This is a genomic window from Sphingomonas sp. PvP056 (assembly GCF_040549155.1).
In the GTDB taxonomy this organism is placed as follows: domain Bacteria; phylum Pseudomonadota; class Alphaproteobacteria; order Sphingomonadales; family Sphingomonadaceae; genus Sphingomonas.
The window spans coordinates 1-49287 of the sequence record NZ_JBEPST010000011.1; the positions used below are offsets into that span (position 1 = coordinate 1).

The window sequence follows — 49287 nt, forward strand, 5'->3', positions numbered from 1 at the left end:
GCCCGTGATCGCGGGCAGTGTTAATCGCCCCCTCTTTCGCGACAGCCGGCTTTGGCCGGAAACCGGCAAACATGCCCTTGGCCTTGTCGCGCACCTTCTCGACCATCTGGCGTGCGAGTTCCGGGAACCGGATCTCGCGCCGATCGGCGAACGCCCGCGCCTGATCCTGCTCGGGCTTAGCGTAATCGCCCGCCATGTCCTTGCCGCGTTCGCGCGACAGAGCGCGAACAAGCTGGCGCTGGTCGGTGAAGTCGTCGCGGCCATAGTGAAGCTGCACGTCGTCGCGGTGCCGCGACATGCCGACATAGGCGCTGTGGCGGTCCATGCCCGGAGTGGCGAGGACATGGGCGCGATCGACCGTCACGCCTTGGGATTTGTGGAACGTCGCCGCATAGCCGTGATCGACATGGGCATAATCCTTGGTGTCGAACGCGACCCCGCGCCCGTCATCGAGGCGCACCGCCATGCCCTCGGGCGATACCCGCTCGATCGTCGCCAGCGTGCCGTTCTTGACCCCCATGCCGCGCTCGTTGCGAAGGAACATGATGCGGTCGCCGGTCGCGAACTGCCGCTCGCCGCGCTCGGCCTTCACCGTCACGTCATCGCCAAGGTCGCCGCTCGCGCGCAACCGGTCGCGCGCCTCGCCATTGAGGCTCTGCACCTCGGCGTTGGTGTGGGTGAGGATGATGCGGCTCTTGCCCGGCTCGGTCTGGCGCGCGCGATCCCAACCATCGACCAGCGCGCCCCGCGCCGCCTCGCGCGTGTCGGCCGCGTGGACCGTGCCCTTGCCGTCATAGGCGTGGATCGCCTCGCCGGTGCGCCCGGTCGCCAGCGCACGTGTGGCGTCGCGCTGCCAGTCCTCGCGCTGCCGGCGTATCTCGGTGATCTCGGCCGCGCCGTGCCGCTCGGTGACGCTGCGGAACGCCGCGCCCGCCTCGATCGCCTGCAACTGCTCAGGATCGCCGACCATCACGACCTTGGCCCCAGCATCGCGTGCCTGGGACAGCACCCGCTCCATCTGGCGCGAGCCGATCATGCCAGCCTCGTCCACTACCAGCACGTCCTTGGGGCCTAGCTGCTCGCGGCCCTGCCCCCATGCGTGTTCCAGGCTAGCGATGGTGCGGGACTGGATGCCCGATCCGCCCTCAAGGTTCTCGGCCGCAATGCCCGACAACGCCGCGCCGCGAACCGTGTAACCCTGCCCCTCCCATGCCTCGCGCGCCACGCCAAGCATCGCCGACTTGCCGCTGCCGGCATAGCCGACGACGGACGCCAGCCCCGCGTCGCCGGTCACATGATCGAAGGCGTCGCGCTGCTCGCCCGACAGGACAAGGCCACGCCCCTCGGCCGCGCCGATCGCGACGTCACGATGCCGATCGGCGACGCCATGCTCGCCCCGGCCCGCCAGATCGTCGCCGGCACGCTCAAGCCGGTTCTCCACCGCAATCATGTCGCGCGACGTGAACCGCTCCTGGTCGCGTCCATCCTTCCCCAATGCGACCAGCTCAGGGCTGGCGCGCACCGCCCCCATCACCTGGTCGAACTGCTCCTTGCCGTCGCTGTGCCGGAACGCGAACGTCGCAAGGTCACGGACGGTGAACGTGGCCTGCTGCCGCGTGAGGGCGTCCAGCGCGACATTGGGATCGGCGATGATCTTCTCGCCGTTCTCACGAGCGATGCGCGTGTGATCCTCGATCCGCTCCGCCTCAAGCCCCTGCTCCGGACGACGCGATGCGGCCGGGCCGATCTTGTGCTGCGGCTCCAGCCCGATCCCCTGCGCCTCGTAACTGCGGTGGTCGATGCGACCCTCAATCCCCAGCTCGGCCATGCGCTCGTTAACGTGAGCGCTCCACGCCTCGCGCCAGTCCTTCAAAAGCTCGGTCGAGTTCCAGTCGCGGTTCTTCTTCCCGAACCCCTCCAGCCCCACGTCGCGCATCGCAAGCATGACATGCGCGTGCGGCTTGGGCGTGCCGTCCTTCGCCTTGTCCCAATGCACGTTCAGATCAGCGACCATCCCGCGATCGACAAACTGCTTCTTCACGAAATCGCGTGCGAGCTGGACGCCCTGCTTCTCGTTCATCTCACGCGGAATCGAGAACTCCACCTCACGGGCAAGCTGCGCGTCCTTGCGCTTCTCGCCTGCCTCAACCTCGTTCCACAGCGTCGTGCGATCGTTTAAACGCTCTGGTGCGCCCTCCGGCAACATCACCTCGGAGTGAATCACGCCCGCCTTGTTGCTGAAGTCGTGATCGCGGTTCAACCGATCGTCGTGCAGCTCAGATGCGGAACGATAGGCGGCGCTCGCGACGGCGCTCGATCCGTTTGCGCGGCTCACAACTTTGGCGGAGAAATGATAGATCGCCATGACGCTCCGCACACTGCCCTACTTAGCGCACGTCGGCAACGACGTATAAGCGCGCACTCACAATCTGCTTCGCATCTTCTGACTGACCTGCTGTACCTTCCTGCTCGTTCTGACTTTACCCTCACGCTGGGTGCGCTAAGATGCTGCTGACCGATACGCGGAAGGGCGATAGTGATGCGGAAGGTTCGCGATTACGATGCCGAGCTGAAGGCGCTGGGTGACAAGGCCCGTGCGCTCAAGGCTAAACGGGTCGAACAGCTCGGCCAGCTCGTTGCCGCCACAGGTGCCGATGCACTCGATGCGGAAACCCTCGCCGGTGTTCTGCTCGATGCGATCGGATCGAAGGATACGGATGCGAAGGAGGCATGGCGTGCGAAGGGCGCTGCCTTCTTTCAGCGGCGCGGGCGCAAGGGTAGTGGCGCTGCTCCAATCAACGGATCGGGCGCTGCGACTGAACCGGGCGGCGACGCTACGGACGGAAGCGGCGGAACGGCGAACGGATAGCAGGGGCTGGGTCGTGCAACGTCGCGAACGAACGCGTCACCTGATTGAGCTGGGCGGGCTGGTTCAGAAAGCCGGGCTGGTCGATCTGACCGACGACGATCGCGCCACCCTCTACGGCGCGCTGCTCGATCTCGCCGGGCGTGGTCGTGGCGATGATGCCGGCGACGTGCTGGCACTGTGGAAAAGACGCGGAAAACGCGCGTTCGATGCGGAAAGCGAAACGACGGAGACGAGCTGATGGCAGGCGATGATAACTCGGAATGGCTGATGCGCGGGTCTGCGGCTGCGACGATCATCTATAACGATCCTGTCTGGGCAGAACAGGAATACGCCATGCAGCGTGGGGAGCGTATGCGAGGTGATTTCGATCCCCCTGTCTCCACACACCTGGTCGATGCGCTACGCGCCCGTTGGGCCGAAGCGAGCGCGCTCTGCGGCCGCATCGCGACCGAGGGATGCGACACACTCCCCGTGAATGCCAATCCTGACGCTTGGGACGCGATCGACGGCGACATGCTCATCGCCGGGCGTTACGCCCGCGATCACGGTATCCGGTGGGTGCCGCGGGCGCTGCTGGCCGATTATCAGGTGCTGCTCGCCACACCGCTGCCCGGCTCGGCCGACCTGAAAGCCGCGTGATGGCGGATTTTGATATCGAGGCGATCCGCCGCCAGGTCCGCGCGATGGATTTTGTACGCGGCACGCCAACGGAAATCGCGATGTGGCATGAGGACATGGCGGACTCGCGCGCCAACCTGATCATTGAGGACATGATCCCGACGCCCAACGACGATGCGTTTTTCGCGATGATGCTGGACGAGGGCGTGCCCCCTCCCCTGGTCTCGCAAATCCTGCTCCGGCTGCTCGATCATCCCGACGCCGACCGGTCCCTGCCGGTCACGCCGATGGCGGCGCACTGATGCCCCGGCGACGGATCAGCCCACTACTCGCGGTCTTCGTCGCCTTCGTGGTGCTGATGGCGAGCAACGCCTGGCTCAAGGGCATCTTCGGTTATGGCGAGATCGCGACCGACATTCCGTTCCTGCTGGCCGGAGCGATCCTATTCCTGGCTTGGCGCTTCAACCGGCGTGCCGCCAACCAGCACAACGATCTGCTCGGCTCCGCACGTTTCGGTGACCGTGCCGACGTGCGGAAGCTGGAAGCGAACGGAGATCTTCTGATCGGCCGCTCGGCGAAGTCGGGAAAGCTGCTGCATTACGACGGCGCGGCGCATCTCCTGACGATGGCACCCACCCGCTCGGGCAAAGGCGTGGGTACGATCATTCCCAACCTGCTGCTGCTCGACCGCTCGGTGATCTGCATCGACCCCAAGGGCGAGAACGCCCGTGTCACCTCCCGCGCGCGTGCCGCCAAGGGCCAGGTCTGGTGCCTCGATCCATTCGGCGTGTCGGGTCAGCCCCCTGCCCGCTACAATCCGCTCGACCGGCTCGATCCCGCCAGCCTCGATCTCGCGGAAGATGCCAACACCCTCGCCGACGCGCTGGTGCATGACGCGCCGGGGCAATCGGGCGAAGCCCACTGGAACGAGGAAGCCAAGGCTCTGATCGCCGGGCTGATCCTACACACCGTCATCCACGAACCTGCCGATCGCCGCGTGTTGGCGACGGTACGCGACAAGTTGACGCTCGCCCCCGCCGGCTTTGCCGCGCTGCTGGCCGATATGCAGGACAGCGTCGGCGCCGGTGGCCTGATCGCCCGCGCCGCCAACCGCCAGCTCGGCAAGTCCGATCGCGAAGCAGCAGGCGTCCTGTCTTCGGCGCAGCGCCATACCCACTTTCTCGACAGCCAACGCATCGTCGCCAGTACGGCCGCGTCCGATTTCACCTTCGCGGGGCTGAAGGACACGACAGCCACGGTGTTCCTGTGCCTGCCGCCCGATCGGCTCGATACTTATGCCCGCTGGCTGCGGCTGCTGGTGAGCCAGGCCGTCACCGACATGGCCCGGTCCACCGCCCGCCCTGCCCGGCCTGTTCTGTTCCTGCTCGATGAGTTCGCCGCGCTCGGCCGCCTCGAACCTGTCGAGCGCGCAATGGGGCTGATGGCGGGTTACGGCCTCCAGCTCTGGCCGATCCTTCAGGACATGCATCAGCTCAAAGCCACCTATGGCGAACGCGCCGGCACGTTCATGTCCAACGCCGGCGTAATCCAGACGTTCGGGGTCAACGATCATGCGACCGCCGACATGCTCTCGCGCACGATCGGCGACACGACGATCGAATACGATACCGTCAGCACGTCACGCGGTACGGGCTGGGGCGAAAATCGCGCCGGGCCTTCGGAGAGCGTCAGCGGGCACGTTTCGGCCCGCCGGCTCGCCACGCCAGACGAAATCATGCGGATGCGGCCCGATCAACTCCTGCTGCTGCGCCAGGGTGAACACCCGCTCGCAGTCGAGAAGATCCGTTATTACGATCAACGCGAGTTCACCGGCCTGTTCGATCCTGCGTGACGATGCGCGAAAGGTGAGTTTTGGGGTAGCGCCTCACCTTCCGAAGGTGACGGAGCTGGTGATCGGATTGACGATCTACGAAACCGATCGCGAAGGAGCTGATTTAAGCACCAACAGCGAGGTTCGGTGCTGCAAGGGTGCGGATCGTGGCAAAGCCCTCTTCCCTGCCCTCATGGCGCTCTTGGTCGGCTCTGGCGTAGTATCTGGTCGCCAGCTCGCCTTTCTTCTTTTTCCGCTAAGCACGCGGCGTTTGCGCCGCTCTGGTGACAGCGCAGCCGGCACGAGACGAATAGTGCATCGGCCATTAGGCCGATTCCATTTGCCTATTCTGACGGTGGTTATCCACAGGCTCGCCACCCCAAAGCTCACCTTTCGCCGTTCAGATTCTCTAATTCTTCTGATTCAAGATTCAGAGCCCTGAAAGGTCCGTATTTCTGCCGAAAAATGACTCCAACAGTGAGCGTTGGGGTCGATTCGCGTGAGTTTCGGGGTAGCATGCGGTGAGCTTTGGGGTCGGTAAAAGTGAGTGTTCGGGCAGGGTCCAGTGAGTGTTGGGGTACCCCAATGGTTGGGTTAAAAGGATCGGTGAGTTTTGGGGTATCCGCCTCTCTACTCCACGGGGGAGCTGAAACATTTGCCTAGCTCACTTTTCGTGATTAGGGTGAGTTGGTAAGTTCCTCTAGCTCACCGTTGGTCAAGCCTATGTCGCAACCTGCCGTGGTCGATATGACATTCCGCACGCTGGCCCAGAAGGGACGTGGAAATCCTTTTGATCCCGCCAACTACGGTGAAATCGTCAAGCCCGGCGAGTTGGTCGATATTGTAGAGCTAAGCCCCCTCACCCTCGCGGATCGCCGTATCTACAACCTGCTGATCGCCAATGCCTGGGAACGCATTGGCGAGCCGATCATCCATCGCATTGCGAAATCCGGACTGAAAGGGACGCACCAAGGCAACGAGCGCATAGAGAGTTCACTGCTGCGCCTCATGGGCACCATCGCGATCGTCACGATCCGCAAGGATGGCAAGAGCTACAAGCGCCGTGTCCAGCTGCTCGGCCCAAGTGATGAAAGCCTCGAAAAGGACGGCTTCCTTCACTATCGTATCCCAGAAGAGCTGATCGAGATACTGCGGAACAGTCAGGTTTATGCCCGTCTCAAGACGCAGGTAATGTATTGCTTCGAGTCAAAATACGCACTTTGTCTCTATGAAATGATCGAGCGGCGCATTGGTCTCGAATACAAACAGAAAGAGGAGTTTACGATCGAAGAGCTGCGCGGCCTGCTTAACGTGCCTGAAGGTAAACTCGAACGCTTCGCTGATATGAACAAATATTGTCTGAAGGTGGCTGTCGAGGAAATTAACAAGCTTTGCCCCTTCTATGTCGATTTCACGCCGATCAAGAACGGGCGCAAGGTCGAACGGGTGGCACTCCACTGGTTCCCAAAAACGTCCAGCGGCAAGCGCGACGCACAGAACCTGATCGACCAGCACAGCATTGTACGACGGGCAAAGCTGCGCGGCGGAATTCCCGAACTGCCCGTGCTGGTAGATTTCAGCGCGTCGGCCCAAAGGTGAGCCGCTACCCCAAAACTCACCGATAGGCTTTGCTACCAACCTCTACATGCCAGACACGTGTTCACGTTCCATCGTGTTCTCGTGCTATCATGTTCACATGCCAACAAGTGGGCTGGCGGATTCCGGGGTGCCCGTTACAGATGCCGGGCATTCACCCAGCCCTTGCATGTTCCACTCGGGACGGATCATTCGGATCGCCCCCTCTTCGGGGTCGGTACATAGAACGGACCCAGATATACGTTAAGCGCCCTCATCCGGGTTCAGGCGGCGCAAATCACCCGTTTGTCGCGCATCTGCGATGGCGACAGGGTTTTCCGTCATCCCTAGTACCTAGCGACGACTTTTGGGACAAAGCCGTCGTAGCAAGTCCAGCCACATCGCGACGATCTACGGGAAAGGCTGTCTGGCGCTCGGCGCCTTTCGCGCGACGGCATGGTGATCGCTCCACCGCCGTCTAGAAAGGGATAGGCTATCGAAAGAGTCTGGGTGACATCGCCCAGCAAAACGATCGATTTCGCTACTGATTTCATCATGGTAGGCCGCTTGCATGACCGCATCCGATCGCGCCGAACAGAATCTGATCCTCCGCTGTCCGGAGCCGCTCAATGCGGAAACGCCCCCGGATAAACTGATCACGTCCTTCCTGACGCCGCAGGCGAACTTCTACATCCGCAGTCACGGACCAACGCCGGAACTGGCCGACGATCATCGTATAGCGCTGGACGGCTTAGTCGACCGCCCGCGCTCCTACACGGTTGCCGAACTTCAAACGGCATTTGCGACCCGGACAGTGACCGCGACCATGCAGTGCGCCGGCAATCGTCGGGCACATCTTCAAGACGTGGAAAAGACTTCGGGCGATCCCTGGGACGTGGGCGCGATTGGCAATGCGGCGTGGACCGGCGTCGCACTGTGCGACGTGCTCGCCGCAGCCGGCATCCAGGACGGCGCGTCGTTCGTCGGCACTACGGGGGCCGACAACGTGGATGTCGATGGTGAGACGGCACCGTTCGGTGCCTCGATCTCGATCGCCAAGGCGCTAGAGCCCGACGTGCTGATCGTCTGGGCCATGAATGGCGAGGCGCTGGCCCCCGAACATGGCGCACCGCTGCGGCTCGTCGTGCCGGGTTATGCGGGCGTTCGTAGCGCCAAGTGGCTGACGCGCATCGAGGTGCGCGATCGCCCGTCCGATGCGCCGATCCAGGCTAAGGACTACAAGCTCTTTCCGGCGTCGGTAGCGAAGGAGGACGCAGACTGGGATCGGGGTCTGACTATCGAGGAGATGCCGCTCAATGCTGCGATCTGCGCGCCGGTGGACGGCGCGCATGTCAGCGCCGGCGCGTGCGAAATCGCGGGTTATGCGGTCGCCTTCGGCCGAGCGGTCACCCGCGTCGAGGTCTCCGTCAATGGCGGCACCGACTGGCTGCAGGCGGAACTGACTGCAAAACCCGATGCGCCTTGGAGCTGGACGCAGTGGCACGTCACGGTCGATCTGTCTCCCGGACTCCACGTCCTGATCGTGCGCGCCGTTGACGGTGCCGGGCAGATGCAGCCCGAACGGCCCGAGCCGATCTGGAACTTCGCCGGCTATCTCTCGACTGCCTGGCATCGCATCGCCGTTACCGCTGGCTGATGGACGCGCCGCACGACGCCGATCGGGCCCATGCGAAGCTGGCGGAGAGCGCGAGCAAGCTGAAGGACAGCGCAGTCCAGCAGGTGGACAGCGCCGACCGTCGCACAGAGCTTGCCGCGGACCGCACAATCCTCGCCGGCGAACGCACCTATGCTGCCTGGGTGCGTACCGGACTGGCGGCGCTCGCTTCCGGTATCGGCGCGCGCGCGCTGCTCAAGGACGTCGTGTTCCCGTGGCTGGCGACGGCGACCGGGACCATGCTGATCTTGTTCAGCGCCTTTTGCTTCGCCGCTGCGGTGTGGCGAGAGATGGGCGCAGGCGCCCCGCCGCCACGACCGGACATCAAGCGCCTGCCAGCGACGTTGCTCCTAGTGATGAACGGGTTTCTCATGCTCGTGTCACTGGCCGCGCTCGTCGGCATCTGGACGGCACGCTCGTAGCAGCCATCCCTAGGTTTGCTGCGAACCGATCAGACCCCGCAGCGCATCCGCGGCTTTCGTGCGGTATCGCCCCCTTGTGACGAAGCCCGAAAACGACGTGGGCCAAAGCCGATCGGTCCCGCATGCAGCGTACCCGGGGTCGGTACATATAACGGGCTCAGATAGACGCTGCCGACTGGCCGGTCCGAGCATTTGCCCGACCAACATGCCCATTGACGGTTGGGGCAAACGTCTAATAGATCGACTTTGGCAATGGATTTCTGCCGGGCAATTTGGCCGAACCGCTCTGATAAGAGCTGATGATTCCTACTTGGCGCCTTCAGGCAGCAAGGAGGAATTGTGCGCGCTACCTTTCGCAATCTCGTCGGCACGCTGAACGTCGCGGCATTCATGCGCGATCGTCACGACCATGCGATCTCTGTCCTGCGCTGGGCGCTGATCTTGCTGCCCATGGCGGCACTCGTCGGGACGCTATGTGCGGCGTTCCTGCTGAGTCTCGATACCGTTACGCGACTGCGGTTTGCATCGCCTTGGCTGCTCTATCTGCTACCGGTGGGCGGGTTCGTTGTCGGATTCCTCTACCATGTCACCGGGCGCACAGTGGAAGGCGGCAACAGTCTGATCGTCGAGCAGGTCCACGAGCCTGGCGGCGGGGTGCCTCTGCGGATGGCGCCGCTCATCTTCTTCGGCACAGTGGTGACGCATCTTTTCGGTGGCTCGGCCGGACGTGAGGGCACCGCCGTCCAATTGGGTGGAAGCCTTGCCAGCGGTTTCGGCCGCGCGCTCCGCCTCGATGCGGGCGGCACGCGCATCCTGTTGATGACGGGTATCGCAGCCGGGTTCGGCGCGGTCTTCGGCACGCCGATCGCAGGCGCGGTCTTCGCGCTCGAAGTGCTGGCGATCGGCCGCGTTGAATATTCCGCGCTAGTGCCTTGCCTCGTTGCAGCGCTAGTCGGCGATTGGACGTGCCTCGCCTGGGGTATCCATCACGGTGTCTACCCGATCGGTGCGTTGATACCGGTCGATGCGCTGCTCGTGACGAAGGCGGGTATTGCGGGGATCATATTCGGACTGGTCGGTTTGGCCTTCGCCGAAGCCAACCACGTGGTCGGGGGATGTCTGAAGCGGATCGTCCCCTATGGTCCGCTACGTCCAGTGATCGGCGGGGTCGTCGTTATCGCGCTCGTCTTCCTGTTCGGCACGCGCGACTATCTAGGCCTGGGTGTCCTGGCAGCGAGGCCCGAGAGCCTTACCATCGCCAGCTTCTTCGGACCAGACACGCATCCGTGGAGTTGGGCGATCAAGCTGCTGTTTACTGTCGTCACGCTCGGTGCGGGTTTCAAAGGCGGTGAAGTCACGCCGTTGTTCTTCATCGGCGCGGCGCTCGGTAACGCGCTGGCGCCTTTCTTGGACGTACCGACGGGCCTGTTCGCCGCGATCGGCTTTGTTGCGGTCTTTGCCGGGGCTGCCAATACCCCGCTCGCCTGCACCTTCATGGGGATTGAACTGTTTGGCGCCAGCTATGCGGTGCCGATCGCCGTCGCCTGTTTCGTGGCCTATCTCTGCTCGGGCCACAATGGCATCTACCTGTCGCAGCGCGTTGCGATACCCAAGGTGCCCGCGAACGGCCTCGCGCCCAATGCAACACTGCGCGAGACACGTACACGCCGCACAGCACTTCGCGCGCAGAACCGCGTGTCGTGAGTGATGGGCTTAGCCTGATCCCCCCGATACGTCGGGCGCAGCCTTCGGATCGGGGTCTTGCGCCTTGCCCTTCGCGGCGCCCGGCTGCTTTGCGCTCATGGCGGTCAGATAAGCGACGATCGCCGGCACGTCAGCCTGTGCAACAGGAGCCTTGTAGACCTCGCGCATCTTGGTGACCTCCGCGGTCCACTGATCGGAGGAGAGTGGCGGCTGGTTCAGCGCCATGCTCGCCGAATGACACGAGGTGCAGTTGGCGTTGATGACGTCGGCATGCGGGCCGGCGGGATATTGCCCTTCGTCGGTCGGGAGATCGACCGAGGTGGACGCCAGCGAGAAGCCGCGCGCCGAAACGCTTGGCGGCGGTGGTGCGGTCGGGGCGGCAGGCGGCGGGGCGATGCGGCTGTTCGGGGCACCGATCGCGAGTAGAAGAACGACGGTCGCGCCGACGAACCCGAACGACAGCGTGCCGATGGAAGGCGTTTTCATGGGGGAGCGCTCCTCAGCCGACGACGATGTTGGTGGTTTCGATGTTGCCGCGCATGAACCCGCCCGGGTTCCAGATCGGCGTCATCGGCTGCGCGATGCCGGCGGTGTTCCAGCAGCGCGACATCAGTCTGGTCGGGCCCGCATGGCTGAGCGGCACCTGCGCATCCCAGCGGCGGAAACTGTATTTGCCGTGATCGGGGCCAAGCGTCGTCTTGTACCAGCTCTTGCCGTTGTCGGTCGACACATCGACCTTGGCGACGCCGCAATCGCCGCCCATCGCGATGCCGCCCAGCGGGATTGACCGGTCAAACGCGATCACCTGCCCTTCGTCGAGGCTCGTGACCCAACTGCGCGGGATCATCTTGTTGATCGGGACGGCCGGGAAATCCTTCTGGCCAGGCCGCACGTTCGCGCCTGGAGTGTCAGGGATCTTGTACGCCTTGGCCATCCAGTAACCGTCGTCGGGCGCGGCAAGCACCTCGATGTCGTTCAGCATCTTGACCCAATAGGTCGAATACCAGCCGGGTACGATCAGTCGGACCGGGAAGCCGTTGAGGAGCGGCATCTGTTCACCGTTCATCCCGAAGGCGAGCATCACTTCGCCGTCGCGTGCGTGGTCGATCGACAGCGACTTGGCAAAATCCGGTCCACCCGCGACCACCGGCTGGTCGAGCGCACCGAACCGCACCGCGACCGCGCCCGGCTTCACGCCGGCGATATCGAGCACGTCGCGCAGGCGCACGCCGAGCCATTTGGCGTTGCCCATCGCCCCGTGACGCCACTGCGCACCGGCAACAGGGGGCTGGAACAGCGCACGCGAATTGCCCGAGCATTGGTTGATCGCCGCCAGCTCGACGCGTGGCAACTTCAGCAGTTGCGCGAGCGAGATCGACAGCGGCCGCGTGACCGCGCCGTGCACCTTGATCCGGAACGCCTCGACATCGATCGCGGTCGGAATGTCGGCCCAGTGCCAGCGGACGAAGAACTGGTCGTTCGGTGTGAAGACGTCGCCATTGAACACGCTCATCGGCGTTTCCAGCAGCGGCGGGTGGATCCGCTGGAGGATCATGCTGCCCTTGCCGGGGAACGCACTGGTTATCGGCCGTTCCGATGGGCCACCCGGAAGATGCAGGTCGACCATGCTCTGCGCCAGCGCGGGTGCGGCGATCAGCGCGCCGCTGCCGATCGCAGCCTCTGCGAGAAAGCGACGGCGGTTCGTCGCCTGCGCCAGTTTCATATCCAGGCTGTCCACCAGCATTCTCCCTTCGATGTCATGCTCTTATGCGCGATCCGTCCGACGGTCTGCCCGGTACGGGTCGATCGGATGGGCCGGTTCGATCCGGCAGGACGATCAGTTCGGCCCATCAATTGGCTTGGGCGATGCAGGGCGACACGAACAGGTTTCCGCGCCAGCCGCCTGCGACCGTCTTGGCGCCGACCAGCAGCCACATCGCTGCGAGCGCGATGGTGAGGATGGTGCCGACGATCCCGAAAAAGCCGAGCTGGAGCGTCGTGCCGAGCTTGAAGGTGGCGACAGTGTAGACGCCGAGCGGGAAGGTGTAGCCCCACCAGCCAAGGTTGAACGGGATACCCGCGCGCCAGTAGCGGATCGTGATCAGCGTCGCGAGCGCCAGCCACCACAGGCCGAAGCCCCAGAGCAACAGCCCGGCGATCGTGCCGATCCCCTGCGCTACCGCGCCGATCTGGCCGAGGCCGTTGGCGGCGAGGATCGCGGGCGCGTCGCTACCGAGCACCAGCATCCCGAGCGCACCGGTGCCGATCGGACCGAGCGCGAGCCAGCTCGAGGCGGCCATGCTCTCGTGCGGCAGCTTGTGGAGAGCCATCCGCAGGATCAGGATCGCGAGAATGCCGAACGCGACCGGCACCGAATAGGCCCACAGGACATAGGAGGTCGCCAGCACCACGAACTGATGATGGGCGTCCGCCAGATGCGGTGCGAGCAGGCCTCCGCTCGCGCCTGCGACCTCGGCCGCGACCACTGGCAGGAGCCACACCGCGGTCATGCCGTCGAGCGAATGTTCGTGCCGGGTAAACATGAGGTAGGGGATCGCTACACCGCAGGCGAGCGACATCGCGACGTCGATCCACCACAATGTCTCGGCGATCGGGATCACGCCGGCGCCGAACCGCGGCAGGCCGAACGCCAGGAACCCGTTGATGATCGTCGCGAGGCCCATCGGGATCGTACCGATGAACATCGATACGGTGTTGTGCCCGAAGATCCGCCGCGCCTCGTGCCCGAACATCGTCCAGCGCGCGGTGTAGAGCCCGGCGAACAGCGTGAAGAGCGCGATGTTGAAATACCACAATGCCTCGCCGACCGGGTGCAGCGACGTGCCGACGCCCGGCACCTGCGGTAAGGCCAGCGCCAGGATACCGGTGCCCATGGTCGCGGCGAACCAGTTGGGCGTGAACTGCCGGATCATCTCGCGCGGTGAGTCGAGCCGGCTGAGCGGCTTCAGGCCATCAAGAACGGGTTTCAGATCGGCGGTCACTTGCCAGTCTCCTTGATGAGATCGGTCAGCGCATCGGCCGCCCGGGTACGATAGCGCTCTTTGTGCCGCAGCGCGTAGAACGGACGCCGCGGCAGACCGAGCGGCAGATCGTGCAACGTTCCGGCCGCGATTGCAGGTGCGACGACATGCTGCGACAGGACCGCGACGCCTGCGCCAGCCTCGACCGCGCTACGTACCGCCTCGTTCGACGGCAGGGTCAGCGCGGTGGTGAGGTCCGACGGATCGACGCCGCGCTGGCGCAACACCTCCTCGAACGACGAGCGCGTGCCCGATCCCTGTTCGCGGACGATCCAGCGCGCGGCGCGGATCCAGTCCTCGTCGATCGTGTCGGCTGCGCGATCGCTTACCAGCACCATGCGGTCGTTCGCGACCGTCCAATGCGCGAGCGCGGGCTCGTCGATCACACCCTCGACGAAGCCGAGCTCGACCGCACCGTCGAGCACGCGCGCCGCGGCCCCCTCGGTGTTGTCGATCGCCAGTTCGATTGAGATCGCGGGGTAGCGCGCATGGAACGCCGCCAGCTGGCGGGGCAGCCAATAGCCTGCGATCGTCTGGCTTGCGACCAGCCGCAGTGTGCCGCGCTCCAGTCCTGCATATTCGGCCAGTGCAAGTTCCGCGCTGGCGGCACGGCCAAGCACTGCGCGCGCGTCGACCAGAAACATGCGGCCCGCTTCGGACAGTTCGATCCCGCGGCCGACCCGGTGGAACAGCGGCACGCCGTGCCGAGCTTCTAGCGCGGCGATGGCAGCGCTTGCGGCTGACTGCGTCACATTGAGCGCTTCGGCAGCGCGCGTCATGTGCTCGCGCTCTGCGACACCGACGAAAATCCTGAGTTGTTCGAGGGTCATGCCCGATCTCCTTGCCCCAATGATAGGGAAAGGAGATCAATCGCACCAACCAAAGATTACAGTCATTCCAATCAGATATACCGATCGTTCATTTCAGAATGTCGATAACCGCCTCACGTTCATCGACCAGTTCGGCAATCGTGCGATCGAGCATCGATCGCTGGAACGGATCGAGGGTCAGGCCTTCGATACGCGCATACCCACCGCTCATGCAGTGCACCGGCACGCCGCACACCAGTCCTTGCGGGATACCGTAGGAGCCATCTGACACCACGCCCATCGACACCCAATTATCGCCTGCGCCGTGCACCCAGTCGCGCAGATGGTCGATCGCTGCATTTGCGGCCGACGCGGCCGAGGACGCACCCCGTGCTTCGATGATCGCGGTTCCGCGCTGCGCAACGGTGGGGATCAGGGTTTCGCGGTACCAGGCCTCGTTTCCGATACGGTCGGCAAGCTTTTGGCCATCGAGTTCGGCATTCCCCCAGTCGGCAAACATCGTCGGCGAATGGTTTCCCCAGACGACGAGCTTTGTAATCGCATCGACACCTACACCCGCCTTGGCCGCAAGCTGTCCCTGCGCGCGGTTGTGATCGAGGCGGATCATCGACGTGATGTTTTCGGCAGGAAAACCCGGTGCGCTTTGCGCAAGAATCCAGGCATTTGTGTTGGCGGGATTGCCGACGACCAGGATCTTGGCGTCACGTTTGGCCACTGCGTCCAATGCTGCGCCCTGCGTCTTGAAGATCGCTGCGTTGGCAGCGAGCAAATCACGGCGCTCCATGCCCTTTGAGCGGGGACGAGACCCAACCAGCATGGCCGCATCGATGTCCTTGAAAGCCACCATCGGATCATCAGTAATGATCACACCTGCCAGTAGCGGGAACGCGCAATCCTCCAGTTCCATGACCACGCCGCGTACGGCGTCCATAGCCTGCGGCACGTCGAGCAGTTGAAGGATAACGGGCTGGTCCGGTCCGAACACGTCACCCTGCGCAACCCGGAAGAGCAGCGAATAGCAAATTTGTCCTGCGGCACCGCTGATCGCGATCCTGACGGGGGGCTTGGTCATTTCAGAAAGGGCTTTCCTTGGGAAATTACAGACGGTGTAAGACCGATCAACGCGCCGCCACGGCAAGCGCCGCATCGCGCCCGGATGGCACCAGATTGGCGAGACCTTTTCCTGATCGCACGGCACCAGGAACGTAGATCAGGCTTTGCGCATCCGTACTGATAGGGATTGTCGACACGGTGGTGTACGTCAGCGTGTCGATCCCAGCGACCTTGTTGGTTCCGGCCAGGCTGGCATAGATTCTCGTACCATCGCCCGACGGCCAAACCGCACTTGGAGCCGCTTGTAGCGGGACGGTTGCCACAGCCTCCAGGCTGTCGGTTCTATAGACCTTGATTGCAGGTTGATCGCCGCCAATGCTGACATAGGCAAAGGAATCGTCCGCGCGCTGGGCGAAGTTGACCGCGCCCGTTGCTGGACCAGTGTTTATCACTTCGCGTACCGCAAACGGCGGTTTGGCAGCAAAAACCGTGGTCGTGCCGCTCTCGCGGCGTGTTGCCCAAATCTGTTTGCCATCTGGCGAGACCGCGATTGCTCCCTCACCTGCACCGTTGCTGGCAACGTGTCCGACGACGCGCCGATGCTCGACGTCGACAACCAGGATGGACGGCCTTTCAGTAAGCGATACAAAGGCATAGCGTCCGTTTGGCGACAGGATGGTCGCGCCCGCTCCGCCACTTGCTGGTACGCGGGTGATCTCCCGCGCGGTCTTAGGATCCACGACCGCGATGGCATGTTCATCGCCGAGCGAAACCCAGAGTTCGTGCCCATTGGGCGTAAACGCGACGGCGGTAGGCGACGTCTGGAACACGGTCCGGCCTCGTTCCGTGTTCGTGGCCAGATCTACGAGCGTCACACTGTGCTGCGCTAATGCCGATACCGCCAGGGTCCGCCCGTCACGCGTTGCAGCCAGGTGCTGGACTTTGGGGCTGGAAAAGCTGGGCTCAGCTATCGCGCTTTTGGTGAGGTCGATGCGTCCCAGTTCGTTGCCCGCTGCAGGATCGATGACAACGATCTTTGTCGATGTCGGGTCAGACACATAGATCCGGTCATGATGACTAAGGTCGATATCAGCCTTCGACCACGGTGCCTGAACCGCCTTGATATCGCAGGGAAAGTCGTCCGCCGCAGGTGCAGCCCAATAGGCCTGAGCGATCGCCGGGACTGGGGCTACGGAGGCCAACATCGCGGCAACCAGAACGATCGCAGCTTTCATCGTTTGATCCTTATCGCGGATCCGGCGGGTGATCGTGCCAGTCCGATGCCGCTAGATCGACCGATATCTCCCCTGCGTCCAACGCATGGTAACGATGGTTTCAATACGAAAACGCGATCATAGATTGTCTACCGTTCTTTTTAGATGATCAGAACAACCATGCTTATGCGTTGGATCGATGGCTGAGCTGCGATCATTTACGCTGTCACGCTCGGCATTCATCGCTCGCGTGTCATAAATGGGAATACTAAAGGCATGACGATGAAATCTCGCACGGCCTTGCTAACGGCGATAGCCGTGTCCGTATCAACGGGTGCGTTAGCGCAAACGGACGGTTTCGCGTCCGCAATGGATGCGGCGATGGCGCGGATGCACGGCGCGATGATGACCGGTTATTCAAGCGATCCCGATCGCGACTTCGCAAGAATGATGATCCCGCATCATCAGGGTGCGATCGACATGGCCGAAGTCGAACTGCGGTTCGGCAAGGATGAACGCCTGCGCCGGCTCGCCCAGGGAATCATCGTCGAACAGCGTCAGGAAATCGCGGTGATGCAGGGCATCCTATCCGAAGGCGGCGCGTTGCTGCCTCACACCGAACCGACCGCGACCGGTCACCCCCATCACGGAGACCGTCCATGAAGCGTTTCACCCTAACCGCCTGCGCCGCCTTGTGTTTCTCGGGCCCTGCGTTTGCCCAGCAAGTGCCGAACGCGACCCCCGACGTCCCCGTCAGCGCGCAGGACCGGTTCTACACCTCGGACCAGTTCTCCAACACCGTGTCGGTGATCGATCCGTCGACCAACACGCTGCTCGGCATGATAAAACTCGGCGACCAGACCCCCGCGAACCTCAGCCCGCTCTACAAGGGACAGCTGCTCGTCCACGGCATGGGCTTCTCGCCTGATCGCAAGACGCTGGCGGCGATCTCGATCGGCTCGAACTCGGTGACGTTCATCGACACTGCGACCAATGCCGTGAAGCATACGACCTATGTGGGCCGATCGCCGCACGAAGCGTTCTTCCGCCCCGACGGTCGCGAAGTCTGGGTCGCGGTGCGCGGCGAGGATTATATCCAGGTGCTCGACGGCAAGACCTTCGCGCCGACTACGCGCATCCCCGTTCCTAATGGCCCCGGCATGACGATCTTCTCGCCGAACGGGAAATACGGTTACGTCTGTTCGAGCTTTTCTCCCGAGACCGTTGTGATCGACACCGCCTCGAAGAAGATCGTCGGTCGCGTCAAGCAGGCGAGCCCGTTCTGCCCCGACATCGCCGCGACGCCCGACGGCAAGCAGGTCTGGTTGACGCTGAAAGACGTCGGCAAGGTCATGGTGTTCGACGCCAAGCCACCCTTCGCAGTGCTCAAGACGTTCGACACAGGCGCGATCACCAACCACGTCAACATCGCCCGCACCAAGGCTGGCCAGTTCGCCTATGTGACGGTCGGCACCGAGAACGTCGTCAAGGTGTTCCGCACCACCGACTTCGCGCAGGTCGCGAACATCCCGGTCGGCGCGCTCCCGCACGGCCTTTGGCCGTCGGGCGACGGTACGCGGATGTATGTCGGGCTGGAGAACGCCGACGCAGTCGCGGCGATCGATACCGCCAGCAACACCGTTATCGCGACGATTCCGATCGGTCAGGGGCCCCAAGGCGTGGCCTACGTTCCCGGCGCGGTGCCGGTAGGCGATGGCCGTGCAAACCTGGTGCCGCTCGCCCAGGCCGGCATGAAGATCCAGCTGACTCTATCCGGGACTGGGCGCAGCCAGGTGACGCTGTTCGATCAGGGCCAAGTCCAGATTTTGCAGGCGGCGGTTGCGGGCCTCAGTCCAAAGATGCCCTATGTCCTTGGGCTATCCTCCCGCGCTGATGGCAGCGGCGTGATCCAGCCTCTGGCGAAGTTCATGACCAATCCGGCGGGCGGCGCGATAGTCAACACGCTCGGACCGCTCCGCCAGATCGTCAGCGACGCAAAAGGCGACATGCGCCGTTACCTCGTCATTGCTCCGGGCGACCCGATGATGCCGGGCGCCGTCGTTCAGGTGCAAAAATGAGGATTCCGGTGAAACCTGCGATCTCTTGTCCGTATCCGGTATCTTGGTCATGACGCTGGTATAGGCTGCCGCAGCGTTTTGAGACTGTCGGAAAACACACCAGACCGTCCGAGAACTCCGGGATGGCCATGCCGTTAGGCGCGCGCTGCCCTGGAGGGCGCTCGAGGCAGAATTTCTGGATTGGATCGCTCGTCGGCGGGCAAATCCCTCACATTGGGCATCGTCAGCGCGATATTCTCTTGAGAAATGGATGTCCGGCCTTTTCAGGCCTGCACGGCGCGGAGCAGGGCGGGAATGCCGAGGATGTTGATGGCTCGCCGCAGGTTGTAGGCGAGCGCCGTCAGGCTAAACTAGGCGTTGACGTTGGCGAGCCCGCGCATGAGGAACGCACCCTGGTTCATCCACTGTTTGATTGATCCAAACGGGTGCTCGACCGTCTCGCGTCGCTTGTCGAGAATATCGGGCCTCGCGACAAGTCGTTCGGCCATGCGTTCAAGCACAGCCTCGTTTTCCCAGCGATCAATAGTTCGCCGGGAGCCCGAAGTGCATTGCGGCTTTAGGGAGCAGGTTTGGCAGGCCCGCATATTGGTATAGCGGATGGCGATATGCTCGTCCTTGCGGGTGCGGGTATAAGGATCAAGGCGATCACCACTCGGGCAGACGTAACAGTCGGCCTCCGGGTCGTAGCGAAACTCGGTTCTGTTGAAATAGCCGCTTGCAACCGCCGAGCCGCGCTGCGGCCGCGCGACATAGGGCACGACGCCGATATCCTCGCAGGCAGCGATGTCCTCGCCCTTGTAGTAGCCCTTGTCAGCGACTGCATCGATACGTTCGACGCCCAGCACCTCACGCGCGGCACCGGCTGTCTGGGCCAGGAATCCAAGGTCGCTGCCCGAATTGGTGACGTTCTGCTCGACGATCAGCTTGTATCGGGCATCGACCGCGACCTGTGCGTTGTAGCCCACCCCGACCTTGGGGTGCATCGCCATCCCCCGGGCATCAGGGTCGGTAAGTGACAGCTGGCTCTCACCGCTGGCGACAAGTTCGGTGAGCATCGCCTGGTGCAGCTCACGCCGTGTTCGCACCCGCGCGAGCTTCGCCTCGAGCGTGGCCGCACGGCGCGCCGCGCCTTGCGCCTCGATTTCCGCGCGGTCGGCCCGATCAAGCCGTCCCAAATACTCTTCGATCCGCTCGTCGGCCAGCTTGATCCATCCGGCCAGCTTTTGCTGCGTGAAGTTGCGCTTGCGGCTGTTCACCGCCTTGAGGCGCGTGCCGTCCACGGCAACCAGTTCCCGCCCGAACAGATCGAGCTTGCGGCACAGCAGCACGAAGGCGCGAAACAGCGGCTTGAATGCTGGCCGGTTCACGCGCCGAAAATCCGCGATCGTGCGAAAGTCGGGACGCAGGCCGCCCAGCAGCCAGATCACTTCGAGATTGCGCCCGGCTTCCGCCGCCAGGCATCGGCTTGAGCGGACCCTATTGAGATAGCCATAGAGGTAAAGCTTCAGCAGATCCGCGGGATCGTAGCCGGGTCGGCCCGTCGCCTTTGGCCGAAAGCGGTCAAAGCCAAGTTCCCCCAGATCCAGATCGTCGACGAAGGCCGCGATGAAACGCACCGCGTTGTCTGCCGCCACATAGTCATCGACCGAGGCTGGCAGCAGCAGCATTTGATCGCGCGATTGACGTTCGATGTAGCCCATGCCCGATCATACCGGATACGAAACCTGACGGGAATCCATCACGCAGTTTTCGGACAGTCTGACATGCTTTCGGACAGGGTGCGCTCCGGCCTTGGGTCGTGGTGCCAACAGGATGGCAGAGTGTGCGACAAACCCTGTCGCTTTGGTCAGCTGTACGGAAACCCGAATCTGGGGGTTTGCTGACACCCGATCGCGTTAGCGTACATCTGGGTCCGTTCTATGTGCAGCCCCCTCTTCAAAGCTGCGCGTCACCGCTCCCCGAACGGGTGCTTGCCGTACTGGCGCATGAGAAGGTCGATTGCCTCGCCCATCAAGGCCTGAAGGGTAGTTCCGTTCTCGGCCGCCAGCACATTTAAGCCTCGGCTAACTTCCGGACTAAAGTATGCGCTGACAGCCTTCTTGCCCTGCCGCGCCGCCGATCGCACCGACGCCGAGCCCTCAATGGCTGGGGTCGAGACGCTCGGCTCCACCTTCGCGCGTTCTGCACGCTGCTGCCTCATGGCGCCAAATTTGCTCATGTCAGCCTCGCTTCTTTCTGCCCTGCTTACTTGTGGGCAAGTTCACACGTTCGCTTGTCCACGTCCATAGCGCGGCGATCTCCTCCGCCGCCTTACCGTCAGGCTCCGCCTCTATCGCGGTTTTCCCTTGCGCCGTGCTGTGGTGATAGATCGCGCGCATCGTGAGCATGACGGGCGCGACCGGCACACCCATACCCTCAACGCCTTCGCTGCCCTCAATCAGCTCCCGCGCGTCTCTGTAAGTAGTTGGCGCGCGCTGAGGACCGCCCATGAAGAGCACGAAGGCCGGCTTGCCTGCTGCCTTCACCAGCTCGGCCGTCGTTTCAACGGCTGACAAGTCGAACGCTTGGGGACGACAAGGAATAAGGATCAGGTCCGCAGCCTTGCACGCCTCGCGCGCCATGATGTCCGCGTGTGGGGGCGTATCGATAATGACTAGGTCCGCGCCTAGATCGGCTGCTTGCTGCACCTTGCGCGGAAGGAGGGTGGGGGAGGCACAATCTACGACCTCAGGGTCCGCGCCGCCTCGCCAGTGGTTCCATTGGCTAGCGGTCGCTTGCGGGTCCGCGTCGAGGATCAGCGCGGAGAGGCCCGCACTGGTGGCGGCACCGGCAAGGTGGATGGCAAGCGTGGTCTTACCCGCTCCGCCCTTCTGGCTGATGATAGATATGGTCTTCATGTAGCCCCTGCACGTGTTCGCGTGTGAACATGATGGATAGCACACAAGTGAGCAAGATAACAATCTCACTTGTGAACTGATAGCCTTCGTGGCCTGTAGCAGCGTGGTTGGGTGGTCGTAAGCTGCACCCGAGGTTCGCGGCATAAGGGAGCATACGTGACAGGAATATCAGGGGGGTCAGGATCAGGCGGCTGGACGTGGGTGCAAGGCTTCGGAACTGCCTTTGCGGGCGTGCTTGCCTACCTTGGCGCGCGTTTTGGCGCGCAGGCCGGGAAGGAGAACGCAGACAAGGCCATCTTCGTCCAGATCGTCACCAGCGAGCGCGCGGTATGGCGAGAAGCAATGCGAGGGCTGGTTGTAGAGTTAACGGCCGAGGTGCGGCGTGGTGCAGTTAGCCCTGCCAAGCCGGTGAATTGGCGAAAGGTACATGCCGCGCGCGCTGGTATCGTACTCCGCCTAAACCCGGCCTGCCGCGACGTAGGGACTGAGGACAAACATGCCCTGGATCGCGCGCTCTTCCGCGCAGTCGAGGAGCTAGTGAGTGCGCGGCATACTCCAAAGCCCGATTGGCTCAAAAAGGCGGATACGGTCGAGAAAGCAGCCCAACGGCTCATCAAGAAGGAATGGGACAAGTCGAAGAAGGAGGCTCGCACAGGCAGGCTTGAAGAATGAGGCTGTGAGGGCCGCAGGATAGCAACTGTCGACTGTCGCAAATGTTCTAAGTTTTGCGACAGCGTTCCTGAAAACTGTTTTGTCTCATTTAGCGTTGTCGCAAAAGTCTGTTGCATAATACTCACATTTCGATACAGTTATGCGACATGTTGATTGGCTACGCCCGTGTGTCCACCGATGACCAGGATCTCCGGCTGCAACGCGCCGCGTTGAAAGAGGCCGGATGCAAGCGGACGTTCGAAGAAAAAATCTCTGGCGCAAAGCGTGACCGGCCTCAGCTTGCCAAGATGATCGAGCAACTGCGTGACGAAGACACGGTGGTGGTGACGCGGCTTGATCGGTTGGCACGCTCGACCCGCGACCTGCTCGATATTGCCGAGAGACTGAAGGAGGTCGGCGCCGGTCTGCGTTCGCTGGCCGAGCCCTGGGCGGATACGACCTCGCCTGCGGGCCGCATGGTGCTGACCGTGTTCGCCGGCATCGCCGAGTTCGAGCGCGAGCTGATCCACCAGCGCACCGGCAGCGGACGGGTAGCAGCCAAGGCAAGAGGGGTGCGCTTCGGCCGTCCGCCCAAGCTCACCCCCGATCAGGTCGCGCTCGGCGAACGATTGATAGGCGAAGGCACATCGGTGCGCGAAGCCGCCAAGCTGCTCAAATGCCATCATGCCACACTCTACCGGGCGCTGACCGCAGCGACGGTGGCTCCATGATGCGGTGGGCTGAGCAACCTGACGTTTCGGCAGGGAGGGCCTGATGCCTATCCGCCCCGAGCACGTGTTCCTGTATCCGATCGACTGGGCGCAGCTCTCGCACCAGATACGCTTCGTGCGGGCGGGGGGACACTGCGAGCATTGTGGACGCCCCCACAGGCAGAAGGTCTTCCACCTGGGCGACGGACGGTGGTGGGATCGGAACCGGCAATGCTGGCGCAATGGCCGGGGCCGGCGTGTGCAACGGCCTACGGAGAACATTCTGCTACAAGGCCGGTGGACACCGGTGGTCCTGGCCTGTGCGCACCTCAATCATGATCCGAGCGACAGTGCGCTTCACCAGCTCGCAGCGCTCTGCCAGCGCTGCCACATGCTCCACGATGGACCGGAGCATCGACGCCGTCGCTGGATGAACGCGCACTATCGGCGTGCGTTGGGTGATCTGTTCTACGGCCCATACCCCAAGCTGGGAGGCGACTGGATCACACCAACCCCCCTCAGCATGCTCGACGATCACCGCAGTGGAACGTCCTCCCGTTGACACTCGTTTCACTTATTGCGTTTACAAGTCGCAATCACTAGATGGCTTCCGCTCTGGGAGACGAAACATGGCCGCCGTGGCCTTCAATATCGACGAGGCCTACGAGCCTACTGCACACGAGATCGAGGCGGCCGGTAACGCCGCGCGTGCACTGTCGAGGGTAGATTCCAGCCGCCCTATTCACCTGACTGTAGAAGGGGCAGGCGAGGACGTTATCAGCCTGCCTTCTGGTGTGTTCAACAGTATCGTCAAGATGCTGGTTGAGATCGGCAACGGTCATGCCGTCACTGTTGTGCCAGTACAGGCAGAACTTACAACCAGCCAGGCGGCCGATCTGCTCAACATGTCGCGTCCACACCTCATCAAGCTCTTAGAACGCGGTGACCTGCCGTTCCGGATGGTCGGCACGCATCGTAAGCTGCTCGGGCGCGACGTGCTGACCTACCGCAGCCGCATGGATGCGGCCCGGCATGAGGCCTTGCAGGGGATGGCGGACCTGGATCAGGAAGCTGGCCTCTTCGATGATCACGCACCCCTCGATCGTCCCTGATGCTGGTCGGCCGCTACACCGTCCTGCTTGATGCCAACGTCATGCACCCCTCCATCGTGCGGGGTGCGCTTTTGTGGTTCGCCGCCAACCGGCTGTTCCGGCCGCTCTGGAGCGAGGCGATCCTGGCCGAGTGGGAGGAAAGCCTGAGGCGGCGGTTTCCTGATTTGCCAACTGACCATTTCCAACGCCAGCGGGCCTACATGGACAGCTTCGGGGAGGCGCTGGTGGAAAGCTATGAATCGCTGATGCCTGCCCTGACGCTGCCTGATCCCAAGGACGTCCATGTTCTTGCAGCAGCGATTCACGGCAGAGCCGATGCGATCGTCACTTACAACCTCAAGGATTTTCCGGTCGAAGTGGCCGCCCGCCACGGTATCGAGGTGAAGCATCCCGACGACTTCATCGTCAATGTCATCGATCTTGATACGGCCAAGGCTCTGACCGCGATCGGTAGCCAGCGCCGTCAGTTTCGCAATCCCGCTGTAACCGCCGAAGATTACCTCGACCGCTTTCGGAAAAGCGGCTTGGTCCAAGCGAGCCACCGACTGCAACCCCTCGCCGAGCTATTTTAAATGAGGGTTCTGACACCAGCAAGCGCTTGAAAGGCGCTGACCTATCTCAAGCGTCAGAACCGTTCGGTTTTGACACAAAGCTTCCTCGAAAACGATGGTCTTTTGGGAACGATAGATCTTTCCCAAAAGCCGTTTTCACACGAGAAGGGAGAACACTAGAACCGCTTGCGAACGCCCACAGGCGGTAGAGCGCGGCACGCTAAGCGCCGCGCTCGATCGGATTATTCAGCGAGGCTTTCGATAATTGGGCACTCCGGGCGATCATCGCCGTGACAGCGCTCAACCAAGTCGATCAGCGCCAATTGCATAGCTTTCAACGCGCGCGCCTTGCGGCCCAGCTCGGCAGCGCGCGCTTTCGCCAGCGCCTTAACTTCGGCGCTCGACCGATCCCGATCCGACCACAAGCCGAGTAGCGTGCGGATCTCCTCGATTGGAAACCCAAGGTCTCGCGCGTTGGCGATGAACCGCAGCCGATGAATGTCCACTTCCGAATAATCCCGGTAGCTCCCGCGCCGGAGCGGTGCGGGCACAAGGTCGATCTTCTCGTAGTGGCGGATCATGCGTTGCGAGACGCCGCTGGCCTCCGACGCCGCCCCGATGTTCATAGTTTCACCGTGTTCAGACGCAGCGCGTTGAGCACGACGGTGAAGGAAGAGAGGGCCATCGCAGCGCCAGCCAGCATTGGTGACAGAAGGATGCCGGCAACGGGGTAGAGCACGCCGGCCGCGACGGGCACGCCGACCCCGTTGAACAGGAATGAGAAGAACAGGTTCTGCCGAATGTTCCGCATCGTCGCACGGGCGAGCTTGCGCGCGCGCACGATCGCCGAAAGATCGCCGCGTGTGAGCGTCATGCCCGCGCTTTCTATCGCTACGTCGGTTCCCGTCCCCATCGCGAGCCCAACGTCGGCAGCGGCCAGCGCCGGGGCGTCGTTGATACCGTCGCCGGCCATTGCAACCTTGGCACCATCAGCTTTCAATTCGCCGATGATCCGCGCCTTATCTTCCGGTCGCAGATCGGCGCGTACATCGTCCAGGCCGCCCACGGCGCGCGCAACCGCATCGGCCGTCCCGCGATTGTCGCCCGTCAGCATGATAACGCGCAGACCTTCCTTGCGAAGAGCCGCGATGGCGTCGCGCGCCGAAGGGCGCACCGGGTCAGCAACCGCGAGCAAGCCCGCGAGTGCGCCGTCGATCGCGATCAGGATGACGCCGGCTCCCTCGCTCCGATGGCGATCGGCCGAAGCGTCGAGTGACTGGGGATCGGCACCGACCCGGCTCATTTGTGCGGCATTGCCGATCACCACCGATCGGCCGCCAACCGTGGCACTGACACCCATGCCGGTCTGCGAAGCGAAGTCTGCGACCGTGGCGAGTTGCAATCCGCGTTCCTTGGCGGCGACGACGATCGCGTGGGCTAGCGGGTGTTCGGACTGTCCTTCGACAGCCGCAGCGAGCGCGAGCATGTCGTTCTCTCCAACGGTGCCGGTTGCCTCGATCGCGACCAGCGACGGCTTGCCTTCCGTTAGCGTGCCCGTCTTGTCGATGACCAGCGTATCGACCTTATCGAGTGCCTGTAGGCTTTCGGCATTCTTGACGAGCACGCCGGCCTGCGCGCCGCGGCCGGTGCCAACCATAATCGACATAGGGGTCGCGAGCCCGAGCGCGCACGGGCAGGCGATCACCAGCACGGCGATCGCATTAAGAAGGGCGTGACCCATGCGTGGCTCGGGACCGACCAGCGACCACACCACGAAGGTCGCGACCGAGATCAGCACGACCAAAGGTACGAACCAGCCCGATACCCGGTCGGCGACCGCCTGGATCGGGGCACGGCTGCGCTGCGCTTCCGCGACCATGCGGACGATGCGCGCCAGCATCGTGTCCGAACCGACCGCGCCGGCTTCCATAACGAGGCTGCCCGTGCCGTTCACCGTCCCCCCCGTGACTGCGGCATCGACTTCCTTGAGGACGGGGGCCGGCTCGCCGGTGAGCATGGATTCATCGACCGAGGAGCGACCCTCGACCACCACGCCATCGACCGGGATCGCATCGCCGGGGCGGACCCGCAACCGATCTCCGGTTGCCACGTCGGCAAGGCTGACTTCTTCCTCTGACCCGTCAGACCGCAACCGTCGCGCTGTCTTGGGAGCGAGGTCCATGAGGGCGCGTATCGCGCGGCCAGTCGCCGCTCTGGCGCGCAATTCGAGAACCTGTCCGAGCAACACCAGTGTCACGACGACGCCGGCAGCTTCGTAATAGACTGGGACCATGCCCCCGTGCATCCGGAACGTCGCAGGGAAGATGCTGGGCGCGAGTGTTGCGACCAGGCTGTAGAGGAATGCCGCACCGACGCCGATCGCGATCAGCGTGAACATATTCAGATGGCGGGTGCGAAGCGACATCCACCCCCGCTCGAAAAACGGCCATCCCGCCCACAGCACAATTGGCGCAGTGAGTGCGAGTTGGACCCAAGGCGAAGCGGTAGGGCTAACAACATGGAGCCCAAACATCTCGGCGAACATCGAAACAATGAGCAGCGGAACGGTGAGCGCTCCTGCTACCCACAAACGCCGGGTGAAATCGACTAGTTCTGGATTGGGACCGTCATCGAGCGACGGCTCTTCCGGTTCGAGGGCCATGCCGCAAATGGGGCACGTTCCCGGCCCTTCCCGACGAATCTCAGGGTGCATGGGGCACGTCCACATCGCTCCCGGGGTTGCCACCGGCTCGGGCTTTGGCTTGGCCCCAAGGTAGGCATCAGGGTCAGCGACGAACTTGGTTCGACACCCTGCACTACAGAAATGATACTCGTGCCCGGCATGCTCGGCATGGTGCGCTGTTTTTGCCAGATCAACGGTCATGCCGCATACCGGGTCGGTCACTGTGGCAGAAGGTTCTCCGCCCGCTTTCCCTGAGCAGCATCCTTCCTTGGCAGCTTGTGGAACAGCCGGAGATTTGGAGGACGAGCAGCAGGACGCGCCCGCCTCGCGCTCGATCGCAGCAGCTTTATCAGCTTGCTTGTTCGAGCACCCGCAGCCCCCGGCCAAATGGGCGTGGAAATCAGGGTCGTTCATAGAAAAACTCCTTCAACCCGAGAGCATGTAGGGTCTGACACCGTGTCAGGGTCAAGCCCCCCTTCCAACGACTCACGGCACCTAATTAAATTACGTCGCAAAGCTCGATTGCCCTCAAACCAATAGCTACATGGCCGACGCAGGGGGTTCGAGCGTGCCGAGCCAACCTACCAGCACGAGGATCGCGACCACGCACGAAGCCTCGACTGCAAGACTTGTTCGCAAGGTTCGCAGCGCGCCTTTATAATCGCCTGCTGACACCGATCGTTCGAATGCCGGTGTAAAGCGGAAGCGGTTAAGCGAAGCGAGTCCGAGCATCCCACCCAACAGCACAAGCTTGGCGATCAAGAGCCTGCCGTAGACCGTCGTGCCGAGGGTCGGGAGATTGCCAAGGCCAACCAACAGCCAAGCGTTGATGAGGCCGGTGATGACGATCGTACCGACGACAATCGTGCCGGTCAGACCGAACCCGTGCAGCGCTCGATAGGTCAGTGCGAGGTGGGCGGCATCGGTGCGCCGCGCTGGTCGTGTCACCAGCAGCCCAAGCCCGAGCAGCGCTCCCACCCACGCACCAGCGCTCAGGAGATGGAGGATATCGGCCGCCAGATGCACCCACCCGGTCGCGCCTTCGTCCATCGCCCCGTGCCCCGTCCAGGCGAGCGTTGCGAGAGCGACGCCGGAAAAGATGGCGACCAAGCCAAGCGGCATCGTGCGCCGCGCCGCTATTAGGGCAGCGATAGACGCCACCAAGAGCGCGATCATGCGTACTTTCCATGCCGTGCCCGTTGCGGAGTCAGAGAGCAGCATTCCGACTGCTTCCCGATCGATCGGCCACGGAGGTGCACCTGCCATCGCGGCTGCGAGCAGCGCGACCGCTATGCCGGAGAATAGCAGGGCGAGAAGCCCGGTCCCGAACAGCCAAGGGCGGAAGGCAAGCGCGTTGCCGCGCTCACCGACCTTCAACCCGTAGAGGCCGAATGCCGAGAGGCCGAACAGCCCGCTCAGCGTCACGTAAAGCGCGAAGCGAACCGCGATCAGCGGCCAGTCGGCTTCCACCTTACTTCACCGTGAAGGCGTAGTTTCCGGTGATGCGGTGTGTGTCGGTCGAGACCACATGCCAGGCAAGCTTATAGCTACCCGCGCCGAGCGGCGACTTGGGCGTGACGACGAGGGTGCGACCGTCCGAGCCGACAGTTGCGGTCCCGACGACTTTCATTGGTGCGTGCGTCATGCCGCCATGCCCGGTCATCATCAGATCCGCACCGGAAAACTTGGGCATCAGCTTCTCGCTGAAGCGCAGTGTGACATTGGCGGGCTTCGCGACCATCGCATTCGGTGCCGGGGATGCGGATACGAGTTTGGGATGGGCCTGGGCGGCTCCGGCAAGGCCGAGAAGGACGACAGCGGTAGGAAGGAAGACGCGACGCATGGGAATACTCCGATCAGGTTCGTGCCTGTTCTACGCGGCCCGGCCGCTCGCCCCTCATGACGGAAGTCGAGGGGTGATGGGCATCGCTGCGTAACAAGTGGTAGAGGCGCGGAGTGGACAGCATGGACGATCTAGACAGAACATTGGCGAGGCTCGCGGGCGCACCCGTGCCGGCATCGCTGGACGGGATCGAAGCGCAGGTGTTCGCACGCATCGGTGCGCAGCCCGTCGCACGGTTGACCGAATTGGGCGTCGGGGGCGTGATGGTCGCAGCGCTCGCGATCGGCATGGTTGGCGCGGAACTTCCGGCGACCGCCAGCCCTGCGGTGTCGCTTTCGCCGCTCGGGGGCGCATCACCACTGGCGCCATCGGTCTTGCTGATTGGTGAGCCATGACATCGACCAAGCGGCTTATCGTCTGCGTTGTACTGGCCTTCCTCGCGGCTATCGCAGGCGTATTTCTTGCGCGCGTGTTGCTGCCCCAGCCTAAGCAACCGGGCACCGCCTTGCACGAGGTCCTGCACCATAAGCTGGCGCTTGATGGCAATCAGCAGGCCCGGCTGAAAAGCCTAGAGGACCGGTTCGCGGTGCAACGCCACGCGCTGGAATTGGAAATGCGCGCGGACAATGCACGGCTAGCCGAGGCCATTGAGACCGAGCATGGCAACGGCCCCAAGGTGACCGCCGCGGTCGATCAGAGTCATGCGGCGATGGGCGAGTTACAGAAGGCAACGTTGGCGCATATCTTCGCCATGCGGCAGCTTTTGCGCCCGGATCAGACCCCCCAATTCGATGCTGCGGTGGTGAAGGCGCTCACCGACGACCAGGGGTGAGCCTCGATTGGACCACCCTGTCCGACGGCGAACTGGCGACGCTCAGCATCGCTGGCCGACAAGCGGCATTCTCCGAAATCATGCGTCGCTATCGTCAGCCTATATTCCGGCTCGCGCGCGCCTTTGTCGGCGAGGCCGACGAAGCGCTCGATTTGGTTCAAGAGACGTTTGTCGCGGCGCATCAGGCGATGCCGCGCTACGATACACAGCGGGCGATGAAAGCATGGCTTTCTACGATCGCCGTCAACAAATGCCGGGATTGGGCAAGGAAGCGCGCGGTCCGTCGGTTTTTCTCCTTTGCCGCACCGCTCGACGAACAGGCCGAGACGATCGCGGACGATCAGGTAGCAATCGATGACGCAGCAGCCGATCGGCAGGAACTTGCCAAAGTGACGCGCGCCATCGCGACCTTGCCGATGAATCTCAAAGAACCGTTGGTGCTCCGCACGATCGAGGGTTTGAGCCAGGCGGAAACGGCCGATGTATTGGGGATCAGCCAGAAGGCGGTCGAAACCAGGCTATATCGGGCTCGCGCGCGCCTCGCCGAAAATTTGAAAGAGAACCAAGGGGTAGGCGCACGGGACGCGTAAGAGGTGAGACGGGCCGGCAGCGGCTCAATCCCAAGGAGCTACCATGTCGCGCGTTCTAGACCGCCGCCAATTGCTGCGCGGTGCCACTCTTGCAGGAGGCGGTGTTGCGCTGTCGGCATATATGCCGGCATGGGCGCAGCCTGTTTCCGCTGGTATTGTGAAGCCGCTGCCTACTGTATCGGGTGATGAAATCCGGCTCCGGGTCGCGCACCAGATGATGATGATCGACGGACGGCAGAGCCACGCCATCGGCATTAACGGCACTGTGCCCGCACCGCTGATCCGGCTGCGGGAAGGTCAGACCGTGCGGCTGCATGTCGAGAACGGTCTTGATGAGCAGACCTCGTTGCACTGGCACGGCCTGATCGTGCCGTTCCAGATGGACGGCGTGCCGGGCGTTGCCTTCCCCGGCATCGATAAGCGCACGACCTTCACCTACGAGTTCCCGATCGTGCAGGCCGGCACCTATTGGTATCACAGCCATTCCGGGTTGCAGGAGCAGATGGGGCTCTACGGCCCCATCGTGATCGACCCCAAGGGCGTTGACCCGATCCAGTCGGATCGCGAGCACGTTATCGTGCTGTCCGACCACAGCCAGCTCCACCCGCATCGCATCTTCATGAAGCTCAAGAAGCAGTCGGGCTATTTCAACCGGCAGCAGCAGACGCTCGCCGGCCTGCTCAAGGGCGAGGACCAGCCGCTCAAGGATCGCCTCGATTGGGGCAAGATGCGGATGGACCCGACCGACGTCGCCGACGTGACGGGTTCAAACTACACCTATCTCGTCAACGGGCATGGGCCGCAGGACAATTGGACGGGGCTGTTCAGGCCGGGCGAGCGGGTGCGGCTGCGTGTCATCAATGCGTCCGCGATGACGACCTTCAACGTCCGGATTCCGGGGTTGAAGCTGAGCGTTGTCCAGGCGGACGGCCTCAACGTCCGTCCCGTTGAGGTCGACGAGTTCCAGATCGGCGTGGCCGAGACCTACGACGTGATCGTCACTCCATCGGACGAGCGCGCCTACACGCTGGTCGGTGAGAGCGTGGACAGGTCCGGCATGGCGCGCGCAACGCTAAGCCCCCGCGAAGGCATGGCCGCTGAAGTCCCTCCACTTCGCAAGCGCCCTGTCGCCACCATGAAGGACATGGGGATGGACATGAACATGGATATGTCGGGCGGCGGTTCGATGCAGGGCATGGACCATAGTGGCATGCCTGGAATGGATCACGGATCAATGGCCACGGCTGAAAAGCCCGCCGCTGCGATGGACCACGCGCAGATGGACCACGGTGCTGCCGGTGCCGGCGCGGGCGGAATGGCCGGGATGGATCACGGCGCGATGCAGTCGGGTGCTACGATGCCAGGCATGGCAGGTGCGCCCGACGCCGCAGGTGGTATGGCAATGGGCGGCATGGCGGGCATGGACATGAACATGCGCGACTTTTCGAAAGCGCCGGGCGTGAAGAAGGGGCCGGGTGTCCAGACCATCTCGCCGATGCCGATGGATCGTACCGGCGACCCCGGTCAGGGTCTGGAGAATGTCGGGCATCGTGTGCTGAATTACCGCGATCTGGTCGCGGTCGATCGCAATCCCGATCTGCGCGCGCCGTCGCGCGAGGTGCAGATCCACCTTACCGGCAACATGGAACGCTACATGTGGGCGCTCGACGGTGAAAAGCTGTCCGAGGTGAAGGCACCGATCCCATTTCTTGCTGGCGAGCGCGTCCGCGTCACGCTGGTCAACGACACGATGATGGGCCACCCGATCCACTTGCACGGCCACTTCTTCGAATTGGTGACGGGGCACGGCGCGTACAGCCCGAGAAAGCATACCGTCATGGTCCAACCGGGGGGCAAGGTCAGTTGGGACGTGACCGCCAACGAGGGCGATTGGGCATTCCACTGCCACATGCTCTACCACATGCACGCGGGCATGATGCAGGTCGTCCAGGTCCGTTCGGCGAAGGGAGAGGCGGCATGAAGGCGCTGCTTCTCGCCGGGATCGGCGCGCTGGTCGCCACGGCACCTGCCACGGCGCAGACGATGGACCATTCAATGATGCCGGGCATGAGCATGCCGGGCATGAAAATGCCGGCGAAAAAACCGACCGCTAGATCGAGACCGGCCACAAAGCGGGCCCCTGCCAAGAAGGCAGCGACTAGGAAGGTCCCGGCAAAGCGTCCCTCCAAGCCTGCAGCCGATCCACATGCCGAACACACGATGCCCGGCATGGACATGAGCGGTGCGAACGCGGCCGATCCGCACGCCGGCCACGACATGTCCCAAATGTCAGGCATGAACCCTGCTCCGGCTACCGCAACAGGCGAGCACACCGGCCATGATATGTCGGCGATGCCCGGCATGGATATGGCACCCGGCCAGCCAACGCAGCATGACATGTCTTCAATGCCGGGAATGGCGACCGTGCCTGTCGGTACAGACCTGAAGCCGGGCAATGCGCCCGCGCCTGCACCATCTCCGGTGCTGGCAGCGTCTCGCTATTACGGCGAGGCAGCCATGAGCGATGCCAACCGCGACCTGCGCCGCGAGCATGGCGGAATGACCTACTACCAAGTGCTCTTCAACCTTGCCGAGTATCAGGCGCGCAAAGGCGGGGACGGCTATCGATGGGATGGCGAGGCTTGGATCGGGGGAGACATCAACCGTCTCACCCTGAAGAGCGAAGGCGAGGGCACATTTGGCAAACCGCTCGAAGCGGCCGAGGTGCAGGCGCTCTACAGCCGTGCGCTCGATCCCTATTGGAACCTTCAGGCGGGCGTCCGCTACGACTTCAAGCCGAACCCTTCTCGCACCTACGCGACGGTCGGGATCGAGGGGCTTGCGCCCTATTGGTTCGACGTCGAGGGGGCACTGTTCCTTTCTGACAAGGGCGACGTGCTTGGCCGAGCCGAGGCATGGTACGACGAGCGAGTGACACAATTCTTCGTCCTTCAGCCTCGCGTGGAAGCCAACTTTGCAGCCCAAGACGTGCGCCAGGACGGCATCGGATCGGGGCTTACGGACCTCGAACTCGGGCTCAGGCTGCGCTACGAAAAGTCGCGTGAGTTTGCGCCCTACATCGGCGTGTCGTGGGAAAGGCAATTCGGCGACACGGCACGCTTCACGAGAGCACGCGGTGATGACACGGGCGGCTTCAGCTTCGTTGCCGGCGTGAGGACCTGGTTCTGAGGAGCGGCAGGCTCCGCCTTCATGTCGGTGCCAGCAAGCTTCATCGCTGGCTGGCACTGATTATCGGGGTGCAGCTACTGCTCTGGTTCTCCAGCGGCTTGTTGATGAGCATCCTGCCGATCGAGCGGGTACGAGGAGAACACCTCGTTGCACGCGAGAACACGGCGACGATCGATCCGGCTCAGGAGTTTGCTTCCCCGGCATCGGTGTTGGGCGCTGCCCCCGGCCCGGTGCGCGAACTGCGCTACACGACCTTGTTCGGACAACCCGTCGCCGAGTTGACGATGGCTAACGGCACGGTCCGGATGCACGACGCCCGGACCGGTTTGCCGATGCAGCGTATCGATGCGCCCTTTGCGCTACGAGTTGCACGCGCGGCATATCGCGGCCCCGGTGTCCCTGTTGCGTCCGTCATGTTTGCTCGAACAGCGAGCACGGAGTTTCGTGGCAAACTGCCGGTCTGGCGTGTGGAGTTCGAGGACGCCGAGACGACGCGCGTGTTCGTGTCACCGGAGAACGGTAGGATTGTCGGTGTCCGAACGGGTACGTGGCGGCTCTATGATTTTTTCTGGGGCCTCCACATCATGGACTGGAAAAACCATGAGAACTTCAACACCCCTTGGATGATGGCATTTGCAGCTGGGGGGCTAGCCCTTGCGGTGGCAGGCGTGGTGCTGCTCTACATGCGCTGGCCGCGCCGCAGGCAAAGAAAAGTCCAAGGGGTGCACGACGTTGCCGCGTAACTCTCTCTAGGTGGGGGATACCTCGGGAGAACGACTATGAAGACCATTACCACGATCGGCATGTTAGCCGCAGCGCTCGCCGCCAGTCCGCTTGCCGCACAGAGCAGCATGGCGGGCATGGATCATAGCCAGATGCAGGGAATGGATCATTCCAAGATGATGAATGATCCGGGCAATCCTTACGCCGCATCCGAGATGGACATGCATCAGAAGATGATGGCCGCGAAGCAGGGAGACGCATCGGAGATGTGGACCCGCAAGATGATCGAACATCATCGTGGAGCCGTTACCATGTCGCGCGTGGCGCTTCGGGACGCGAAGGATGCCGACACGAAGCGGATGGCGCAGATGACCATTACGAAGCAGGAAAAGGACATCGCCGAGCTTCAGGGCTGGCTCAAGTCGCATGGCAAGCGCGCCCAATAAGGCCGCTGGCAGGAACCCCGCCCCCGGGCGGGGCTTCACCAAAGGAGTTTAGCAATGAAGTTTACGATCCGGAGTGCGATCGTCGCCGCAGCGATGATGACCCCGGCTGTGGCCTTAGCGGCGAACAGCATTGCCATGCACCGCGATCCAGGGTGCGGCTGTTGCGAGCAGTGGGCCAAGCAGGTCCGTCAGCAGTTCGGGCGCAACGTGCAGATCATCGATGACGCTCACCGCGATGTGCTTCAGCGCAAGATGGGTGTCCCCGCCGACCTCAGTTCATGTCACACCGCGGTAGTCGACGGTATGGCATTTGAGGGCCATGTACCGATTGCCGACATGAAACGGGTGCTTGCCCAGCATCCCAAAGGCGTAAACGGGCTTGCCGTGCCGGGTATGCCGGTGGGATCACCTGGCATGGAAATGCCGGGCATGAACGCACAGCCCTATGAGGTGATCGCGTTCGGACCAACCGGACGCAAGGTGTTCGCCCGCCATTAAAAGAGGGAGGCGCGGACGCCTCCCTCCCATTTACTTTTCATGCCCGACATGTCGTGGCCGGCATGGTCTTTACGCCTGCCGCTTTCATGTCGGTGCAGGGCGTTGTCGGAATCGATAGTGGTTTGAAGATCGTGAGAGCTTTCATAACTTAACATATCCGCTATGCCGGATGCATGGATAACGATTCGGCTATCATTGCGCTTGGTGCGCTCGCGCAAGGCACACGCCTCGACGTGTTTCGCCTGCTGGTTCGCCACGAACCGGACGGCATGGCGGCGGGTGAAATTGCCCGTCAGCTCGACGTGCCGCAGAACACCATGTCCGCGCACCTCGGCATTCTCGCGCGCGCCGGCATCGTGCGCTCGGAACGGCATAGCCGGTCGATTATTTACCGTGCCGATCTAGACGGGCTGCGCGCGCTAACGCTGTTCCTCGTCAAGGATTGCTGTGCCGGCTCGCCTGAACTGTGTGCGCCGCTCCTGGCCGAACTCACCCCCTGCTGCTGAAAGGACGCCCCGTGGCCGTCGATATCGTGATCTATCACAACCCCGAGTGCGGCACGTCGCGCAACACGCTGGCGATGATCCGCAATGCTGGCATCGAGCCGCACGTCATCGAATATCTGAAAACCCCACCCTCGCGCGCGTTGCTGGTCGAGCTGATCGACCGCGCCGGGATCACGCCCCGCGATCTGCTACGCGAGAAGGGGACGCCCTATGCGGAGCTGGGCCTTGGTGACGATGCGCTGTCAGACGACACGCTGGTGGACGCGATGATGGCGCATCCGGTCCTCATTAACCGGCCGCTGGTCGTCTCGCCGCTCGGCGTGAAGCTGTGCCGACCGTCCGAAGCGGTCCTCGATCTGCTGCCTGATGCCCAACAGGGCGCGTTTGCCAAGGAAGACGGCGAACAGGTTGTGGATGCTTCGGGCCAGCGCATCGCCTGATGCTGCTCGCGTTCGCTATCTTCGTCGTCACGATCGCGCTCGTCATCTGGCAGCCCAAGGGCCTGGGCATCGGCTGGAGCGCGCTAGGCGGCGCGGCCGTCGCGCTACTCGTCGGGGTCGTTTCGCTCTCTGACGTGCCGGTGGTGTGGGGCATCGTCTGGAACGCGACCGCGACGTTCGTCGCGATCATCATCGTCAGCCTGTTGCTCGATGAAGCCGGGTTCTTCGAATGGGCGGCGCTCCACGTTGCGCGCTGGGGCGGGGGGCATGGTCGTCGGCTGTTCGTGCTGATCGTCCTGCTCGGGGCGGCGGTGTCGGCGCTGTTCGCCAATGACGGCGCCGCGCTGATCCTGACGCCGATCGTCATCGCGATGCTGAGGGCCCTGGGATACAAGGACAAGGCGACGCTGGCGTTCGTCATGGCGGCGGGGTTCATTGCCGATACCGCAAGCCTGCCGCTGATCGTCTCCAACCTCGTCAACATCGTGTCGGCCGACTTCTTCCGGATCGGCTTTGCCGATTATGCCTCGGTGATGGTGCCGGTCGATCTGGCGTCGATCGCCGCGACGCTGGTCGTGCTGCTGCTGTTCTTCCGGCGCGACATACCCGCCAGCTACGATGTGGCGCAGCTCCGCGCGCCCGCTGATGCGATCCGTGACCATGCCACATTCAAGGCGGGCTGGGTCGTCCTCGCCCTGCTGCTCGCCGGCTTCTTCTTGCTCGAACCTATCGGCGTGCCGGTCAGCGCCGTCGCTGCTGCCGGTGCCGTGCTCTTGCTGGTCATCGCCGCGCGCGGCCATGTCATCCAGACGCGCAAGGTGCTGGCCGGCGCGCCGTGGCAGGTCGTGATCTTCTCGCTCGGCATGTACCTGGTCGTCTATGGCCTGCGGAATGCCGGACTGACCGACCATCTTGCCGGCCTGCTCGATCGCACCGCGCAAGGCGGCGTTTGGGGTGCGGCGTTCGGCACCGGGATCATTGCCGCGCTGCTGTCGTCGGTGATGAACAACATGCCGACCGTTCTGGTGGGTGCGCTGTCGATCGACGCGACGCACGCCACGGGCGCGATCAAGGAAGCCATGATTTACGCCAACGTGATCGGGTGCGACCTTGGCCCGAAAATCACACCGATTGGCTCGCTCGCGACGCTGCTCTGGCTGCACGTCCTCGGGCAAAAGGGCATTCGGATCGGCTGGGGCTATTACTTCAAGGTCGGCGCGACGCTAACGATTCCGGTGCTGCTGGTAACGCTCGCGGCACTCGCGATCAGGATCAGCATGGGATGACGGCACTCGTATATCTGGCCGCGTCGCTCGCGGAAATCGCAGGCTGCTTTGCCTTTTGGGCATGGTTGCGGCTGGGCAAATCGCCCCTGTGGCTGGCTCCGGGCGTGGTATCGCTTGTGCTGTTCGCCTGGCTGCTGACACGCGTGGACAGCGATGCAGCAGGGCGGGCCTATGCAGCCTATGGCGGCGTCTACATCTGTGCATCGCTGATCTGGCTGTGGGCTGTCGAAGGGGTGAGGCCCGACCGCTGGGACGCTGGTGGAGCGACACTCTGCCTGATCGGCACCTGTATCATTCTGCTTGGCCCAAGGACCGCCTGATGCCGCTTCGCGCCCTCTCTGACCCCGATCATCTACCCGCCCTTGATCGGCGCTATGCGCTCGATCGTCCTGCCCTTGGGCTGGGCGCTGGTGATCCACCTCCGCGCATACTGTTGCTCTACGGCTCTTTGCGGGAGCGGTCCTTTTCGCGGTTGTGCGTTGAGGAAGCCGCTCGCCTGCTGCAATTCTTCGGCTGCGAAACGCGAATCTTCGATCCTTCGACGTTGCCGCTGCCCGATCAGGTGACGGGGGACGATCACCTGGCCGTCCACGAGCTACGCGAACTGTCGATGTGGTCGGAGGGGCATGTGTGGTGCAGCCCCGAGCGCCACGGCCAGATCACCGGCATCATGAAGCTGCAAGTCGATCACCTGCCGCTGTCGATGGGTGGGATGCGCCCGACGCAGGGCCGCACGCTTGCCGTCATGCAGGTGTCGGCCGGATCGCAGTCGTTCAACAGCGTGAACACCCTGCGCGTCCTCGGCCGTTGGATGCGAATGGTGACGATCCCAAACCAATCGAGCGTCGCGAAGGCGTTTGCGGAGTTCGACGAAAGCGACCGAATGAAGCCTTCGGCCTACTATGATCGGATCGTGGATGTGATGGAGGAGCTGGTGCGCTTCACGGTCCTTCTACGCCCGCACACCACGCAGCTTGTTGATCGCTATTCCGAGCGAAAGGAGGCAGATGTGCCGATCGATAGCGCCACGGACCTTTCGAGCATCGCAACCTCGCCAACGTACCGGAAAGGCGAGTAAAGTTCTCTTAGTGTGGCGAACCGCTCCTCCGACATTGTGCATCACTGAGTGTGCTTCTAGATGCATCCAATGAAACGCCGGGCTCGCCCATTCTCCAAGATATTGCGTTCCATGGCGTTTTTCGTCCTGGCAGTGATGTTGCTGGTCCGGCTTGGCCCGCTCTGCGAGACGATGGCGATGGCCGCGCCTCCGGCTGCGTCCGCGATGATGGACTGCGCCAGCAAATCAGCAGGCGCTCCCATCAAAAAGGCACCTGCGTCGGCCTGCGCCATACCGTGCGTTGCGGTTGCCGGCGAAACCGTCGAGCATATCGGGCTGGTTCCGTCCTCCCATCTATCGCCTTGGCCAGCTCCACAGACGGGCCTTTTGGGCATGGCATACGCTCCGGCCACGCCCCCTCCGCAAACCGTGTGACGTCGAACACCATCACACGTAAATTTCGGAGAATATCATGACCAAGTTCAAGCTCATCAGCGCTGCCTTCGCCCTCACCCTGTCGACTGGCGCATTCGCCGCTGTCGCCAATTGCTGCGCCGACATGGCGTGCTGCAAGGACGGTGCGGACTGCTGCAAGGATGGCGCAAAAGCCAAGGCCGCGGACTGCTGCGATCATGCCAAGGGCGGCATGAAGCACGGCTAAAAGCTGGATAGGGGCGGGCAGCCGCCCCTATTTTCCTAGTCTACATCTACCCGCCGCGGCACGCCGTCGCGCCATGGTCGCTGTGACGAGCGGAGAGTTACCCGTAGGGTTGAGGCTCTTCCCCGAACCGCATCCATCGTTCGGCCCATCTCGCGTGCGATTACCGCCAGAGTCTGCTTGGCCTCGATACGCCGACGAAGCTCGACGTCATCATCATTGGTCCAAGACGTTCCACGTCGAGCGGTCAGCCCAAAAACTCCTCGATCAGGAGCAATCCCAAAAAGCCGATGAAAAACATGGCGCTGATAAGCGGGGTATCGGGCTTCTCGTGCGCCTCCACCAATAGCTCTTCCGTCACAAGGTAGAGCAGCGCCATCAAACCGAAACTGAGAAACCCGGCGATGACGACGGGCGGAAACGTCGCAACGGGAGTCGCTATCGCCGCACCGATCGGCAGCAACAACGCGATCCCCATCGTAATCGCGATGATCCGCGCCTTGGACTTGATCGTCTCGCCCAACTCGGTGGTCACGGTCAGTCCGAGAAACAGCACCTCCAACGTCAACGCGATCGTCAGCAACACGCCGGCCTTCCCGCCAGCGACGAACGCCAACCCGAGAACAAGCCCGTCGATCAGGATGTCGACCGCGACCGCACCGAGCATGGCGATCGGTCCACTGGCGCGACCCTCAAGGGCTTTGAGCGACAGCATCACGAGAATGCCAAGCGCGCCGCCTGTGAATGTCGCGATCGGTGAACCTTCGTGCATCACCTGGGGCAGGATCTCGGCTGCCGCTGCGGCGAACACGACGCCTGCCGCCAAGTGCTGCATGGCGCTTACGAAGGCATCACTTGGCCGTCTCGATACCGCGAATAGCGAGCCGATCAGTACGGCGACGACGGGAATGAGCGTGAAGGCAACGGCCTGCATAGCTTAAGCCCTCACGCTGTCATGACTCAAAGGCGGCAGTTCGATGTGTCCCCCTGATGGGGCTGGCAGCTCGCGCCGTCCGAAACGAGCGTAGAGCGTCGGCAGCACGAACAAGGTGAGCAAGGTTGCGGATATCAGGCCACCAATGACGACGGTCGCCAGCGGCTTTTGCACCTCGGCTCCAGCACCATGACCAAGTGCCATCGGCACGAAGCCAAGCGACGCAACGAGCGCCGTCATCGCAACTGGCCGGAGCCGCGCCAGAGCGCCTTGATGCGCCGCTACCGCACGACCCATGCCTTGCCGCATCAGATCATGGATGGACGACACCATGACCAGCCCGTTGAGAACCGCGACACCTGATAGCGCGATGAAGCCGACTGCCGCTGAAATGGAGAACGGCATGCCTCTTAGCACCAGCGCAAGGATGCCTCCGACCAGCGCCAGCGGAACGCCGGTAAACACGATCAACGCATCCCTGACGGAGCCAAGCGCGCCGTAGAGCAGGAACATGATGACCACGAAGCAGATCGGCACCACAACGCTAAGCCTATCGCGGGCAGATGCCAGGTTCTCGAACTGACCGCCCCATTCGAGATACGTGCCAGGCGGCAATTTCACCTGAGCGTCGATGGCTGACCGGGCATCAGCCACGACACCGGCCACGTCTCGATCGCGCACGTTGGCCTGCACCACGACACGCCGCTTGCCGTTCTCGCGGCTGATCTGGTTGGGACCATCGACCACGGCGATATCCGCCACTGTCGATAGCGGTACGAAGCCGCCACTGCCGGTCGGCACCGGCACCTGAGCAACCGCCGTCAGATCGGATCGTGAGCTTTCGGCCATCCGGATCACGACGGGGAAGCGACGATCGCCTTCAAAGATCACGCCAGCCTGTCGGCCGCCAATGGCTGCGGCAACCGTGTCCTGCACGTCACCCGCCGTCACCCCGACGCGGGACATGGCAGTGCGGTTCGGCCGGATATCGAGCATCGGCAAGCCTTCGGTTTGTTCAACCCGCACGTCTGCTGCACCCCGCGTCTTTCGAAGGATGCCGGCTATCCGATCTGCGGTCGCGTTCATCTCGCCAAAGTCGTCGCCAAAGACCTTGATCGCGATGTCGCCGCGCACGCCTGCAATCAGCTCGTTGAACCGCATCTGGATCGGCTGAGTGATCTCATAGGCGTTGCCGGGCAGAGTGGAGAGCCGCTTTTCCAGCCGCTCGACCAGCTCTTCCTTGGACAGGCCGGGGTCGGGCCACTCCTTCTTCGGCTTCAGGATGACGAAGGTGTCGGTCGCGTTAGGCGGCATCGGGTCCGATGCGATTTCGGACGTGCCGGTGCGCGAGAAGGCGAAGCGGACCTCAGGGGCCTTGGCGAGTGCCTTTTCCACCTGGAATTGCATCGCCTGGCTCTGATCGACCGATGTGCCCGGGATGCGGACCGCCTGCACGAGGATGTTGCCCTCATCGAGCTGCGGCAAGAACTCCTGCCCCAATGTCGTAAAAGCGGCCCCGGCGAGTGCCAGCGCACCGATCGCGACGCCGATGGTGAGGGTGGGTCGGCGCATTGCCGCATCAAGTCCCGGCTCATAACGTTTCCGGAGGAAGGTGACGACGCGGCTTTCCTTCTCCTCGACCCGCTTGCTGAGACAGATCGCAATCGCTGCCGGTATGAAGGTCAGCGATAGGATGAAGGCGAACACCAGAGCGATGATGACCGTGAGCGCCATCGGCTCGAACATCTTGCCTTCGACACCCGTGAAGGTGAGCAACGGCGCATAGACAAGGATGATGATAGCCTGCCCGTACACCGATGGCCGGATCATCTCGCGCGCCGACGCCGCGACAATCCCGAGACGTTGCTCGATGGTCAGCACGTCATCACGACCATGCTGCGCCTCGCCCAAACGCCGTAATGCGTTCTCCACAATAATGACCGCGCCATCTACGATCAGACCAAAGTCGAGCGCACCAAGGCTCATCAGATTTGCGGAAACGCCCGCCTCCAACATGCCGATGCTGGTCAGCAGCATCGTGATCGGAATGACGCAGGCCGCGATCAGCGCCGCGCGGAAATTGCCAAGCAGCGCAAACAGAACGACGATTACCAGCACCGCACCTTCGGCGAGGTTGCGGGCAACCGTCGAAATTGTGGAGTTCACCAGCTCGGTCCGGTTCATGACCGGCTTCACGACAACATCGACCGGCAAAGAGCGGCCGATCTGCGTCAGCCGTTCGGCAACGCCGGTCGATACCGTGCGGCTATTCTCCCCGATCCGCATAACCGCGGTGCCGACGACAACTTCATGGCCGTTTTCTGACGCCGATCCCATGCGTAGCGCCTGCCCGGTGCGAACGGTCGCGATCTGGTTAAGCAGGATCGGAACGCTCTCGCGGGTGGCAACGACGGTACGTGCCAGCTCGTCGGCGTTGCGAACACGCCCATCCGATCGAACCGCCAGCCCTTCTCCGTTGCGGTTGACCACGCCAGCGCCCGCGCTGGTATTGCTGCGCTGAAGGGCGGTGGTGAGATCCTGAAGCGTTAGCCGCATTGCCGCCATGCGCTGTATGTCCGGAATAACGAGATATTCCTTGGTGTAGCCACCAAGGGAGTCGACGCCAGCAAGCCCGGCCGTGCTTTTGAGCTGCGGCGTGACGATCCAATCCTGTACGGTGCGCAGATAGGTTGCCTTGTCGGCGTCGCTGACAAGGTGATCCCCCTCGGGGGTGATATAGCTGGCATCGCGCTGCAAGCCGGGTTCGCCGTTGCGGTGGTGAACTTGGTCCAGCTCGCGATATTCGACCGTCCACATGAAGATATCGCCGAGGCCCGTAGCGATCGGCCCCATCTCGGGGTTCACACCTTCGGGAAGGTCTTCCTCAGCGGTTCGCAGACGTTCCGCGACCTGCGCTCGCGCAAAGTAGATATCGGTCTTTTCACCGAAAACCGCTGTGATCTGGGCAAAGCCATTGCGACTTAGCGAGCGGGTATATTCAAGGCCAGGAATGCCCGCGAGCGCGGTTTCGACCGTGAACGCAACCTGCTTCTCGATCTGATCGGGGGAGAGGGCAGGAGCAACGACATTGATCTGCACCTGGTTATTGGTGATGTCGGGTACGGCGTCGATCGGAAGCTGACGCAGCGCGCCAATCCCGAGCAATGCAGCCGCGATGGTGAGAAGCAGGACGAGCCAGCGCTTCTCGACGGAGAGGGTGACGATGCGACCGATCATGGCTCAGTCCTCATCCCCGCCTGCACCCTTGCCGAGTTCGGCCTTGAGCGTGAAGCTGTTGGTGGAAGCGATGCGCTCCGAGCCGGTAAGGCCTGCCGTTACGGTGACTTGCCCGCCGTTGGTGCGACCAAGCGTCACGGGAATTGCCCGGAATCCTGTCGCAGTGCGGACGAACACGAACGACTTGTCCTCGATCATCTGCACTGCGGCCGATGGCACGGCGACGGTGCGGTCCCCGGTCGCAGGAACGAGGATCGATACGTTGACCGTTTCGCCGACGCGCCATGTGCTGCCGGCGTTGTCGAGGGTAGCGATCACCGGCACCAATCGGGTCGTCTCGTCCAGAATGGGGGATACGAACGTGACGCGCCCCTCCTGACGCCGCCCCGGTGCCGTCACTTCGACACGCACGCCGGGTTTCACCCGACCGGCATCGGTGGGGACGAGTGAGGTGGTTACAGTGACCTTCGACAGGTTGGCGACGCGGAACAGCTCTGCATCGGCCGCGACCGCCTGCCCGAGTGTAGCGGATCTCGCGATGACCTGGCCGGCGATCGGCGAGCGAACCGCGATGCGGTTGAGCGCGCCGCCTCCGCTGCCCGTCGCTGACAATTGCTGCTGCGCGAGGCGAAGGGCAATGCTGGCCTCCGTCGCTGCCGTCCGCGCTGCGACCAGATCCTGCTCTGGCGAAACACGTTCAGCGAACAGGCGCTGTTCGCGGCGAAGGTTTGATTGGGCGAGTGCGGAACGCGCGCGCGCGGCTTCTACCTCCGCTTTCAGTGATGCCGCTTCCCGGCTTTCGATGATAGCCAGCGGGTCTCCCCGGCTGACTGACTGCCCGAGATTGCTGGTGAGGGAAACGAGCCGACCGCCTACGGAGGTGGACACAACCTGCACACCCTGAGGATCGCCCTCGATCGTTGCCGATAGCTCGATCGCTCCGGCCACGCCGCCTACTGTAGGACGCGTAACCTCTATCCCGGCATCCGCAATCTGCTGCGCGGACAGGGTGACGATATCCTTTGGACCCTCCTTGGCTTCGCTGGCCTCGGCACCTTCGGTCTTCTCGGCTCCGGCTTTCTCACCGGCCTCGCCGTTGCCACCCCCGCCGCATCCGGCAAGGAGGACAGCCAGGGTCACAGGCGCGAGCGCCCGCATGATGGTCTTCGTCATTGATTGGTTTCCTCGGTCGAGGGCGCTGCGGCAACGAGCCGTTCGAGGCGTGCCTTGGCGTCGTGATAGGTGGCGAGCGCATCGATCGCGGCGGTTCGTGTTTCGGACAGGGTACGTTCGGCATCGAGCAAATCGAGCTGACCGAACTTGCCCTCCCGGTAGCCGATCCGGGCGATCCGAGCGGCTTCGCTTGCCGACGCCAATGCCGGCCCGCTGGCGTTGCGAGCGGTCGTCGCGGCATTCGCGACGTTCGCCTGTGCGCTTGCGATATCCTGCGCGGTATCCAGCTCGGCCGCGCGACGTAGCGCCTGCGCCTGATCAGTCTGCGCCCGCGCCTGCGCCACTGCCGCCTTGCCGTTGTTGAACAGTGGGAACGGGATCGACAGCCCGAACACCGCTGCCACGTCGTTCGTAGCCTCAAGCCGTCGTGCGCTGGCGCTGAGTGTCACGTCGGGAATGCGCTGCGACCTAGCAAGCCGCACCTGTGCCTCTGCCGTTGTCACGTCCGCGCGTGTCGCCGCCAATGCCAGCGTCCCGGCGGTCTCGATCGGCCGCGCTGGACCAAAGCCCTCGACACGGCCGAACCACACCAAGTCCAACGGTCCCGTGAGGGGTTGGCCGATCCGTCGGGCAAGATTGCTTCGGGCGACCTCGGCAAGCCGCTCTGCGCGCTCCACAGCCGTCTCCGCGTTGATCCGCAATACATCGGCGCGCTGCTGTTCGAGCGGTGATGCTCGCCCCGCTTGAACGCGGACGCCGGCTGCGCGCGATGCTTCGCGGGCGATACCGGCCTGCTCGCGCGCGGTCACCAGTCGGCGTTCCGCTGCGGTCGCCTCGATGTAGAGCTGCGTGATGGCAAGCCGTAGATCAGCCTCGGCCAACGCCGTGCCTATCCTCGCTCGATTACCAATCGCATCTGCGACAGCGATCCGTGCCGATCGTTTGCCACCCAACTCGATCGGTAGTGCCAGACCTGCCGTTGTCTCGGCGCTTCGAAGACCGCGATATTGGCCGCTGCCGGCAATGTTCTCGGTCTCGGCGACGATCGACGGGTTCGGGCGGTAGCCGGCAACCGTGCGGCCTGCTTGTGCTGCCCGGACGCCAGCCGTGGCAGCCTCAAGGCTGGGGGCGCTGGCTCCGGCAAGCGAAAGCGCCTGCTCAAGGGTGAGCGGGGGACTGGTCGATGTTGGATCGGCTGACTGCGCCTGTGCGATCGACGCGCACGACGCCACGGCCAATAAGGCCGCAATAAAACGGTGCATGGGTAACGGACTCCTGACGAACCTTGGGCATCCGCACGGGCTTTCCCGGCGGAATTAGGCGTTGGTCAGGCTTGGGGAGGACGTAGGGCTGGGTCCGACGCTACCGGGGCCTTGGGCGCATTGCGCCACATCGATGCAGTCATACGAACGCTGCTGGCTGGTCCGGTTGAATCGGACGCGATCGGCACGCCGACATGATGGCCGTGGCAACCACCATGATGGTGAGGATAAGCCTTGTCGGCGTCTGCCGGCACTTGGTCGGCATCGCCGTCGCAATGATCGAGGGAGCTGACCGCTGTGGTATCAACGCACGTCACGCCTTCGGTCGCATGCGCGACTGATCCAAGCCCGAGCATAAGCACGAGCATGAAACTGAGGAACAGGGCGGAGAGGCGGTGCATCGGCCCGCGCCTTAGCAGCTTACCGACTGCCATGTAACGACTGCTGGTAAGTAGCGGGGGCGGGTGAGGGCTCGCTACGCATTTCGGCGCGTGCCTGCCGCATGATCTGAACACCGCCCGATATTCCCAACACAGCCATCAAGGTGGCGACGGCGAGATCAGGCCACGCGCTGTTGAGGCCGAACACTCCGCCTGCGGCCAGTACGACGGCGATGTTGCCAATCGCGTCGTTACGCGAGCAAATCCACACTGACCGCATGTTCGCATCACCGCTTCGAAAGCGGTACAGCATGACCGCGACTACAAGGTTCGCGATCAACGCGGCGATGCCGACCACGCCCATAATTTCGGCATGGGGCGTTGCTTCGTGGAGCGCCCCCCATCCCGCCGCGAACAAGACATAGACGCCTAGCAAAGCAAGCGTCGCCCCCTTCAACATCGCAGCGCGTGCGCGCCAGGCTATCGCCATTCCGGCAACGCCAAGGCTGATTGCGTAGTTCGCAGTATCCCCAAAAAAGTCGAGCGCGTCGGCTTGCAGCGCCTTCGATCCACCCGTGATGCCGGCAACGATCTCGATAACGAACATGCCGCCATTGATGGCGAGCGCAATCCATAGCGCGCGCCGCCACTTAGGGTCGTTGAGAGTGTCCGCCTTGTCGGACGCGCAGCTTGTGCAGGCCATATTCGCCACCTCGATAGAATCGATCTGACAGCCTATATGCACCCTCTAGTCGCTAGAGGGTCAAGCGCTGTGTCTGAGAAACTGACGATCGGAAAACTGGCTGGTGCGACCGGCACGAAAGTCGAGACGATCCGCTACTATGAGCAGATTGGCTTGCTGCCGGCTCCTGAGCGATCGGCGGGGAACTATCGGACCTATGAGGGCGCGCATCTACGCCGCCTGTCCTTCATCCGTCGCGCGCGTGATCTTGGCTTTTCAATCGATCAGGTGCGCGAGCTTATGGGGCTTGCCGATCGGCGCGATCAGTCCTGCATCGCCGTCGATGTCGTTGCCAACCAACACCGCGACGCGATTAGACGCAAAATTGCAGACCTCACCGCGCTTGCTGGTGAACTCGACGCGCTAATAGATTCCTGTAGCCGCAACACCGTCGCCGACTGCCGGATCATCGAAGCACTTGCCCCTTCCGCATAGCGCATCGCTGCTGTCCGGTGGAATGATCGGCTTGCACCGCTTGGGCACTTCAATCCGTGGAGCTGACGATCGCACTTCTTGCCGCCACGTCATCCCGACTGATCTCGATGGTACAGCGCACCGTCTTCTTAGTCCTCACAGCTATCTTGTAGCAGGCTTGCACAGCCTTGCGATTTGCGGTGATGATCCGATCGGCTGCCGCGATGTTGGCGAAAGCATCCGGCCCAGCAGCTCGCATGAGGCGCTGCCCGGCTTCCCATTTCGGTAGGTCAAGCGTGCGCGCTGCCATCCACTCGGGCACCTGCCACTTCCCCGGGAGCTCGCGCGCGATGATCCCCGGCACGATCGTCCATAGCAGCGCCCCGCCCAGGCACGCTCCCGCACCGACCTGCCACAAGGTACGGCGCTGCTCGTCCGCACGGCGGGCAGAACCGCCGATACCGTGCAAAGCGGTCGTCGCCTTGTCCATCTTCTCACCGGCGGTCGCGATCATGCGCCGATCCTCGTCGCGGGCATGGCCGCCAGCCGCGACGATCCGGTCGGCGACATAGCGCGGCGCGACATTGTCCTCGGCCGTTTTCGCCAGCACGCCGACATTTTGCATGGTCGCGTTGAGCGCCTTCGCCATTTTCCCCAGCGTCTCGCTGTAATCGGGTATCTCCGGCACCTCGGCGCGCTCCGCGGACAGCCGCTCGACGGCGCGGCGCAACAGCGCAAGCTCACCGCGGACACCTTCAAACGCCTCCGCTGCGGCGTCCGGTTCGTGATCGTCACTCATGCACTTCTTCCCCTTTACTGCATGAAACCACAAACCGGATCGTACCCGAAAGCACGAACCGTCACCGGCTCATCCCCCGATCCCGGTCGCGCCCACGATCGAGCGACGACGACAGCGCATCGCCGATCGACCGCTCGCTTTCCTGCTTCAGCGCCAGGTCGGGTGCATGGCGACGCAGTGCGGATTCGAGCTGCGGGTCACGGTGCAGCCCGCCCGCCGCCTTCTCCATCCGCTCGCGCAACCGCTCGGCACCGGCACTGTCGCCGGCCCGCTCCATGCCTGCCCGCGCCTGCTGCATTTTCTGCCAGCCTTCCACGAACCGCTCGGCACGCGCGTCCGGGTCTAGCCGCACACGCTTCTCGTCGGCCATCGCGCGTGCCGCGCCAACTGTATTGCCGCCCGACACCTGCTCGATAAGCTTCGGATCACGCGCAAGCGCCGATGCAAGGTCGCGCGCGGCATGGGGACGGGTCGCGTCCAGCCTCTCGCCAGCCTTCTGCAAAGCGCTCTCCTGATGCGGCAGCACGGGCAGACCCTTGTTGCGCATCCGGCCGATATCGCCCGCGGCACGTGCATAGCGTTCGATCGCCTTGGCCTGAGAGACGTCCAAGGTGGTGTTAATCGGACCCCCCTGGCTGCGATCACGGGCGGTGTTAATCGGACCCCCCTGCCCGTGATCGCGGGCAGTGTTAATCGCCCCCTCTTTCGCGACAGCCGGCTTTGGCCGGAAACCGGCAAACATGCCCTTGGCCTTGTCGCGCACC

Annotated in this window: 51 protein-coding genes, 1 pseudogene and 1 riboswitch; of the genes and pseudogenes, 30 read left to right on the forward strand and 22 right to left on the reverse strand. The window is 63.1% G+C overall.

Going from position 1 to position 49287, the window contains the following annotated elements; all coding sequences use genetic code 11:
- Window positions 1-2365 (reverse strand): Ti-type conjugative transfer relaxase TraA (gene traA / locus ABIC17_RS19755; RefSeq protein ID WP_354284870.1); only part of this gene is annotated, 2365 nt, incomplete at its 3' end.
- A gap of 174 nt (window positions 2366-2539) precedes the next feature.
- Here traA and ABIC17_RS19760 point away from each other — a divergent pair.
- The 9 genes from ABIC17_RS19760 to ABIC17_RS19800 all read left to right on the forward strand — a co-directional run bounded on the left by ABIC17_RS19760 (window position 2540) and on the right by ABIC17_RS19800 (window position 10694).
- Entirely contained in the window at window positions 2540-2869 is a 330-nt protein-coding gene (locus ABIC17_RS19760) for a conjugal transfer protein TraD (RefSeq protein ID WP_056677704.1), read from the forward strand.
- Window positions 2870-2882: 13 nt separating this feature from the next.
- Entirely contained in the window at window positions 2883-3107 is a 225-nt protein-coding gene (locus tag ABIC17_RS19765) for a conjugal transfer protein TraD (RefSeq protein ID WP_056677708.1), read from the forward strand.
- Window positions 3107-3508 (forward strand): hypothetical protein, encoded by a 402-nt coding sequence (locus tag ABIC17_RS19770; protein ID WP_056677710.1) that lies wholly within the window; start codon window positions 3107-3109, stop codon window positions 3506-3508. Before ABIC17_RS19765 ends, ABIC17_RS19770 begins: the two co-directional genes overlap by 1 nt.
- A complete protein-coding gene (locus tag ABIC17_RS19775; RefSeq protein ID WP_056677713.1) occupies window positions 3508-3789 on the forward strand; it encodes a hypothetical protein in 282 nt (93 codons plus the stop codon). The genes ABIC17_RS19770 and ABIC17_RS19775 overlap by 1 nt, the downstream gene beginning before the upstream one ends.
- Window positions 3789-5339 carry a type IV secretory system conjugative DNA transfer family protein gene (locus ABIC17_RS19780; RefSeq protein ID WP_354284874.1) on the forward strand — a complete coding sequence of 517 codons (1551 nt, stop codon included), beginning with the start codon at window positions 3789-3791 and terminating at the stop codon, window positions 5337-5339. The genes ABIC17_RS19775 and ABIC17_RS19780 overlap by 1 nt, the downstream gene beginning before the upstream one ends.
- 702 nt (window positions 5340-6041) lie before the next feature.
- Complete coding sequence (locus ABIC17_RS19785) at window positions 6042-6917, forward strand: replication initiation protein (RefSeq protein ID WP_031392895.1); 876 nt, start codon at window positions 6042-6044, stop codon at window positions 6915-6917.
- A 547-nt stretch (window positions 6918-7464) separates the two neighbouring features.
- Window positions 7465-8550: a sulfite oxidase gene (locus tag ABIC17_RS19790; RefSeq protein ID WP_031392894.1), complete on the forward strand. Its 1086-nt coding sequence runs from the start codon at window positions 7465-7467 to the stop codon at window positions 8548-8550.
- Complete coding sequence (locus tag ABIC17_RS19795) at window positions 8550-8990, forward strand: YidH family protein (RefSeq protein WP_051916165.1); 441 nt, start codon at window positions 8550-8552, stop codon at window positions 8988-8990. The genes ABIC17_RS19790 and ABIC17_RS19795 overlap by 1 nt, the downstream gene beginning before the upstream one ends.
- A 239-nt stretch (window positions 8991-9229) precedes the next feature.
- A riboswitch (Fluoride riboswitch) is annotated at window positions 9230-9306 on the forward strand.
- Between the two features lie 23 nt (window positions 9307-9329).
- A complete protein-coding gene (locus tag ABIC17_RS19800; RefSeq protein WP_354284877.1) occupies window positions 9330-10694 on the forward strand; it encodes a voltage-gated chloride channel family protein in 1365 nt (454 codons plus the stop codon).
- A 9-nt stretch (window positions 10695-10703) separates the two neighbouring features.
- Here ABIC17_RS19800 and ABIC17_RS19805 read toward each other — a convergent pair whose 3' ends face one another.
- The 6 genes from ABIC17_RS19805 to ABIC17_RS19830 form a co-directional block, all read right to left on the reverse strand.
- Window positions 10704-11180 carry a hypothetical protein gene (locus ABIC17_RS19805; protein ID WP_031392891.1) on the reverse strand — a complete coding sequence of 159 codons (477 nt, stop codon included), beginning with the start codon at window positions 11178-11180 and terminating at the stop codon, window positions 10704-10706.
- 13 nt (window positions 11181-11193) lie between these two features.
- Complete coding sequence (locus ABIC17_RS19810) at window positions 11194-12438, reverse strand: molybdopterin-dependent oxidoreductase (RefSeq protein WP_200910541.1); 1245 nt, start codon at window positions 12436-12438, stop codon at window positions 11194-11196.
- Window positions 12439-12544: 106 nt separating this feature from the next.
- Window positions 12545-13696, reverse strand: a complete 1152-nt coding sequence (locus ABIC17_RS19815; protein WP_031392889.1) for a TDT family transporter — start codon at window positions 13694-13696, stop codon at window positions 12545-12547.
- A complete protein-coding gene (locus ABIC17_RS19820; RefSeq protein ID WP_031392888.1) occupies window positions 13693-14565 on the reverse strand; it encodes a LysR family transcriptional regulator in 873 nt (290 codons plus the stop codon). Before ABIC17_RS19820 ends, ABIC17_RS19815 begins: the two co-directional genes overlap by 4 nt.
- Before the next feature lie 88 nt (window positions 14566-14653).
- Window positions 14654-15637, reverse strand: a complete 984-nt coding sequence (locus ABIC17_RS19825; protein WP_031392887.1) for a malate dehydrogenase — start codon at window positions 15635-15637, stop codon at window positions 14654-14656.
- A gap of 46 nt (window positions 15638-15683) precedes the next feature.
- Window positions 15684-16853: a beta-propeller fold lactonase family protein gene (locus ABIC17_RS19830; protein WP_051916164.1), complete on the reverse strand. Its 1170-nt coding sequence runs from the start codon at window positions 16851-16853 to the stop codon at window positions 15684-15686.
- 261 nt (window positions 16854-17114) lie between these two features.
- On the opposite strand from ABIC17_RS19830, the gene copM reads away from it, so the two are divergent.
- The gene (gene copM, locus ABIC17_RS19835; protein WP_031392885.1) at window positions 17115-17495 is read left to right on the forward strand and encodes a CopM family metallochaperone; all 381 of its coding nucleotides are present in this window, start codon (window positions 17115-17117) and stop codon (window positions 17493-17495) included.
- On the forward strand, window positions 17492-18910 hold the full coding sequence (locus tag ABIC17_RS19840; protein ID WP_056677682.1) for a YncE family protein: 1419 nt from the start codon (window positions 17492-17494) through the stop codon (window positions 18908-18910). The genes copM and ABIC17_RS19840 overlap by 4 nt, the downstream gene beginning before the upstream one ends.
- A gap of 350 nt (window positions 18911-19260) precedes the next feature.
- Here ABIC17_RS19840 and ABIC17_RS19845 read toward each other — a convergent pair whose 3' ends face one another.
- The 3 genes from ABIC17_RS19845 to parA form a co-directional block, all read right to left on the reverse strand.
- Window positions 19261-20610 (reverse strand): IS1182 family transposase, encoded by a 1350-nt coding sequence (locus ABIC17_RS19845; protein WP_236701726.1) that lies wholly within the window; start codon window positions 20608-20610, stop codon window positions 19261-19263.
- A 248-nt stretch (window positions 20611-20858) separates the two neighbouring features.
- The gene (locus tag ABIC17_RS19850; protein WP_031392883.1) at window positions 20859-21128 is read right to left on the reverse strand and encodes a ribbon-helix-helix domain-containing protein; all 270 of its coding nucleotides are present in this window, start codon (window positions 21126-21128) and stop codon (window positions 20859-20861) included.
- A 1-nt stretch (window position 21129) separates the two neighbouring features.
- Window positions 21130-21807 carry a ParA family partition ATPase gene (gene parA / locus ABIC17_RS19855; protein ID WP_031392882.1) on the reverse strand — a complete coding sequence of 226 codons (678 nt, stop codon included), beginning with the start codon at window positions 21805-21807 and terminating at the stop codon, window positions 21130-21132.
- Window positions 21808-22008: 201 nt separating this feature from the next.
- Between parA and ABIC17_RS19860 the strand changes: the two genes are divergently transcribed.
- The 4 genes from ABIC17_RS19860 (at window position 22009) to ABIC17_RS19875 (ending at window position 24852) form a co-directional block, all read left to right on the forward strand.
- Window positions 22009-22479, forward strand: a complete 471-nt coding sequence (locus tag ABIC17_RS19860; RefSeq protein ID WP_031392881.1) for a hypothetical protein — start codon at window positions 22009-22011, stop codon at window positions 22477-22479.
- A gap of 146 nt (window positions 22480-22625) precedes the next feature.
- Window positions 22626-23189, forward strand: a complete 564-nt coding sequence (locus ABIC17_RS19865) for a recombinase family protein (RefSeq protein WP_056677686.1) — start codon at window positions 22626-22628, stop codon at window positions 23187-23189.
- A gap of 608 nt (window positions 23190-23797) precedes the next feature.
- Window positions 23798-24280: a helix-turn-helix domain-containing protein gene (locus tag ABIC17_RS19870; protein ID WP_056677689.1), complete on the forward strand. Its 483-nt coding sequence runs from the start codon at window positions 23798-23800 to the stop codon at window positions 24278-24280.
- Window positions 24280-24852 (forward strand): PIN domain-containing protein, encoded by a 573-nt coding sequence (locus ABIC17_RS19875; RefSeq protein ID WP_056677692.1) that lies wholly within the window; start codon window positions 24280-24282, stop codon window positions 24850-24852. Before ABIC17_RS19870 ends, ABIC17_RS19875 begins: the two co-directional genes overlap by 1 nt.
- Before the next feature lie 221 nt (window positions 24853-25073).
- On the opposite strand, the gene ABIC17_RS19880 is transcribed toward ABIC17_RS19875, so the two are convergent.
- The 4 genes from ABIC17_RS19880 to copC form a co-directional block, all read right to left on the reverse strand.
- Window positions 25074-25457 (reverse strand): MerR family DNA-binding protein, encoded by a 384-nt coding sequence (locus ABIC17_RS19880; RefSeq protein ID WP_055763348.1) that lies wholly within the window; start codon window positions 25455-25457, stop codon window positions 25074-25076.
- Entirely contained in the window at window positions 25454-27736 is a 2283-nt protein-coding gene (locus ABIC17_RS19885) for a heavy metal translocating P-type ATPase (protein WP_200909707.1), read from the reverse strand. Before ABIC17_RS19885 ends, ABIC17_RS19880 begins: the two co-directional genes overlap by 4 nt.
- Window positions 27737-28054: 318 nt before the next feature.
- Window positions 28055-28984 (reverse strand): copper homeostasis membrane protein CopD, encoded by a 930-nt coding sequence (gene copD / locus ABIC17_RS19890; RefSeq protein WP_055763342.1) that lies wholly within the window; start codon window positions 28982-28984, stop codon window positions 28055-28057.
- A 1-nt stretch (window position 28985) separates the two neighbouring features.
- Window positions 28986-29357 (reverse strand): copper homeostasis periplasmic binding protein CopC, encoded by a 372-nt coding sequence (gene copC / locus ABIC17_RS19895; protein WP_055763339.1) that lies wholly within the window; start codon window positions 29355-29357, stop codon window positions 28986-28988.
- Between the two features lie 122 nt (window positions 29358-29479).
- Here copC and ABIC17_RS19900 point away from each other — a divergent pair, with 122 nt between their 5' ends.
- The 13 genes from ABIC17_RS19900 (at window position 29480) to arsH (ending at window position 38945) form a co-directional block, all read left to right on the forward strand.
- The gene (locus ABIC17_RS19900) at window positions 29480-29752 is read left to right on the forward strand and encodes a hypothetical protein (RefSeq protein ID WP_354284887.1); all 273 of its coding nucleotides are present in this window, start codon (window positions 29480-29482) and stop codon (window positions 29750-29752) included.
- Complete coding sequence (locus tag ABIC17_RS19905; RefSeq protein WP_055763336.1) at window positions 29749-30189, forward strand: periplasmic heavy metal sensor; 441 nt, start codon at window positions 29749-29751, stop codon at window positions 30187-30189. The genes ABIC17_RS19900 and ABIC17_RS19905 overlap by 4 nt, the downstream gene beginning before the upstream one ends.
- Complete coding sequence (locus ABIC17_RS19910; protein ID WP_055763333.1) at window positions 30186-30779, forward strand: RNA polymerase sigma factor; 594 nt, start codon at window positions 30186-30188, stop codon at window positions 30777-30779. The genes ABIC17_RS19905 and ABIC17_RS19910 overlap by 4 nt, the downstream gene beginning before the upstream one ends.
- 43 nt (window positions 30780-30822) lie before the next feature.
- Window positions 30823-32760 (forward strand): copper resistance system multicopper oxidase, encoded by a 1938-nt coding sequence (locus tag ABIC17_RS19915; RefSeq protein ID WP_056405756.1) that lies wholly within the window; start codon window positions 30823-30825, stop codon window positions 32758-32760.
- Window positions 32757-33968 (forward strand): copper resistance protein B, encoded by a 1212-nt coding sequence (locus tag ABIC17_RS19920; RefSeq protein ID WP_055763326.1) that lies wholly within the window; start codon window positions 32757-32759, stop codon window positions 33966-33968. Before ABIC17_RS19915 ends, ABIC17_RS19920 begins: the two co-directional genes overlap by 4 nt.
- Window positions 33965-34711 (forward strand): PepSY domain-containing protein, encoded by a 747-nt coding sequence (locus ABIC17_RS19925; RefSeq protein WP_268795171.1) that lies wholly within the window; start codon window positions 33965-33967, stop codon window positions 34709-34711. The genes ABIC17_RS19920 and ABIC17_RS19925 overlap by 4 nt, the downstream gene beginning before the upstream one ends.
- A gap of 36 nt (window positions 34712-34747) precedes the next feature.
- On the forward strand, window positions 34748-35137 hold the full coding sequence (locus ABIC17_RS19930) for a DUF305 domain-containing protein (protein ID WP_235516307.1): 390 nt from the start codon (window positions 34748-34750) through the stop codon (window positions 35135-35137).
- Between the two features lie 54 nt (window positions 35138-35191).
- A complete protein-coding gene (locus tag ABIC17_RS19935; RefSeq protein ID WP_055763320.1) occupies window positions 35192-35635 on the forward strand; it encodes a DUF411 domain-containing protein in 444 nt (147 codons plus the stop codon).
- Window positions 35636-35808: 173 nt separating this feature from the next.
- Complete coding sequence (locus ABIC17_RS19940; RefSeq protein ID WP_055763316.1) at window positions 35809-36141, forward strand: ArsR/SmtB family transcription factor; 333 nt, start codon at window positions 35809-35811, stop codon at window positions 36139-36141.
- Between the two features lie 11 nt (window positions 36142-36152).
- The gene (arsC, locus tag ABIC17_RS19945) at window positions 36153-36581 is read left to right on the forward strand and encodes an arsenate reductase (glutaredoxin) (RefSeq protein ID WP_082446616.1); all 429 of its coding nucleotides are present in this window, start codon (window positions 36153-36155) and stop codon (window positions 36579-36581) included.
- Window positions 36581-37867: an arsenic transporter gene (locus ABIC17_RS19950; RefSeq protein WP_055763311.1), complete on the forward strand. Its 1287-nt coding sequence runs from the start codon at window positions 36581-36583 to the stop codon at window positions 37865-37867. The genes arsC and ABIC17_RS19950 overlap by 1 nt, the downstream gene beginning before the upstream one ends.
- A complete protein-coding gene (locus tag ABIC17_RS19955) occupies window positions 37864-38187 on the forward strand; it encodes a YnfA family protein (protein ID WP_055763308.1) in 324 nt (107 codons plus the stop codon). Before ABIC17_RS19950 ends, ABIC17_RS19955 begins: the two co-directional genes overlap by 4 nt.
- Window positions 38187-38945 carry an arsenical resistance protein ArsH gene (arsH, locus tag ABIC17_RS19960; protein ID WP_055763304.1) on the forward strand — a complete coding sequence of 253 codons (759 nt, stop codon included), beginning with the start codon at window positions 38187-38189 and terminating at the stop codon, window positions 38943-38945. Before ABIC17_RS19955 ends, arsH begins: the two co-directional genes overlap by 1 nt.
- 56 nt (window positions 38946-39001) lie before the next feature.
- On the opposite strand, the gene ABIC17_RS19965 is transcribed toward arsH, so the two are convergent.
- Entirely contained in the window at window positions 39002-39217 is a 216-nt protein-coding gene (locus ABIC17_RS19965) for a hypothetical protein (RefSeq protein ID WP_055763301.1), read from the reverse strand.
- A gap of 179 nt (window positions 39218-39396) precedes the next feature.
- On the opposite strand from ABIC17_RS19965, the gene ABIC17_RS19970 reads away from it, so the two are divergent.
- Window positions 39397-39585, forward strand: coding sequence for a hypothetical protein (locus ABIC17_RS19970; RefSeq protein WP_041394287.1), 189 nt, complete (start codon window positions 39397-39399; stop codon window positions 39583-39585).
- Between the two features lie 244 nt (window positions 39586-39829).
- Here the strand turns inward: ABIC17_RS19970 and ABIC17_RS19975 are convergent, their stop codons facing one another.
- The 5 genes from ABIC17_RS19975 to ABIC17_RS19995 form a co-directional block, all read right to left on the reverse strand.
- A complete protein-coding gene (locus tag ABIC17_RS19975; RefSeq protein WP_055763298.1) occupies window positions 39830-40516 on the reverse strand; it encodes a ZIP family metal transporter in 687 nt (228 codons plus the stop codon).
- Between the two features lie 3 nt (window positions 40517-40519).
- Window positions 40520-43753 (reverse strand): efflux RND transporter permease subunit, encoded by a 3234-nt coding sequence (locus ABIC17_RS19980; protein WP_056677697.1) that lies wholly within the window; start codon window positions 43751-43753, stop codon window positions 40520-40522.
- A gap of 3 nt (window positions 43754-43756) precedes the next feature.
- Window positions 43757-44911, reverse strand: a complete 1155-nt coding sequence (locus ABIC17_RS19985; RefSeq protein ID WP_243645710.1) for an efflux RND transporter periplasmic adaptor subunit — start codon at window positions 44909-44911, stop codon at window positions 43757-43759.
- Between the two features lie 11 nt (window positions 44912-44922).
- Complete coding sequence (locus tag ABIC17_RS19990; protein ID WP_055763290.1) at window positions 44923-46188, reverse strand: TolC family protein; 1266 nt, start codon at window positions 46186-46188, stop codon at window positions 44923-44925.
- Window positions 46189-46608: 420 nt separating this feature from the next.
- On the reverse strand, window positions 46609-47271 hold the full coding sequence (locus tag ABIC17_RS19995; protein ID WP_055843156.1) for a cation efflux transmembrane domain-containing protein: 663 nt from the start codon (window positions 47269-47271) through the stop codon (window positions 46609-46611).
- 69 nt (window positions 47272-47340) lie between these two features.
- Here ABIC17_RS19995 and ABIC17_RS20000 point away from each other — a divergent pair, with 69 nt between their 5' ends.
- Window positions 47341-47745 carry a MerR family transcriptional regulator gene (locus ABIC17_RS20000; protein ID WP_235516308.1) on the forward strand — a complete coding sequence of 135 codons (405 nt, stop codon included), beginning with the start codon at window positions 47341-47343 and terminating at the stop codon, window positions 47743-47745.
- 49 nt (window positions 47746-47794) lie between these two features.
- Here ABIC17_RS20000 and ABIC17_RS20005 read toward each other — a convergent pair whose 3' ends face one another.
- The gene (locus ABIC17_RS20005; protein WP_192143182.1) at window positions 47795-48523 is read right to left on the reverse strand and encodes a DUF6118 family protein; all 729 of its coding nucleotides are present in this window, start codon (window positions 48521-48523) and stop codon (window positions 47795-47797) included.
- 61 nt (window positions 48524-48584) lie between these two features.
- A pseudogene (locus ABIC17_RS20010) lies at window positions 48585-49287 on the reverse strand (Ti-type conjugative transfer relaxase TraA); the annotation flags it as partial.

What these genes read in the sequence shown, in the direction of transcription:
- ABIC17_RS19760 (WP_056677704.1), top strand. Translation starts at nt 2,540, where the DNA reads ATGCGGAAGGTTCGCGATTACGATGCCGAGCTGAAGGCGCTGGGTGAC.
- ABIC17_RS19770 (WP_056677710.1), top strand. Translation starts at nt 3,107, where the DNA reads ATGGCAGGCGATGATAACTCGGAATGGCTGATGCGCGGGTCTGCGGCT.
- ABIC17_RS19775 (WP_056677713.1), top strand. Translation starts at nt 3,508, where the DNA reads ATGGCGGATTTTGATATCGAGGCGATCCGCCGCCAGGTCCGCGCGATG.
- ABIC17_RS19780 (WP_354284874.1), top strand. Translation starts at nt 3,789, where the DNA reads ATGCCCCGGCGACGGATCAGCCCACTACTCGCGGTCTTCGTCGCCTTC.
- ABIC17_RS19785 (WP_031392895.1), top strand. Translation starts at nt 6,042, where the DNA reads ATGTCGCAACCTGCCGTGGTCGATATGACATTCCGCACGCTGGCCCAG.
- ABIC17_RS19790 (WP_031392894.1), top strand. Translation starts at nt 7,465, where the DNA reads ATGACCGCATCCGATCGCGCCGAACAGAATCTGATCCTCCGCTGTCCG.
- ABIC17_RS19795 (WP_051916165.1), top strand. Translation starts at nt 8,550, where the DNA reads ATGGACGCGCCGCACGACGCCGATCGGGCCCATGCGAAGCTGGCGGAG.
- ABIC17_RS19805 (WP_031392891.1), bottom strand. Translation starts at nt 11,180, where the DNA reads ATGAAAACGCCTTCCATCGGCACGCTGTCGTTCGGGTTCGTCGGCGCG.
- ABIC17_RS19810 (WP_200910541.1), bottom strand. Translation starts at nt 12,438, where the DNA reads ATGCTGGTGGACAGCCTGGATATGAAACTGGCGCAGGCGACGAACCGC.
- ABIC17_RS19820 (WP_031392888.1), bottom strand. Translation starts at nt 14,565, where the DNA reads ATGACCCTCGAACAACTCAGGATTTTCGTCGGTGTCGCAGAGCGCGAG.
- ABIC17_RS19825 (WP_031392887.1), bottom strand. Translation starts at nt 15,637, where the DNA reads ATGACCAAGCCCCCCGTCAGGATCGCGATCAGCGGTGCCGCAGGACAA.
- ABIC17_RS19830 (WP_051916164.1), bottom strand. Translation starts at nt 16,853, where the DNA reads ATGAAAGCTGCGATCGTTCTGGTTGCCGCGATGTTGGCCTCCGTAGCC.
- copM (WP_031392885.1), top strand. Translation starts at nt 17,115, where the DNA reads ATGAAATCTCGCACGGCCTTGCTAACGGCGATAGCCGTGTCCGTATCA.
- ABIC17_RS19840 (WP_056677682.1), top strand. Translation starts at nt 17,492, where the DNA reads ATGAAGCGTTTCACCCTAACCGCCTGCGCCGCCTTGTGTTTCTCGGGC.
- ABIC17_RS19845 (WP_236701726.1), bottom strand. Translation starts at nt 20,610, where the DNA reads ATGGGCTACATCGAACGTCAATCGCGCGATCAAATGCTGCTGCTGCCA.
- ABIC17_RS19850 (WP_031392883.1), bottom strand. Translation starts at nt 21,128, where the DNA reads ATGAGCAAATTTGGCGCCATGAGGCAGCAGCGTGCAGAACGCGCGAAG.
- parA (WP_031392882.1), bottom strand. Translation starts at nt 21,807, where the DNA reads ATGAAGACCATATCTATCATCAGCCAGAAGGGCGGAGCGGGTAAGACC.
- ABIC17_RS19865 (WP_056677686.1), top strand. Translation starts at nt 22,626, where the DNA reads ATGTTGATTGGCTACGCCCGTGTGTCCACCGATGACCAGGATCTCCGG.
- ABIC17_RS19870 (WP_056677689.1), top strand. Translation starts at nt 23,798, where the DNA reads ATGGCCGCCGTGGCCTTCAATATCGACGAGGCCTACGAGCCTACTGCA.
- ABIC17_RS19875 (WP_056677692.1), top strand. Translation starts at nt 24,280, where the DNA reads ATGCTGGTCGGCCGCTACACCGTCCTGCTTGATGCCAACGTCATGCAC.
- ABIC17_RS19880 (WP_055763348.1), bottom strand. Translation starts at nt 25,457, where the DNA reads ATGAACATCGGGGCGGCGTCGGAGGCCAGCGGCGTCTCGCAACGCATG.
- copC (WP_055763339.1), bottom strand. Translation starts at nt 29,357, where the DNA reads ATGCGTCGCGTCTTCCTTCCTACCGCTGTCGTCCTTCTCGGCCTTGCC.
- ABIC17_RS19900 (WP_354284887.1), top strand. Translation starts at nt 29,480, where the DNA reads ATGGACGATCTAGACAGAACATTGGCGAGGCTCGCGGGCGCACCCGTG.
- ABIC17_RS19905 (WP_055763336.1), top strand. Translation starts at nt 29,749, where the DNA reads ATGACATCGACCAAGCGGCTTATCGTCTGCGTTGTACTGGCCTTCCTC.
- ABIC17_RS19915 (WP_056405756.1), top strand. Translation starts at nt 30,823, where the DNA reads ATGTCGCGCGTTCTAGACCGCCGCCAATTGCTGCGCGGTGCCACTCTT.
- ABIC17_RS19920 (WP_055763326.1), top strand. Translation starts at nt 32,757, where the DNA reads ATGAAGGCGCTGCTTCTCGCCGGGATCGGCGCGCTGGTCGCCACGGCA.
- ABIC17_RS19930 (WP_235516307.1), top strand. Translation starts at nt 34,748, where the DNA reads ATGAAGACCATTACCACGATCGGCATGTTAGCCGCAGCGCTCGCCGCC.
- ABIC17_RS19935 (WP_055763320.1), top strand. Translation starts at nt 35,192, where the DNA reads ATGAAGTTTACGATCCGGAGTGCGATCGTCGCCGCAGCGATGATGACC.
- ABIC17_RS19940 (WP_055763316.1), top strand. Translation starts at nt 35,809, where the DNA reads ATGGATAACGATTCGGCTATCATTGCGCTTGGTGCGCTCGCGCAAGGC.
- ABIC17_RS19950 (WP_055763311.1), top strand. Translation starts at nt 36,581, where the DNA reads ATGCTGCTCGCGTTCGCTATCTTCGTCGTCACGATCGCGCTCGTCATC.
- ABIC17_RS19955 (WP_055763308.1), top strand. Translation starts at nt 37,864, where the DNA reads ATGACGGCACTCGTATATCTGGCCGCGTCGCTCGCGGAAATCGCAGGC.
- arsH (WP_055763304.1), top strand. Translation starts at nt 38,187, where the DNA reads ATGCCGCTTCGCGCCCTCTCTGACCCCGATCATCTACCCGCCCTTGAT.
- ABIC17_RS19965 (WP_055763301.1), bottom strand. Translation starts at nt 39,217, where the DNA reads ATGGCGCAGGCCGACGCAGGTGCCTTTTTGATGGGAGCGCCTGCTGAT.
- ABIC17_RS19970 (WP_041394287.1), top strand. Translation starts at nt 39,397, where the DNA reads ATGACCAAGTTCAAGCTCATCAGCGCTGCCTTCGCCCTCACCCTGTCG.
- ABIC17_RS19975 (WP_055763298.1), bottom strand. Translation starts at nt 40,516, where the DNA reads ATGCAGGCCGTTGCCTTCACGCTCATTCCCGTCGTCGCCGTACTGATC.
- ABIC17_RS19980 (WP_056677697.1), bottom strand. Translation starts at nt 43,753, where the DNA reads ATGATCGGTCGCATCGTCACCCTCTCCGTCGAGAAGCGCTGGCTCGTC.
- ABIC17_RS19985 (WP_243645710.1), bottom strand. Translation starts at nt 44,911, where the DNA reads ATGCGGGCGCTCGCGCCTGTGACCCTGGCTGTCCTCCTTGCCGGATGC.
- ABIC17_RS19990 (WP_055763290.1), bottom strand. Translation starts at nt 46,188, where the DNA reads ATGCACCGTTTTATTGCGGCCTTATTGGCCGTGGCGTCGTGCGCGTCG.
- ABIC17_RS19995 (WP_055843156.1), bottom strand. Translation starts at nt 47,271, where the DNA reads ATGGCCTGCACAAGCTGCGCGTCCGACAAGGCGGACACTCTCAACGAC.
- ABIC17_RS20005 (WP_192143182.1), bottom strand. Translation starts at nt 48,523, where the DNA reads ATGAGTGACGATCACGAACCGGACGCCGCAGCGGAGGCGTTTGAAGGT.